The sequence below is a fragment of the Nostoc sp. FACHB-280 genome, from assembly GCF_014697615.1.
Lineage (GTDB): Bacteria > Cyanobacteriota > Cyanobacteriia > Cyanobacteriales > Nostocaceae > Nostoc_B.
Genome location: NZ_JACJSD010000006.1, coordinates 57672 through 114735 on the forward strand (window position 1 = coordinate 57672; position 57064 = coordinate 114735).

Sequence of the window (57064 nt, forward strand, 5' to 3'; positions counted from 1 at the left end):
AAGAGTATAGGCAAACTTACCATTTGCCAACTGTTCACCACCAGGAAAATTCGGCGCACTAATTAATAGCCAATTACTATCTAATAGCTTACCGTTGCGAGTTGGCGATGGGTTTGGGTTGACAAGACGCAAATTTTCAATCGCAGCAATTACAGTTTCATCCTTAGTATTGCCACCACAAGCAGCCAACGCCTGACTTAAAGCTAGTTTCGCCTCTGCACATTCTCTTGTATCTACTGCCATAGTGTTGAAATTGTTTTGTGCAACTGCTTGTTAATTTAGACCATTGGCTGATTTCATGACTCTTGCCTGCCATCGTCGTTAAAAAATTGTTACATTTTTGGTGGGTAGACAATTATTACTTGACGCATCTCACTCATTATGTCCAACAGCCTGTTAGAGCCATTATCCCCAACAACCACAGAAAATTTACCTGCTGGTGGACTAGACCCAGAACGCTTTGATTGGTTAGAAGTTTGGTATCCTGTCCACTACGTCGCAGATTTAGATAAATCCCAACTAACGCGCTTCACCTTACTAGAACGAGACTTAGTTTTATGGTGGGACAAAAATGAACAAACTTGGCGGGCTTTTGAAGACCAATGTCCGCACCGTCTAGCGCCACTTTCCGAAGGCAGAGTCAACGAAGATGGCAGGCTAGAATGTCCCTATCACGGCTGGGCATTTTCGGGAACAGGCAAATGTGAAAGCATTCCCCAACAAGTACCAGGGACAAAAGCCGAAACATCTCCCCGCGCCTGCATAAAATCATTTCCAACCACAGTACGCCAAGGGTTATTGTTTGTTTATCCTGGTCAACCTGAGAATGCTGCCAAAACTCCGGTTCCCATCGTTGATGTTTTAGAAGAAGATGCAGATGGCTGGGTTTGCCTGAATACCTTTCGAGATTTACCTTATGATGCTTTGACATTAATGGAAAATGTTCTCGATTCCAGCCACATTCCTTATACTCATCATCGCACTGTTGGCAACCGAGCCAATGTATCGCCTGTAGAATTAGAAATTGTCGAGTCAGGCAAATGGGGTTTTAAAGGACTTTGGCAAGAAGGCCCCCGCAAAGGCACTTTAGGCAAACAAGATACCACCTTTATTGCACCGGGGTTGATGTGGCATGATCTCACCTCCAAGCAATTTGGTAGAACCTTAACAGTCGTTTACGCAACTCCCATCCGTAAAGGAGAATGTCGTTTATTTGCCCGTTTTCCCTTCAAATTCTCATCAAAATTACCAGGATTATTTATTAAACTCACGCCTCGCTGGTATTCTCATTTAGGACAAAATGGCGTACTCGAAGATGACCAAATTTTCTTACATCACCAAGAACGTTATTTAGAACAAAAAGGTGGCACTGATAACTTTACCAAAGCATTTTATTTACCAACTAAAGCGGATATTTTTGTATTTCAATTGCGTTCTTGGGTAAAGCAATATTGTGCAGAATCATTTCCAGGAAAAACTTTACCACCACCACTGCCCAAAGAAGCTTTATTAGATAGATATCATTCCCACACGAAACATTGCAGGAGTTGTCGAACTGCCCTAAAAAACCTCCAAAGGTTACGTTTAGGAGTGGTGATAGCAACAGCATTAGTTTGGAGTTTATTGTCTTTATCAGTCTTGCTTCCAGGTCATACTTCTAATATCACCTTGATTATTGCCAACTTAGCTGTATTACTTGGTGGCGGAATTTGGTTTGGTTTAGGCAAGTTAGAACAACAATTTTATCAAGGGCGAGAAATTCCACCACGAAATATGGCCTCGTAATTCATCATTTGTAATTTCAAAAAAGCAAAGTTGGTTGGGTGGAGCAGCAGCGAAACCCAACAAATTTTAATAATATTGGCTGTCTAACTTTTGTGCGTAAGTTCTGATTCAGTTGGACTAGTTTCTCTCCACCAATGTTTGAGAATAATTGCTGACCAAACAATAAATCCCAATATCGCCAAACCAGTTAAGCCATCAGTCCAGATTAACAAGTGCATTTTGGCTGAGAATTGGGATAATTTTCCATAAAGATAATGTCCTGGACTTGTTATGCCTGTTAAGGAGTAGATGAACAAAAAAGCATAAGCCAGCCAATATTTTTGAGACTTGTAAAACCAATAACCAGTAATTCCTATAGCTGTGAGAATCAGCCATGATTGATAAATTGCTGGGGCAGTAATCCAAGCGGGTTGGGGATATTGCTCGATAAATAAATAATTATCAGTGTAGTGAAGAAATGTAGAAATTATGCTGGCAATGAGCAGTATTTTCAACAACCTGTGAGGGTTACTTTCAGAATTAATCATCAGATTTATATATTTTAAGTTCGCATAGTGATGTATCTTGTTACGACAATACAGCAGTGTGCATCTTACTGAAATACTGTAGAGACTTTATATTTAACATCTCTATATGCTTTTGGGTTTGATATCATATCCGGCAAATAAATTATGATTCAATACATCTGTGGAGAAAGGCAAAACTCTTTCTCTCCCTGCTCCCTGCCCCCTGCGGTTTTGATGATAAGTCTTTTACCTGATATGATATGACTCTTTCTTACTCCTAGCCTGCACAGAGATTTCCAGGAACAGGTTCAACTATTGGCCGTCTAGAGGGACAATAAAAGTCAAGACTTAGGAGTAGTAGCTCATGGTTAATTAATGCAAAACTCTCCGGATAGCTTTTCTTGCTCCCGTATGCTTACCCTTTTCATTCTGGGGTGACGTGGTTAACATGGGTTGAACATATTTTTAATGATTCAACTTTATGCCTAGAACACCGAATGAGTACGCCGTACACCTATTGCTGGAAACTGGTCATCGTGAAGAAGTGCGGTTTCCAACTATTCAAGAATTTCAAAAATGGTATAGTGGCGAACTAGTACCCAAGTCTACCTCGAATGATTTTATCAGCGTACCGATCAAGAATATTCAGGGAGAGTATATGGTTGTCCGCCCATCTCGGATTGTGGCAATCCGGGTAGAACCACTGTTTAGTTCTAGTGTTGAAAGATTCGACTAAATCATGAGAAAAACCCTTGCTTTGGCTTCTTTGAGTCTAGGAATTGCCCTTGTTAACACAATTTGGCCAGCTGTTGCTCAAGTTCCGACGACGATACCGTTACCTGTACCGTTACCTACACAGCCAAGCACTCCCCCTGAGTTACAGTTACCACTCGAACCTGTAGAAATTAGTGATACTTGTACTCCTGTATCTACTTGTTTGGGATGGGATGATCAAATTTTTGGTCGTCCTGGCAAAAGTGGCGATCGCAAATCTCTTTTAGCTGCCATTGATAATAGTTTAGATTATTTGGCAAAAGATAAAGCGATCGCCGCCTATCAAGATTATCCGGTGCCAGGAATTACTCGCGATCGCGTGCGGCGCAGTTTACTGCGTTTTCGGCAATTAGTCGTAACAGCCAAATCTGCTAGTCAACTCAGAACTGCCGTTCAGCGAGAGTTTGTGTTTTACAAGTCCGTTGGCAATGATGGCAAGGGTACTGTTAAATTTACTGCTTACTATGAGCCTATTTATCAGGCCAGTCGGGTTAGAACATCTATATATAAGTATCCCCTTTATCGACTACCGCCAAATTTTGACCAATGGGCTAAACCCCACCCAAAACGCATTGATTTGGAAGGCAAAGATGGTTTACTCGGAGATAAAAGCCAGTTGCGCGGTTTGGAATTGTTGTGGTTCCGCGATCGCTTAGACGCATACATGGTACATATCCAAGGTTCTGCCCAAATCAGGTTAACCAATGGCAAAACTACTTCTGTGGGTTATGCTGGCGGTACTGATTATCCTTGGACAAGTATCGGCAAAGAACTCGCAAAAGATGGCAAACTGCCCCTAGAAGGCTTAACTATGCCGCGTCTTATCAGCTACTTCCGGCAAAATCCCCTAGAGTTAAATAATTATTTGCCTCGCTGGGAACGCTTTGTATTCTTTAAAGAAGCTCCAGGTAGAAAAGCCACTGGTAGTATTAATGTTCCAGTCACAGCCGAACGTTCCATTGCTACCGATAAATCTCTTATGCCTCATGGCGCACTAGCAATAATTAATGGTACATTCCCCTATCCGGCTGCTGGTGGCAAATTGCAACCGCGTACTGTCAGCCGTTTTGTGTTAGACCAAGATACAGGCAGTGCGATTAAAGGCCCAGGCAGAGTAGATTACTTTATGGGAACTGGTAAACTAGCAGGCGATCGCGCTGGAATTACTGGTGGCAATGGTTCACTATATTATTTGCTACTCAAAAACTAGGGAGTTGTGAGTGGGAAGTAGGGATTGGGTAAGAAAAAATACCTAAGCTAATCATCATTTAAGTTACATCATGTTAATGGTAATAAAAGCTGCAAAACCTCTCCCCTGCTCCCTGCTCCCTACTCCCCACCTAATATGGTGGATAGCCAAAATCATCTTCATCAGCATAAATATAGGAACTGGAAACACCTGCCATAGCAGGTTTATTGGTTTCTGTTCTCACTGGTTCCTTACCAAATTCTTTGTATTCTTCAAAATACTTGCAAATAATTGCCGACTCAGGCGCATCAGAAGCAATCAAGTATTGTGTTAATGTCCCCACTGTTGGATGCTTGTAATCTACAGTCGAAGCAACCAGCACCGTATTCGGCTCAATACCTCTTTCTTCGCACTCAATTATCGGGCAGAATATCCCATGCGCGTGGAACAAAGGGCCTTTTGGTGTTAATGGTTGTTTGCGATAAACAGCATAAGCTTTTTCTAATTCGGCAACAAAACCACTCACCACTTTGCCTTGCTGAAATTCACAATAAGTTTTGCTGAAACTCGCTCCGGCTGCACCATTTAGGGTTAATTGCAATGGCAATTCATGTAAAAATTTCTTATCTTCACTGACTAAGAAAATTAAATAGCGTGTAAAAGTTTTAAACTTCAATTTATCCGCTAAAAAAGCATCATAATTTTCTTTGAGCGTACCTAACTTCAGCCCTGTTTCCCGGTCTTTGACTGACAAAGGGCCTCGACGCACAATCACCAAACGCGGAGTAGTAGTCATAAAAACTGTTTCAACACCAGAGCTAAATTCATGCTCTACTTGCTGCCAATTTTCATCCGGCTGAAAACCCACAGCATTAGCATTATCTAACTTGATGGCAAGACCATAGGTTTGCATCCCATCAGTGCCGTATCGAGGATTAATCATCTGACACCAAGGGATGACTTGAGAAGGCGGCGCATTAAATTTATCGTCCTCAAAGTCGAACTTAGCAGATGCTTTCATCGTTTTGTGCTGTATGTGTGTTTTGCTAGACAAGTTGATGGTTGTGCGCTGATGTGGGAATTGTATCTCCCATTTGTACCATCCAAATGGTACATTCTGCACATTATGAAGTAGATTTTAACAAGAGGGGTTAGAGGCTAGGGATTATTATTTTTACTCAGAACTCAGCACTTTCAACCTAGACGCTAAAATAAACCCATCACTACCAGATGCAGTCATCTCCTCATGTCCCTCGCCAAAGAACTAGACACTCCTCAAGCAACCCCAGAAGATGTTATCTTTCCTCCAGGTGATTTATACAGCGATGAACCTCCCTTGGAAACAGAACTGCATCTAGAGCAGATTATGCTCTTACTCAAATGTCTAAAGTGGTTGTGGCGAGATAGAAACGATTTCTACGCTGCGGGAAATCTGACTATTTACTACAGTTGGAATAAACGCAAAGATGAACACTTCCGGGGGCCAGATTTTTTCGTCGTGCTGGATACAGAGCGTAGAACTCGCAAAAGTTGGGTCGTTTGGGAAGAAGAAGGGAAATATCCCAATGTAATTTTAGAAATTCTTTCGGAATCAACAGCGAAAACCGATAAAGATTTAAAGAAAAAACTATACCAAGATACTTTTCGCACACCCGATTATTTTTGGTTCGACCCAGAAACTCAAGAATTTGCCGGGTTTCATTTAGTTGATGGTCAATACCAAACTCTAGAAACCAATGCTCAAGGACATTTGTGGAGTCAGCAGTTAGGTTTATACTTGGGAATTCATGAAGGATTATTGCGATTTTTTACTCCAGTAGGTCTATTAGTTCCAACACCAGAAGAAGCCGCAGAATTTGAATGTCAGCAAAAAGAACTAGCCGAAGCACGAGCCGAAAAGTTAGCAGCAAAACTGCGGGAATTAAATATTGACCCAGAAACAATTGATTAATAGGGAATAGGTTACAGGTGATAGGTTACAGGTGATAGGTTACAGGTGATAGTAAAGGTTACTGAGCGCAGTCGAAGTACACCCTCATACCCTTACACCCTTAATTTTGATTATTATGCGAACGATCGCCGAAATTAACGATAAAATCAGCCGCCAGTGTGCAGTCGTTTTAACAGTTGAAGAACTTAAAGCCAGAGTTGCAGAAGTTGGTGTCAGCAAAGTTGCTCAAGAAGTTGATGTGATTACCACTGGCACCTTTGAGCCAATGGAATCTAGTGGTGCGATTATTAATCTGGGACACACTGACCCACCGATAAAAATTCGTCGTTGTTGGATAGATGGTGTACCAGCATATTCCGGTTTTGGGGCTGTAGATTTATACTTAGGTGCTAGTTGTGTCGTTGATACAATGGACGGTGAGGAAATCCGCGAACGTGGTGGTGGTCACGTTATTGAAGATTTAATTGCCGGGAAACAAGTACAAGTCAGGGCGCAAGGACAAGTTACAGATTGTTATCCACGAGCAACATTTGAAACTACCATTACCCGCGATACTATCAATCAATTTTATTTATTCAACCCGCGTAACCTTTATCAAAATTTTATCGTGGGTGTGAATGGTGGCGATCGCCCACTTTTTACTTATCTTGGCCCTTTACAACCCCATCTCGGTAACGCTGTCTACTCTAACCCAGGGGCAATTTCGCCTTTATTCAACGACCCCGATTTGCAACTTATTGGCATTGGAACACGAATTTTTTTAGGTGGCGGTATCGGCTATATCGCGTGGGAAGGAACACAACACTTCCCCTTACAAAAGCGGTTAGCTAATCGTACACCCATTGGCCCGGCTGCTACCCTAGCCTTAATTGGTGATGCTAAACAAATGTCAGGCAATTGGGTGCGTGGTTGTTACTTTAAAAGTTATGGCCCTTCGTTGATGTTGGGTGTGGGAATACCATTCCCCGTATTAAACGAAACTGTCGTTGAACACTGTGCAGTGCAAGATAAAGATTTAGTCGCACCCATCGTCGATTTTTCCATTCCCCGGCGCGTGCGTCCGACCTTTGGGTTGGTGAGTTACGCCCAACTGAAATCCGGGCGACTCACCATCGAAAATAAAACTGTGCGTGCTGCACCTTTAGCTAGTATGTCCTTATCTCGGCAAGTCGCCGCCGAATTAAAACAATGGATTGCAGCCGGCACTTTTACCCTCACAGAACCAGTCGCCCCCATTCCAATGGAGCGATCGTTTTTACCCCAAGACCGTTGGACAGATTTTTAGGAAGGCAAAAGAAAAGGCAAAATTCAAAAGTAAAAAGGCAAAAGCAAGATTCAATTCTTATCTTTTACCTTTTTACTTTTAACTTTTAACTTTTTCCTTACTCTTGCGGTGGCTTTTGCTTTTTAATGGGCTTAGGAACTGGAGCAGAAGATTTTGGCAGAGGTTTGGACACTGCTGAAGCTTCCCCGCCGCCGATCTTTTTGACTGGACGTGGGCTGGAACTGTCTCCAGGGCTACGTCTGGGCGGGAATGGTCGGCGACCACCGCCACCACCACCACGGAAACCACCAGGGCCACCTCTTTGGGGTGGTCGGCGTTTTTTGGGTAAATCCGCGATCGCTTCTGCTGTTTCGATGGCTAATAAATCACCATCTCGTTTGACTTGGAAATCCCAAAACTTGCCCACAGCTTTAGTCGCTAGGACACCTTTGAGTTTTAATTTAAAGTATTTGGGTTTTTCATCTTGTTTGCGAGCAGCTTGCTTAATTTTGACAACTAAATTTTTGTCATCAAAAGATTGGTAAACTACTTCGCCACGCACAGAAAAACCACCATCGGGAATATCTGATGAAGGTTTAATGTCGCTTTTATCTGTTACAGCAGCATCGGCTTGAGGCAATTCATCATCGGCCGAATCTTGTGCTTGCTGTTTGGCCAAATTTTCGGGTTCCCATACACCCACAATTTGCAGATGTAAGGCATCGCTTTCTTGCTTAGTACGGGGATAAACTACCCAGAGGTGATTTTTTTCTAAATCAAGGTGATTCTTGACTAAGCTCATAATTCGACCGAGGAGAACAGCTTGGATTTCCACACCATCCGCAGTCAGGAGCGTACCTTGAGTAAACTGTTCACTGCTTGCAATGTAGCGACCTCGGACTAACCCGATCGCTCTGTACTGCATTGGTTCGCTGGGTGGTGGAATTGGTTGCTGTCGATTGACTAAATGAGCATCGTTGGCAATCTCACTAGGGTCAGTAGGCAAATTTTCCGATTCAGAAACAGTAGCTACTACTGTTGGTACATCAGCAGCTGTATCTGTTTCGGTTTCAGGTTGATTGGACTCAGGCAAATTAGAAGATTCAGGCGAAGGCATCAGGTCGGAATTCATAAAAACTCCTTGCGGCGGAGACACATCCCATTGTGGGATTTTACTAAAGCAACTGGAAAGCGCGTTTGTGCGGCTGATGAAAGTATATTGTGTTCCACCAAGACACACGACAACGCCCAATACAATTCTAAAAACGCTAAATTTACATTTATACTCTAAATGTTTAATCTAGCGTCTAGACACTAGTTTCGGAAGCATATCATAGGTACTACTCTGACGGCTCCCCCTAAAGTCATCAATTACTTTAGCAGCGTAAATAGTTATTTGTTATAAAATTCACAGACAATTGGCGGTATTCCGCAAAGTTTTGGAAATTTTTACTTTCCAATTTGTGTCAATGATAATGTCATTAGAGTTCTGGAGAATTATAAAACTGTGTCTGAAGCGCGTAATCGTTGGATAGTCCGAGTCATCTTGGCATTAGCAGTTCTTATGTTTGTAGGTGTATCTATAGTTCCTATTATTAGCGCATTCAATAGCCCGACATCGACAAACCAGAATGCTGCAAATCCTACAGGTAACTTAGCTTCCTCTGACCAAAAAACAAAATTACAAGATGAAGTACGGGGTTATGAACTAGTTTTACAACGGGAACCTGAAAATCAAACTGCTCTGAAAGGTTTATTACAAGCACGTTTACAACTTTTAAGCCTGAATCAAGGTGATGTTCAAGGAGTAATTGCCCCTTTAGAAAAACTAGCTAAACTCAATCCTGAAAGATCAGAATATGGAGTCCTCCTCGCCCAAGCCAAACAGCAAATTGGCGATAAAGAAGGAGCCGCCCAAGCATATCGCACAATTTTGGATACCAAACCCGGTGATTTAAAAGCTTTACAAGGTATGGTAGCACTGCTCTTAGACCAAAAACGCCCAGAAGCTGCGATCGGTCTATTACAAGAAACTTTGAATAATGCTACCCAAGCTAACACCATTCAGCCGGGAAGCGTGAATGTAGTTGCTGTGCAAGTGCTACTAGGCAATGTCTATGCAGCCCAAAAACGTTTTCCTCAAGCAATGAATGTCTATGACCAAGCGATTAAAAAAGATCCCAAGGATTTTCGCCCTGTCTTAGCTAAAGCTATGCTTTTGAAGGAACAAGGCAAAACAACCGAAGCTAAACCTTTGTTTAGTAATGCAGCCAGTTTAGCGCCTGCTCAATACCGAGACGAAATTAACAAAGCCGCAACCACTTCCCCAACTCCTGCGCCCACTGCATCTGCCGCACCTGCACCTGCAAGTACTCCCAAACCTTAAAATATTGGGTGGTTTAAGATAACTGTAAAAAATAAATGTTTTGGGGTTTCTCTGGCAGGAACCCCTAATTAATGCAAAAATTCCAATCTGGAGAGATAAATGGCACGCTCACCCATTCACCCAGGAGAAATTCTTGGGGATGAAATCACAGAACTTGGTATGACAGCAAGTGATTTAACGTGTGTTCTTTATGTTCCCAAAAACCGGATTACCGAAATCATTAATGGAAAAAGAGGGATAACAGCTGATACAGCTTTGCGATTAGGTCAATATTTTGGAACTGGTGGAGAATTTTGGCTAAATCTTCAGAAAAACTATGAATTGAGGTTAGCTGAACAAACGGTTGGTAAAGAAATTCAGGAAACTATTCGTCCTCGTGTTTTAGTCTCTTAAACTTAGCAACCTTTGATTGGAATCATTATTATGATGATTTCCTCACGCAGAAGCACAGAGAAAATAATCTCAAAAATAATCTTTTTGCGTAAATCCTCATGGGTAAACTTCATCACATCGAGTATAAAGAGTGATTACGATTACTTTTGTGATGTTGGGGTGGTCTGTGTTCAAATTTCTCACTAAACTTGACTATTTACTCAAAGAAACCTTTTTAGGATTATTGCGTGGCGGCTGGATGAATTGGGCTGCTGTTAGCACTGTGGCGGTATTATTATTTTTGTTCGGCTTGAGTTTGCAAACTTCTTGGCAAGTAGAAAAACTCCTCAATCAATTTGGTAGCCAATTGGAAGTTTCAGTATATTTAGAACCGGGAGTAGAAGCCAAAAGCATTGAACATTTGGTAGTAAAAATGCCGGAAGTGGTTTCGATGCAAAGTATTAGCAAAGAAGAAGCTTGGCCAAAATTAGTCAAAGATTTGGGAATTGCAGATATTGACGGTGCGACTCAGCAGCTAGGCGAAAATCCTTTAGTGGATGAGATGAAAGTCAAAGCACGGAGTTCTCAAGTAGTACCAGTTTTAGCCACAAATTTGGCTAAGTTGCACGGTGTAGATACTGTTGAATATGTGGATGAAGCTGTAAAAAGAATTGCTCAGTTGCATCGCGGTTTAAATTGGTTTACTGTGACAATTACCAGTATTTTGACTTTAACTGCGATCGCTGTTACTACTACCACCATTCGCCTCATTGTGCTGGCGCGACGGCGGGAAATTGAGATTATGCAACTAGTCGGCGCAACTTCCGCCTGGATTTACCTACCGTTTATTTTACAAGGAATTTCCTTTGGTTTAGTTGGCGGTGCGATCGCTTGGAGTTTCATTTCGGTAATTGAACAATTTTTAGGTAAACTCCTAGCAAATCAACCAGAGTTTATCCAATTCCTTGCCAATGGTTTACAACTTGCACCCTCACAAATCTTATTATTACCCCTGATTCTCTTAAGTTTCGGTGCAACGGTAGGATTAATAGGCAGCTTATTTGCAGTACATCGATTTGCTAAAGCTTAGTTAATAGTCAAGAGTTCTCTATTATATTGAGCAAATAACAAATGATATAGCAGTCGAAGTATAGGTGAGGATATTTAAAAAGCAAGAATACTAATCATAGTAAAACTTTACCTCCTGCCTCCTGCCTTCTGCCTTCTGCCTCTTGCTATAAATGACCAAGGACAAATAACATGACATCTCAATGGGAATCTTTATTAAAAAATCTCGGTGAGTGGCGAGGTTCATTCACCAGATTTTCCACCCAAGGTCAACTCTTAGAAGATATTAAAAGTGTTGTTTCCTTTGAAGGATTAAACGAAAATAAAACTATGCGTCAAATTGTCCGCCGTGAAGGACAAGAAGATTTAGTTTTAGAATACAGTTCTTTAGCTAAGAGTATACTTTTCTTTGAAAATGGTGCATTTTCTCAAGGTTCAATTCAGTTAGCACCTTTTACCGAATTTGGCGCAGAACTTGGTTTAATTTATGAAAATCGCCGCTTACGTCTAGTTCAATTATTTGATAAAAACGGTCAACTTGATAAACTAACTTTAATCCGAGAACATTTAGCTGGAACCGAACCAGTAGAACATCCTCCCTTAACAGTAAATGATTTGTTGGGAGAATGGCACGGTGAGGCGATTACAATATATCCAGACTGGCGATCGCCTGATAAATACTATTCAACTTTAAAATTACATTTAGATGATACTGGACGTTTAGTGCAGAGTTTAACTTTTGGCGAAAGAACCATCACTTCAACAGCAACTATCAAAGGTTCTCTCATTCACTTTGACCAAGACCCACAAAAGCAAGTCCAAATTTTACTATTACCTAATGGCGCTTCGGCAACATCGCCATTGCAAGTAAAATTACGTCAACCCTTATTTTTAGAAGTTGGTTGGCTAATTCAGCCTAACTTACGCCAGCGCATGGTTCGCACCTACAGCGATAAAGGTGAATGGGTTAGTCTTACTTTGGTAACTGAAAAAAAGATGTAGAAGAATTTGTTTACCATTCCTACTACGAAAAATAATTATGAATCGCCCTTTGCGATCCCACTAAATGAGCGCCCCAATGAATTTCAAAATGAAAACGCCATTCCCATACGGCTTCCATAAGATAACTATGCTCGTAAAGTATAAGACCTCGTTTTAGGTCTTGATAAATATCATTTAAATCATCGATAAGACTGTTAGTTACAGGTTGATTATCTTCTATATTTAGTGGTTCAAACACATCCCAATAATTATCAATAGGTAATATCTGAAACCGCTTATAAATACTACTTAATTTGTAAGATGAGCGAATATCGTCTACTTCTTTGCCACAATTAATTTCAGATAAATCAATTTCAAGTAAATCAATTATACCTAAATGAAGTTCAGCTAAAAGTTTTCGAGCCGTTACCATTTCTTGCTCTGGATCGCTGCTAGAAGCTTCTGCCCAATCACAATACTTACGAACAGTATCAGCAAATTTTTGAATTTTTGTTTTTGTATATAAATTAGACAGTTCCATAAAAGAATTTTTGCCTATTATAGGAATCCTAAATTATTTATGAAATTTTCTTTCTTCTCTTTCTTCTCTTTCTTTGTGTCCTTTGCGTCCTTTGCGGTTCGTTAAAAAGAATATTTTTTACAACTCAGATAGGATTGCTATAACAATAACTCAATTCACAGGAATGCTCCAACTTAAATCCATCTTGTAAATGAATATTATCAATCAAAAGAATAACCAGCAAAGAAAATTTCACTCGGCTGGTTATCTGCATAAACAATGATATATCTTGCTGTACCTCTATCAATACTGTCCCAAAATTGATTTCTGCCATTAGGATTTATGTTACCAAAAAGCACTAACTCTATCATTTCATGAGTAGGTTTCTCAGTACCGAATAAAGTCATAAGTTCTGCTGGAGGTAGTAGAAAAGCAGTGTTAAAAACTTCGCCAAGTATTTGATAAAATTCTTCTCCTCCTAGTAATGCCTCTTCAAACTCATCTCTTGAAAGTGGACATGGTCTATCATCAACTCGAAGAATATCAAGAATTGAACGTGTGCCATCTGCGTCAGAGGCTTCTAGTGCTGCTTCAATGGATATATGCTGCGCTCCAGGAGCAGGAGAATTTTCTGTAATTGGGAAATCAAGCAGTGGTATTGCAGGATTATATCGACCTGCTTGAAATTCTCTTTGGCGGAGTGTCTGTAATGCTGCATTCAGATCAGGTTGATAATCTGTGTAGTACCAATAAACTTCTGCACCCATAGAAATTAGTCACTAAATTTAAGAATGAGCCACATCATGCCCTACATTCTTACATCAAAGAACAGCGACGCTGCAACGCTTTCTGAAGTAAAGTTTGATATTCTTCATCGCCAATCCCGTATGCACCGAAGCGTTCTAAATGTGGGTTCATCATTTGAGCGTCAAACAGGACAAATTGTTTTTGGCGCAATCTTTCCACTAACTTGACCATTGCTACTTTTGAGCCTTCGGGAATGCGGTAAAACATCGATTCACCGATGAAAGCACCACCAATGACTATTCCTAAAATACCGCCGGCGAGTTCATCACCTTGCCAAGTTTCAAAACTGTGAGCAAAACCTGTTTTATGCAGTAAAAAGTAAATTTCTTTTAATTCATCTGATATCCAGGTTGTTTCTCGGTTCGCACAGCCAGCCACAACAGCCGGAAAATCGCGGTTAATCGCTACTGTAAACCGTTCTTGATTCAAAACACGCTGCAAAGACTTAGGATAGCGGAATCGCTGGTCTAGAGGAATCAAAGTCCGATCGCGGCTACCATACCAACCCAAGCCATGAGCGTCATCAGCCATGAGAAAATAACCTTGGGCATATCCTTGAATAATTGCAGCGATATCATATTGCATAGATAGATCAAAATAAAATAAAAAAATTCAGAGGAACGCCATTTGATGCGATCGCCATCCTCTGCGCTCCTCTGGGATATATTTAGCATGACTCTGCATTTACCAAAATGACACAACCAATCCCATCCATTACCCTACCACCAGCTAACAACCCCCTCCTTGAAGGTGAGTGGTTACAAGAGCGTTTGTTGCGGTGGTTAGATGCAGAATTTATCCCTGAAGCAGTCAATCAAACGATTGCTCAACGAGCCGCGCAAATTTATGTGCGCCAACGTATGGAAGGAGAAAACGACTTGGGTTCTCTGGTAATTGCCATTGTCACAGAGATGCAAGGGTTTGATTTTTCCAAAAGCTTTTATGGAGAGTTTGCGATCGCTAACGCCGTCAGCGATCTACTCTTAGAAAGTCTGGGTATAGACCGTTGCTGCGGTCAATAATTATTGTCATTGTCATTTGTCCTTAGCAATAACCAATGACTAATGACTAATGACCAATGACTACCAACTAGACTTAACAACTCCAGGTAATAAACCTTCGTGCGCCCACTCCCGCAGAACGTTCCGAGACAGCCCGAAGTCACGGTAAACACCTCTAGGACGACCAGTTACCCAACAGCGATTGCGGCGACGGTTGGGCGCACTGTTACGAGGTAGTTGTTGAATTTTACGGTGAGCGTCCAGTTTCTCTTCTAAAGATTCTGCTTGTTTGAACTCTTCTATTAGAGTTTCCCGCTTTTCCGCATACTTTGCGACTAATTTGGCGCGTTTTTTCTCGCGCTCAATCATACTTTTTTTCGCCATACATTCTAAATAAAGACAGCATTTTCCATTCTACAGTGTCCGAATCAATTCTAGGGATAGTTCAGTACTTATCCAAAATTATTTGTCAGATGTTGGACATAAATCAGCCAACTCACAAGCTGAACAAGCGGGAGAACGGGCTTTACAAATAGCACGACCATGATAAATCAGCCGAATTGACCAATTTTCCCAATCTGGTTGGGGTAATAACTTCATTAAATCTTGTTCAATTTTAATGGGTTCAGCATGTTTAGTTAAACCCAAGCGTTGACTGAGGCGCTTAACGTGAGTATCTACAGTTACTCCAGCATTGATCCCATAAGCGTGAGCTAAAACTACATTTGCTGTTTTTCGCGCCACACCAGGTAATTTTAATAATTGCTCCATTTGGTTAGGAACAACCGAATCAAATTCAGTCACAATCATCCGACAGGCGGCTTGAATATTTTTAGCTTTATTGCGATAAAACCCTGTAGAACGCACCAAGTTTTCTAATTCTTCTAAATCAGCATTGGCTAAACTGGCTGCATCGGGAAAGCGACCAAATAAAGCTGGTGTAACTTTATTGACGCGCTCATCTGTACATTGTGCGGAAAGAATGGTGGCAACGAGTAATTGTACAGGTGTTGAGTAGTTTAATGAGCAAGTTGCATCTGGATATAAATGCTTGAGGCGTTGGAGAATTTCTAACGCCCGTTGTTTTTTTGAGTTAGATTTGCGGGTGGTGGTCATAAAAAAAGGCAAAAGTAAAAAGGCAAAAGTAAAAAAAGGCATTGCTGAATATGAGGATTAAAATTAAAAATTCAATCTCTCAAACTCTTATTCTCCGCGCCTCTGGTTACTGAGCGAAGTCGAAGTATGCGCCTCTGCGTGAGATAAAAATCATCTAACTCATCAGCAACACCTAAAAAAATCATTGCCTATTTACTGAGAAATTAGTAAGTAAAAAATAAATTAGCCTGCTTGTGCAGGCTTGGTTTGATGAGCCTCAGACTTGAGTCTGAGTGCTTTAATTTTGTGCCATAACTACTGAGTAGTTAACTGAATGGTTTCTTTGACAATTAAGAAAATACCTAAACCCAAAAGTAGGACTAAGCCAGTTTGCATTACACCTTCTTGAATGCGGTTAGGTAAGGGTTTACCGCGTAAACCTTCAATTAATAGAAAAGCTAGTTGTCCACCATCTAATGCTGGGAGGGGCAAGATATTGATAATGGCTAAGTTAATGCTGATAATTGCGGCAAAAGATAACAAGTTTGTGCTGTCATCTGCGGCTAATTTTGCCCCAACTTTGACGATATTAACTGGGCCAGAAACTTGTCCGATGGTTTGTTTGAAGTTGGTAATTAATTGTCCAAAACCATTAAGTGTGCCGACAAACAATTGTTGGAAGCGGTTAGCAGCAATGCCAAAAATCTCGAAGGGATTGCTAGGGCGACGAAAAACAGGTTTACCATTTGGCCCTAATTGAATACCAACCAAGCCTTTACCATCAGCGCCTAGGGTTGGGGTTAATTTTAGGGAAACTTGTTTATCTTTCTGTTGAACTTTGAGGGAAATTTCTTGGTTGGGATGGGTTTGAATTTCTTTGGTCAAGATGGCTGTGGACTTATCGGAAGCTGGGAGTTCTTGACCGTTAATGGCTAAAACTATGTCACCTTCTCTAATTCCGGCTTGATAGGCAATAGATTGTTCATTGACTGGTTGAACAATTACGCCGGGTTGATAATTAAACTTTTCAGGGATGCCCACAATGCCCAATTGCAGCACTAGGACTAAATAAGCAAAGATTAAATTTGCGATGACTCCCGCACTGATCACGATCGCCCGGTCTAAAATTGGACGGTTACGCAGTAGATTCGGGTCGTTAGGTGGAATGTCACTATCTGGGTCATCATCGGGAAAACCAACAAAGCCGCCCAAGGGAAAAGCACGTATAGCATATTCGGTTTCCGTTCCTTGATATTTCCACAAAATCGGCCCAAACCCCAAGGAAAAGCGGTTAGCATAAATGCCTTGAGACCGCGCTGCTACAAAGTGTCCCAGTTCATGTACCAAAATTAAAACAGCCAAGACTGCGATCGCTGCTAAAACTGACATAAAGCAAATAAGTCAAAATATTCGGATATATTTCCTTATTGTAGTAGTTGAAGAACGGACGCTGAGACTGAATGCTGTTATGTGGGAGGAGGCAGAAGGCAGGAGGCAGAAGGCAGGAGGGAAAAGCCTAAATTATTACTCACTGGGCGATTGAAATCGCAGCTACACAGACGAAACCCACACTTCGACAAGCTCAGTGACCGCCTACGTGGGTTTGAAAACCTTGATTTTGTGTTAGTCCACGCAGGTGGACTTTGCTTGTGTAGTAGCGAATTCTATTCGCCCAATACTTTTCAAACATCCTCTTACTGTGCGTGGCATTCAATCTTTCAAATTGTCAGAATTTGAGCGAGTTCTTGCGTTAGTTCTTATTGTGTTAATGGCTCTACATTCTCCATCAAATTAAAATCAGTATATTAAACTACTTTTTAACTGGTGCAATTACATAAATACGGTAGATGCATCACCTCAATCAGTCACTCAGATTAAATTTTAAATACTCTTGACAGAAACTTTAAAAAGTAACTAAAAAATTGTAGTGAATGAACAGAGTAAATCTAGATAGATGTATTGAGACTCAATAAAATATTGCCAACTTGCTCACAATCTCATCGTCAAATAGTTCACTCTTATAGCAGAATTCAGAGTTTAGAAGTAACGCAGTCTATTTCTCTACCTTGAGACATAGGTTATATACTTCAAGTGAAAATCAGCCATATATCTAAAAATAATTAGCTTTCGAGTATTAAGTTAAACTGAGCGCAAAATAAATGGGACAAGGTTTTTTACAAATCGGCTTGACGCTATGTCTTGTCATAGCGATCGCACCTATTTTGGGAAGATATATAGCGCGTGTGTTCCTGGGACAAAGAACAATCCTTGATCCCCTGATGAACCCGATAGAACATAGCATTTATCTAGTTGCAGGTGTTAATAGAAAAGATGATATGACTGGCTGGCAGTATATCCGAGCGATTCTGTCTAGCAATCTGGTGATGGGGATTTTAGTTTTTGGGTTGATACATACTCAAAGATTTTTACCTTGGAATCCCAATGGATTTTACTCGCCTCGTTGGCATACATTACTGCACACGGTGATTTCTTTTGTTACCAACACCGATCAGCAGCACTATATCCCCGAAACTACTCTCAGTTACTTCAGCCAAGTCGCGGCGTTAGGCTTTTTGATGTTCACTTCGGCTGGTACAGGGTTAGCGGTGGGGATCGCCTTTATGCGCGGGTTGACTAGCAAAAAATTGGGTAACTTTTATGTTGACCTGACTCGCGGCATTACCAGGATATTATTACCGATTTCCTTAGTGGGAGCGATCGCCCTTGTTTTCTTGGGTGTACCGCACACTCTAGATAAACCATTAATTGTGGAAACTCTAGAAGGCAGCACACAATATATCGCCAGAGGCCCTGTTGCTTCCTTTGAGATGATTAAGATGCTGGGTGAAAATGGCGGTGGTTTCTTTGCGGCGAACTCTGCCCATCCTTTTGAAAACCCCAATGGCGCATCTAACTTAATTGAACTCATCGCCATGATTGCCATTCCCTCAGCTTTGATATTCACCTACGGGATCTTTGCAAAAAACTTCAAACAAGCTTGGCTGTTGTTTTGGATGGTATTTACCGCCTTCGTAATTTTGGTGTGGGTGACAGTCAGTGGTGAACTGCAAGGAAATCCCCTCGTAAATGCCAACTTAGTAGCAGAACTGCCGAATTTAGAAGGTAAAGAAGTCCGAATTGGAGTTGTACAGACAGCATTGTGGGCTGTAACTACCACCGCCACCATGACAGGCGCAGTCAATGGAATGCTAGATTCTTTAATGCCTCAAGGATTATTTGCGACATTATTTAATTTATTTGTGCAGATTATTTGGGGAGGACAGGGTACAGGGATCGCTTACCTGCTGATTTACTTAATTCTCACGGTGTTTTTAACTGGGCTGATGGTGGGACGCACACCAGAATTTTTAGGACGCAAAATCGAAAAGCGCGAAATTGTCCTCGCCAGCGTCGTGCTGTTGATTCACCCCATCGTGATTTTAATTCCCAGTGCGATCGCCTTAGCTTATCCCTTTTCTTTGTCTGGCATTACTAACCCAGGCTTTCATGGAATTTCTCAAGTTGTTTATGAATATGCTTCAGCCGCCGCCAATAACGGTTCTGGCTTAGAAAAACTCGCCGATAATACCCTGTGGTGGAACTTCAGCACCAGTTTGAGTATGTTAGCAGGACGCTACATCCCGATGATTGCCATCTTACTGTTAGCTGATAATATGTCACGCAAACCAACCACACCAGAAACACCAGGAACCCTCAAAACCGATTCCCTACTCTTCACCACAGTTACTGCTGGTATAGTACTGATTTTAGGAGTCTTGACATTTTTCCCCGTTTTAGCCCTAGGCCCCATCGCCGAAGGATTTAAACTAGCATCTGGCAGTTAGAAAGTGCTGAGTGCTGAGTGGAGGGAGACAAGGTAGAGGGGGGAGACAAGGTAGAAGTAGAAATAGAAATATTACTCCCTTATCTCCCTTGTCCCCCTTGTCTCCCTTGTCCCCCTTATCCCCCCGCACCCTCACCCCTGCCCCCCCGCATCCCCCTGCACCACTAAACGATATGAACCAAGTGGCACCTACCCAAAAATCAAAAAACACAAAACTGCGTCCGAGCGATCGCCGTCAGGCGCGGAAAAAGGCCAGAATCGATAACAAAGGAATTTATTTGAGAGCCATCAAGGATGCTTTTATCAAGCTCAATCCCATCGCCGCCATTAAAAATCCGGTGATGTTTGTGGTGTGGATTGGCACTTTGATTACCTTGGCTGTGACAATTGATCCCAACTTATTCGGCCCCACCCAACAGCGAAATCCCCAACTGTTTAACGGTATCCTCACCGGGATTTTGTTTTTTACAGTGTGGTTTGCTAACTTTGCCGAAGCTGTCGCCGAAGGACGTGGTAAAGCCCAAGCTGATGCCTTGCGATCGACTCAATCAGAAACCATTGCCAAAAAACTTGCCTCTGATGGTTCAATCTCTGAAGTTCCTTCCACTAGCCTTAGACAAGGTGACAACGTATATATTGTGGCTGGCGACATTATCCCCGCCGATGGGGAAGTAATTATGGGTGTCGCCTCGGTGGATGAATCAGCCATTACCGGCGAATCTGCACCAGTCCTCAAAGAATCAGGTTCAGACGTAGCGAGTTCCGTGACAGGTGGCACACGCATCATCTCTGACGAATTAATCATCCGCGTCACAGCTGATCCCGGCAAAGGTTTTATTGATCGGATGATTACCTTAGTGGAAGGTGCGGAACGCAGCAAAACACCAAACGAAGTTGCCTTAACAGTATTACTGTCCGTATTAAGCTTAATATTTCTGTTTGTAGTGGCTACCTTGCCAGCCTTTGCTTACTACGTTCAAAGTCCGATTAGTATCCCCGTTTTAATTGCTTTATTAGTTGCGTTGATCCCCACAACCATCGGTGGCTTACTCAGCGCCATCGGGATTGCAGGGATGGATCGAGTCGCCCAATATAATGTGATTGCTACTTCTGGACGGGCGGTAGAAGCCTGTGGTGATGTAAATACATTAGTTTTAGACAAAACCGGCACAATTACCCTGGGTAATCGTTTAGCGGAAGAATTTATTCCGATTAACGGTCATTCTATGCAGGAAGTGGCTTATATTGCCTTAATTGCCAGCATCTTTGACGATACGCCTGAAGGTAAATCGATTGTCAGGCTGGCAGAGAGATTAGGCGCAAGACTAGATTTTGATCCCAGCCGCGCCAGTGCTGTGGAATTTTCTGCTAAAACCCGGATGAGTGGCACAAATTTAGCCAATGGACGAGAAGTCCGCAAAGGTGCAGTTGGAGCAATTCAAGGATTTGTGCGATCGCGTAACGGCCGAGATACTCCAGAACTAGAAGTTGCATACCAGCGAATCTCCCAACAAGGAGGTACACCGTTAGCGGTTTGCTTAGATCAAGAAATTTACGGTGTCATCTATCTCAAAGATATTGTTAAACCCGGTATTCGTGAACGTTTTGCACAGTTACGCCGTATGGGTGTACGTACTGTCATGCTCACCGGAGACAACCACATTACTGCATCTGTAATTGCCCAAGAAGCTGGTGTTGATGATTTTATTGCTGAAGCCACACCAGAAGATAAAATCAGCGTCATTCAAAAAGAACAAGCTGAAGGTAAATTAGTAGCGATGACAGGCGACGGAACTAACGATGCTCCTGCCTTAGCACAGGCAAATGTTGGTGTCGCTATGAATACTGGTACACAAGCAGCTAAAGAAGCTGCCAACATGGTAGATTTAGACTCTGATCCCACCAAACTCATCGATATTGTCAGTATTGGTAAACAATTGCTGATTACCCGTGGGGCATTAACCACATTTTCAATTGCTAATGATATTGCTAAGTATTTTGCAATTATCCCAGTAATTTTTACAGCCGCTAATCTGCAAAGTCTCAATATTATGAATTTAACTAGTACGAATTCGGCGGTGTTATCGGCACTAATTTACAATGCGCTGATTATTCCGGCGTTAATTCCTTTAGCCTTAAAAGGTGTCAAATTTCGCCCGTTGACAGCGAATCAATTATTAAAACGTAATATTTTAATTTATGGCTTAGGTGGGTTAATTGCACCATTTATTGCCATTAAAATCATAGATTTATTGATTACCGCAGTTGGCTTGGCATAGAAGGAAGTGTGAAATTTCTAATGACTTACACAAAAATTACCAAAAAGATTAATTTATATTTACTACTCAGCACTTTGCTATAGCAATCCTATGTGAGTTGTGAAAAAGTATCATTTTTAATGAACCGCAAAGGGCGCATAGACGCGATAGCGGCTTCCCGCAGGGTAGGACACAAAGAAAGAAAAGAAAGAGAAATAAGAAAAGAAAGACAATTTGGCAAATAATTTAGGATTGCTATATTGACCAATTTTAAATTTTTACCCTGTTAGTCAGGTAAATTAGCAGATAAGTATGAATAAAGAGTTTATGGATTTAAGGCGACAATGGCGTAAACAAAAATTTTTTATCGGCATTCTGATTGTCATTGGAATTACTTTAGGACTTTCTCGTGTAGCTTATGCAGCCAGCAATAACACCTTACAAATTCAATTTACTTGGGCGTATGGTGTTTTATCTGCCATTCTTTTAGGGCTGATTATTTACTTATTTGTGGTGTTTTTTCAGCCAGAACGCTTTTAAAAATTTAATCCTCAACACTCAACAATTGTTATGGTAATTATTCGAGAAGCTCTCAGAGCAATGCGTATGACGCTGATATTATGGTTGCTAACAGCATTAATTTATCCTTTAGCAATCTTAATTATCGGTCAAGGTTTATTTCCGTTTCAAGCTAATGGCAGCGTCGTGTTAAATATAGATGATAAGCCCATTGGTTCAACTTTAATTGGTCAGATATTTACAGACGATCGCTATTTTCAAGGTCGTCCCAGCGCCGTCAGATATAGTCAAGGTAGAAAGGCAAAACCAAACGGTATATCTGGTGGTAGTAATCTGGCTCCTAGTAACCCAGAGTTACTCAACCGTGTAACTGAACAAGCTACTCAATATCAAGAACAAAGTATTCAACCAAGTGAAGATTTAATTTATACCTCTGGTTCAGGTATAGATCCACATATTTCCCTCAAAGCTGCTAGAGAACAACTACCAAGGGTAGCTAATGCTCGTGGTATCAAAGAAGATGACATCATACCCTTACTCAATAAGTTTACTGATGGCAGATTTTTATGGATTTTCGGTGAACCAGGAGTTAATATTCTCCGCTTGAATTATGCACTTGATTTGCAAGATATTAATCGGAAGTTAAATCAATGAAAAATTGTACTTCTTTACAAAAGGCTTGAGCAGAGCGATCGCCTACAATACACTCAGGTAAGTTTGCTCAGAATTCATTGGTAAAACCCGCAACTTACGATTTCTTAAGTCTGGTTCTAATCCTAAAACTTCCATAGGCGTAACACCTAAAAGAGCATAAGATACTTCTGTGAGTTCCAAACAATCAAAGTTTCATGCGTCGAGATTCGATATTTTACAAATTATTTCAGCAATCCCCGACTTTGATATTTGAATTATTAACAAATCCTCCCACAAATGCAGAAGCTTATCGATTTGACTCCGTAGCTGTCAAAGAACCAACATTTGAAATCGATGGAGTATTTTTACCACCAGAAAATACCAGTCCGGGTGCTGTATATTTCTGTGAGGTTCAGTTTCAGAAGGATGAAAGGCTTTATGAAAGGGTATTTGCAGAATCATCGTTATATTTCTACCGCAATCGTGATAGATTTAATGACTGGCAAGCAGTGATAATTTACCCATCTCGCAGTATTGAACAAAACGATATTTATCCCCATCGAAATCAACTCAATGGCGATCAAGTACATCGAATTTATCTAGATGAATTGGGAGATATTCGTTCTTTACCTGTTTGGGTGGCTTTGATGGTATTAACTAATTTAGATGATGAACTTGCACCTACTGAGGCTAGATATTTACTTGAGCGTTCCTCTGTGGAACAGTCGGAAACTGCAAGTCGCGCCATAATTGAGTTGGTCATCACAATCCTGGTATACAAGTTTGAACAGTTAAGCCGAACAGAGGTAGAGCAAATGTTAGGAATAACGCTTCAGGAAACGAGAGTTTACCGAGAAATTAAGGAAGAGGGACGAGAAGAAGGCAGAATTGAGGGAGAGCGTTCACTTATTCTCCGGCTACTACAAAAACGGGTGGGAGAATTACCTCCAGATGTGTGTGAATCTATTACAACTCTGTGTTTAGAAGAATTAGAAAATCTGGGCGAAGCGTTGCTTGATTTTACTAGTTTGGCTGATTTGCAAGTTTGGTTAGAAACAGTTCAAAATTAGGATGGGCGTTTGCTGTAACAATGGCGATCGCATCTTCACATAGCATTCTTATGTTAGACCAAACTAATTCAGGTGTAGCTATCAATTCTTCTTACCCAGCGCGTCGAGGTAAACATAAAATCTTTATTGGGATGGCTCCCGGCGTGGGTAAAACCTATCGAATGTTAGAGGAAGGAAATGCACTCAAACAAGAAGGAATTGATGTAGTTATTGGACTGTTAGAAACCCACGGACGCAAAGAAACAGCAGAAAAAGCCGCAGGATTAGAAATTATTCCGCGTCAGCAAATAGCTAGAGGTGGGTTGACGCTGACGGAAATGGATACCGAGGCGATTTTACAAAGGTGTTTAGGAACTAGCTCTTATGCGTCTAAATCCCAATTGGTTTTAGTTGATGAACTGGCTCATACCAATGTTCCTGGTTCCTCACGGGAAAAACGCTACCAAGATGTTGAAGTGATTTTAGCTGCGGGTATTGATGTTTACTCTACGATGAATGTGCAGCATTTAGAAAGTCTCAATGATTTGGTAGCAAGAATTACGGGGGTGGTGGTACGAGAACGAGTTCCAGATAGAATTTTAGAAGCAGCAGACGAGGTGGTGGTAGTAGATGTTACACCAGAAACTCTGCAAGAGCGATTATTGGAAGGGAAAATTTACGAGCAGTCAAAAATCCAACAATCTTTAGATAACTTTTTTCAACGCCGGAATTTAATTGCTTTACGAGAATTGGCTTTGCGAGAGGTAGCCGACAACATCGAAGAAGATGCGATCGCCTCTACTCCTAATGGACAATTTTGCAACATCCATGAAAGAGTTTTAGTCTGTGTATCTACTTACCCAAATTCATTACAATTATTGCGCCGTGGTGCGAGACTGGCTAATTATATGAATGCACCACTGTATGTTGTGTTTGTTGCTGATCCTGAGCGTTTTTTAAATAAGGAAGAAAGTTTACACATTCATAACTGTGAAAAGTTGTGTCAGGAGTTTACAGGGACTTTTCTTCGCGTCACCAATGGTAACATTGCTCAAGCGATCGCTGAAGTTGCGGAGAAATACCGCATTACCCAAATTGTCATCGGAGAAAGTCAGCGATCGCGCTGGCAAATTCTGTTTAAGGGTTCATTAACTCAAAAATTAGTTCGCTTATTGAAAAATATTGATATTCATATTATTGCTAGTGATAAACAATCTGCGGTTAAAAGTTAAATATATTCCCAACTGATTGATCTGTTTGGGCATTTTAGATGCACTGATAATTTATAAATGCTATATTTTAATGCGTCTGATTAATTCCTAATTGTATTATGAAAGTTAATAATATTAGCATCAAAAATATCAAAATACAACAAAATTATATTCTACAAAATATTTTTAATTTAGCATCTCAGCCTGATTCCCATACAAATAAAATCCAAGAATTAACCCAAACTCTCAATCAAACAGTCTCCACAATTGAAAATATCTGCTCTACTCAACAAATCACTCCCGCAAACCTCACTAATTCATCTCGCAAAATCTATTCTTGGTTTAAGTTTCTTTCTGATGAACAAAACCTACAGCTTCACTTTAATAGTACTTATCGTGTACGACAAATAATTGCACAAATCCTCTCTACAGAACAACAAAGTGCTGTTGAAGTTATGGTCGAATTTACTAATTTAGCGGGATTATATCAAGGTAAAAGGTCTAGTAAATTTGTTTCGCTCAAAATTAACGAAGGTTTTATTAATGCTGAGGAAGACGTTTTACAAGCATTAGTGAAATGCACTCTCTTTGGTAAAAATCCAGAAAGTACTCGATTAATTAGAGGGTTTGCGAGTTCTGAAGAATATATTGCTGTTCTCTTAGAGTTAGATTTAATTGCAGAGGTAATTGCCGAAAATCCTCAAGGTAATTTTTATAATTTGCATGAATTGTTTGATCAGCTTAATTTTGAATACTTTGCAGCGAATCTTGTTAAACCCAGGCTTGTATGGAGCCAAATCAAAACCTATCGTAAGTTTGGGCATTACGAGCCAGCTAGAGATAGGGTAGTGATTAGCACAACTCTGGATAATGCTTATATCCCTAAGTTTGTGCCTGAGTTTGTTTTATACCACGAATTACTGCATAAATACCACGGCACAAAGTGGGTAAATGGTAAACGAATGGTTCACACCAACCAATTTCGCTCTGATGAACGGAAGTTTAAGTTTTACACAGAAGCAGATGAATGGTTAAAAAAGTTAACATTCCATCAAAGTTGAGAAAAACCTTACCCAATCAAGATTTCACACTTTGACTCCAACTTTAAGTATGTTTGGGGTTTTTTATTGAGATTTTAGTAGTACAATTGTTCTAGTGATAGACCTCTGAGCGATACTTTGCCGACTCGAAGTTTAAACGATATCAATACTATGATGACACCATTACAGGGTATAGTTGCAGGCCAAACCCAATCGAAGTTTGAGCAATATCATGAACATCAAGCTAATCGCCCAAAGAGCTTTAAGCGCGAACATATTGCTTTTCAACGGCTAACTGATGTCACTCAGGTAATTTTGCATCATGCTTTTTGGTTGGCGGAACAAAAGAAACAGCTTTCTTTACGAGATTATAAACAGCTACTTTTAGAACATGGTTGGCAAGGTGAAGAAAAGCGATATCTGAAAATAGCAGCAGCGTTTGCGAAGTTTTCGCCGCAAGATGTCGCGCAAGTTGAGCCGAGAACTATTTATCAATTGGCAGAAAACAGCAAAAAATACGAGCAAGTTATCAATCGGCTACTAGATTTAAGCATTATTAATCAAGAAAGTGTGCGTTCTTTAATTAAAAAGCAGCGTCCAGCCAAAATTGCTGAGTATAAAAATGAAAAACCTAGTATTTGGCGACGGACAAAAAACGGTGGGAGATACTGCCAAATTCCGCCAATTCATGAACCGTCAGAACAAACTGGGATGACTTTGCAAAGAATGATGGATGAAGAAGGATTGAGCGCACAACATATTGTGGCAGAAGCGATCGCACTCCGACAAGCATATAAACAAGGACAATTAGTCCACACTGCCAATCAAGTTTAATTTTTTCACAAAAAAGCACTTAAGGATTTTGCTCACCTCAGTGCTTTTTAGTGTAACTCTACACCAGTTCACTTGATGGCTACAATATTTATTAAATACAACACATCTATCTAAAGAGGTATTGTACAAACTAATTGTAACTAATGTTTCGTGAAGTGGTATCACTCCTTGCAAAAAGTAAGATTACATCTGATGTGGCAAAATTGAATATGCTACAAGTGACAGTTGTACAACTGTCACTATGACAAAGCATCGTATTAATCAGGCTACTTGTTATCAAACCACCAAGGGTCTTGATTAGAATTAGTTTTAATCAAAAAGGCTTTTTTCCGCAAAAACCGTTTGAGGGCGGCTGCACCCATACGTGAACCTCCTAAGCCGGAGAATTTAAAGGCGTTTTTCTCACCTTCGTGCATGATGGAGGTGAGGCCAGCATCATTAATACTGATAGCACCTGCATCTATTTGTTGAGCAACGGCTAAAGCCTCAGTTTCGGTTTCTGCAAACACCGCCGCACTTAGTCCATAAATTGAATCATTCGCTAAATTAACTGCTTCTTCTACTGTGGCAAAAGCCATGACGGGCATGATAGGGCCAAAAGTCTCTTCCGTCATGACTTTCATTGTATGGTTAACTTGAGTTAACACCGTGGGACGACACCACCAACCGCCGCCTAACTCCTCAACTTTGCCGCCGCAATGAATGACTGCACCTTTTTCCACGGCATCAGAGATATGTTCGTTAATTATGCCAGCTTGTCTTTCGGCAATAATCGGGCCAAGTTCGCCACTTTCAATGGTGGGATAAGCTAATTGTAGGCGATGGGCTTTAGCTACTAGCTGATGATAAAACTTATCAAAGATAGATTCAGCAACGTAAATTCGCTCAATTGATAAACATGACTGTCCGGTGTTGACGACGGAACCCCATAAAATCGCTGATGTGGCTAATTCTAAATTGGCAGATTCTAAAACGATCGCCGGATCTTTCCCACCCAATTCTAAAAAAGCGGGGATAAATTTTTCAGCTGCGGCGACTGCAACTTTGCGTCCAGTGGTGTCACTACCTGTAAAGCAGATTAAATCTACATTCTCAATTAAAGCCGCCGCAGTTTCTCCAGATCCTTCCACAAAACTTAAAACATCACGTAATGCGGGAACTTCGTTAATTGCAGCTGTGAGTGGAGCGATGAAACGCGGAGCAATTTTACTAGGTTTCACAACTACCGCACAACCCGCCAGCAGCGCCGGAATAGTATCGATTGTAGAGAGTAAAAGCGGGAAATTCCAGGGACTAATCACCCCAACTACAGGGTAAGGGGTTGATGTTTGTTGTAGGGCGATAAAGGGGATAGATGTATTTTTGGCTGAATCTTGTAATAAGTCTGGCGCTAACCCACACCAGCGATCAATGCTAGATAGAAACGAGTCAATTTCCAGCACTGAGATAGATAATCTACCTGTATCATTGACCAAAGCATCTGTGAGTTTTTCACGTCTAGCTAATATTGCTTGCTTCCATTCTTGTAAAACTGCAACTCTTCCTTCTACACCCAGTTTTTGCCAACGCACTTGCGCCCTTCGCGCCCGGTTGCATTGCTGTGCCAGCAGTTTTGGCGGCGGTGGGATAATTACATAATCATATTTGCCGGTGCGCGGGTTACGGACTTCGATTGGTTTTTTCATTGGTCATTGGTCATTTTTCAAATTTCACATTTATAACTGTCCTTCGGGTGAGGCAGGAGGCAGGAGGCAGGAGGCAGAAGGCAGGAGGGAAGATTTTTAATTTAAAATCTGGGTTCTGTTCAATGTTAATCCTGAGCGTAGCCGAAGGATTCATCAAAGGTAAAGCTTTTTTCTCTCACATTTGGGTTTAAGTCCCCCAGCCACAATCTGAAATTTGGCAGTTTTCGATTAAAGGCGGGTTTGAATCCCCCTCTAATCAGCTTCGGTCTCCTGCCTCCTGCCTTTAAACTCCTGCCTTCTTCAAATCACTCCTAGCTGAGATAGCCGTTCTATTGTTTGTTGCTGTGTTTGGATGAAGTGTTTGCGGTCTACTTGTTGATTTAGCATAGTGTTTGCTGGGTAAAATTGTGCCTCGCTATAGCTTTGGGCATAGATTTCAAATCGCTGACGGGAAAGTAAATTATTTAACCCTGGACGATGGCGATCGCGTCTTAAAGCGGCTAAATCTATCTCGGCAAAGGCAGCCATGCTTTCCCCTGTACCTGTCTCTGCCAATACAATCCCGCGATGATCTACTATTTTTGAGCCGCCATCAACGGAAGAAATAGGAATAGTACTATTAGCTAGACCTGCGGTATTGCTAGAAACAACGTAAGCCATATTTTCCACAGCACGAGAAATTTTTGCTGCATCTTTGGGTGTGAGGTTTTTGTTATAGACTTCTGAGGTAGAGTGCAGAAAAATCTCGGCACCACGCATTGCTAAACACCGTGCCACTTCTGGATACAAAATTTCTTCGGAAGCTAAAGCGGCTAAATTACCAATTGCAGTTTTCGCTACAGGAAAAACCCCTTCTAAACCATAGCAATCAAGATATTGATCCCAAACATCATGGGGGGTTGGTGCGAACAAAGAATTTAGCCGCCGATACCGCAAAACAATCGTGCCAGAAGGGTCAATGACAAAGCAAGTTTGAAAGTATAAATGGGGAAAGTTGGGGTCGAGTTCGTAGGCGTTTCCAGCTAAAAATATCTGATGTTTTTGAGCAATTTTACTGAGGGCTTCATACTCTGCGCCCTGCATTTCTATACAAGCTTTTTCTCCCCACACAGCCAGAGATTCCCCCATCGGGAAACCTGTGAGGAAATATTCTGGGAGGACAATTAAACGACAGTCAAACCCAATAAAAGCAATGCTGGCGGCGATTTGTTGTGCCAAGCGGTTGATAGTATTATGAATGATTTCTTGGGCTGCGTGGCGATCGCTTGCTTGATTGACAGCATGACAAGTAACTTGCAATGCTAAGGCTCGGTACGATGCGATGGAATTGGGAATATCTGCCATGCTGTTTGCTGTTTAGAAACGCCTCACTATCAATTTACAAGGATATGCTAACTATGCCTAGCGATCGCGCCATCAAGCATAATTTAATATGACAGCAACATACACCCTTTCACTCCCACAATCTTTATGTGTAAGTCCTGACCTTGTTTGAGAGCAAGGTATGAGAAAATACAAGATTGGCCAAGTGGTCAATTATGTACTTTCTCTACTTAACCCATCTCAGAACAAGGAATAATGGCAAAAAACTTTCATCAAAACTCGCAATTTTCCGCAGATAATTCTATTTCGCACCCTCGTATAGCAAAGCCAAGTTCTGAGTTTTATACTGTTTTTTCCCCAGCAGAAGTTTTAGAAATTATTCACGCCTTAGAAACTCGATGGGAAATTCCTCTGAAATATTCTTATAAAGGTCAAGGGGCGAAAATTTGGCATGATTTTTATCAAAAATTTATTAGTCCTAAATGGTATCGCAAATCAAGTGTAGAAATTGACCTTTTAAGGAACAGTTTTGCATATATTTATGAAAATATATCAAAATCTAGCCAAGTCAATATTATCGACGTGGGTGCAGGAAATTCATATCCGGCTAAAGAATTTGTGGCTAAACTCAATCAATTGAATAAAATTAATAAATATATTGCTTTAGATATTAGTGAAGGATTGCTGACTGTATCCAAGAAAAATTTTACAACTTGGTTTCCTAAACTAGATTATAGCAACCAACAAATTGACATTGAAAATAGCTGTATACCTGCAAATTTCTCAGGAAACCCCAAAATCATTCTGCACTTGGGTGTAACAATGGGCAACCATCATAATAGAAATCAGGTACTGAATAACTTTAGAAAGAGTATGGATGAAAATGATTTGCTCATCTTTACTAATGAAATTGGTTCTAACTCTCAATGGGATGGCATAGCCAGAGGTGGCTGTAAGTATCACGCCGAAGCAATATATCGTACAATCAAAAATACTATTGGTATTAAATCTCAAGATTGTCAACTGATTAGAAAGTATGATTTAGCAACAGATAGTGTCGTTGCTAATATCAAATTCCAGCATAATTACACTATCAATTTCAGCTTTCAAGGAATAGATAAATCTATTGAAATTCCCAAGGGTAAAGAAATTACAATTTGGAGGCATCATAAATATGAAATGCCTAAACTTACCCAAGAACTAGAAAGTGCGGGACTAGAACTTGTTCATTACACTACTAACAAATATTCCTCACATATTATGTCAATTTGTCAGGTAGGTAATAGGTAATAGGTGACAGGTGACAGATGACAGGAACATTGCCAAAAACCACGTAATTAATTCAGGACTTACGCAGAATAATGAAAAAACGTAGACGCGCAAGCGGCTTCCCAAAGGGTACCGCAAAGGGCGAAAAGGACACGAAGTTAAGAGGATTCGAGAGGGTTTTTGCGTAAGTCCTATTATTAATTTCCCGCCCAAGCCAAACACAACTGACGGAAATCGTCACCACGCACTTCAAAGTTGGGATACTGGTCAAAACTTGCACAAGCGGGAGACAGCAAGACTACAGGTGCTTGGTGTTGTTTGGCTAATTCGGCTGACCGAGGTACAGCTTGTGCCATTGTTTCCACGATTTCGTAATTAATGTAACCAACTTCTTGTAAGCGTAGGGCAAAGGCTGGTGCGGCTGCGCCAATTAATAATACAGCTGCGGCTTTGGCTTGAATTTTGGCTAACCAACCTGTATCATCACCGGGTTTGGCTTCTCCCCCTGCAATCAAAATTGTCGGACTCTTCACTGAAGCTAACCCGACTTCGGCTGCGTCGTAGTTGGTGGCTTTGCTGTCATTGATAAAGTCAATACCTTCCCAAGTGCAGATATGTTCTAGTCGGTGGGGAACGCCAGGAAATTGTTCGATGGCTTTGGTAATTGCATCGGGTTGAATGTCTGCTAATCTGGCTGCGGCTACGGCCATGAGGAGATTTTGCAGGTTGTGTTCTCCTACCATGCGTAATGCAGAGGCTGGAATAATTCTGGTTGGTGTGGAAGTGGCGTTGAGTTTTTCCACAACCCAGCCATCTTCGATGTAAAAACCTTTGTCACCAATTAAAAAATCTTGGCCTTTGACACTTGTCCAATAAGCATCAGGCCAATGGCTAAGACCGACTTTATTTAAATAAGCATCATCGCCGTTAAATACTTGTAACTGAGACTGCTTTAACAGCTTGGCTTTGATATCGTAGTAATTTTCTAAAGTTTGGTGACGGGCGAGGTGGTCTGGTGTAAATGTTGTCCATACACCGATGCGGGGTGCTAAGGATGAAGATGATTCGATTTGATAGCTGCTAATTTCACCGATGACCCAATCGGGAAGTTTGGGGGATAGGGCGACTTCACAAGCTGCATAGCCGATGTTACCGCAGGCGGGAGCATCAAAACCTGCTGCTTGGAAAATGGCGGCGATTAAGGCTGTGGTGGTTGTTTTGCCGTTTGTACCCGTGATGGCTACCCAAGGCTGGGATTTTAAATATCGCCAAGCAAGTTCCATTTCGCCAATTGTTTCAATCCCTAGTTCCCGCGCTTTGACTAACAAGGGAATATCCCAAGGTACACCGGGACTAACAACAATTAATTGGGGTAAATCAGTATCGGTTAAATCTAGGGAATATCCTAGTTTAACGGTGATTTGTTCGGCAGCAAGTTCTTGTTGTTGTTGCAGGAAGGTGTCAGAGGTGTTGCGATCGCCTAGATCCACCTCCCAGCCTTCCCGTTTCAACAATCTCGCCGCAGCAACACCGGACTTACCTAATCCAATTACATGAGCTTTGGACATAGACTGTAGCAGAGACCCCTGGTTAAGCACTCATTATACTAACGCTTATTGGCAACATTTACACCATATTTTGTTGATCTACGCTACAGATTTTTGACGATCGCCCCAAAGTCAGCTAACACCCGTGCGTGATTTCGCAACAATCCGAGCAAATTCAAGCGGTTCCGCTTAATATCTGGGTTGGTATCCATAACTAACACGCTTTCCGGGCCATCAAAGAAATTACTGACTGTAGGGGCGATTTTTTCTAACGCTGCAACTAACAGCTGATAGTTTCTTGATTGCTGGGCGGTTTGGGTTTGGGGTACTAATTCCACAATGGCATCATAAAATGCTTTCTCTGATGATTTTTGGAATAGTTCAGCATTAATTAAACCTGCTGGTTCTAGCTGCTGAGTATCCAAATCGCCTTGGGCTGCGAGGCGGGTAGAACGGTTGACGGTTTCGTAGATTTTATCAAGGGTAGCATCGTTGCGGATTTGTTGCAGATATAAGGCGCGATCGCGGACATCTAATAAGTCTTGCAATGCTCTTTCTGTATATTCTGGGTCATTTTCGCCCAAAACAGCATTCACCAAATCGTAATCAATTTGTTTTTCTTCTTGCAGTAATGTCCGAATTCTTTGTAGGAAAAATTCTTGCAAGCTCGTGACTAATGTCCCTGATTCTTTGTTATATTCTTGAGCAAAATTAGCGGCTGTTTGCTGCAATAAATTATCTAAATTAATTCCTAAATTCGCAGCCCAAGCAATATTTACAATGGCATTTGCCGCGCGACGTAAAGCAAAGGGGTCGGAAGAACCAGAAGGAATCATCCCCAAGCCGAAAATGCTGACTAAGGTATCTAATCTATCTGCTATACCGACGACTTGACCTGTTAAAGTTTCTGGTAAAATGTCATCGGCTCCCCGTGGTAAATAATGTTCAAAAATTGCCGTTGCCACTGCGGCATTTTCGCCACTGGCTAAAGCATATTTCTGCCCCATAATGCCTTGCAATTCGGGGAATTCATACACCATTTGGCTGACTAAATCAGCTTTACATAATAAAGCAGCGCGGTGAATATTTTGGCGGTCGGTATCAGCTAAATTCAGTTGGGCAGCAATTTGCTCGGCAATATTAATGATGCGGTTCACCTTCGCACGTAGCGAACCCAAATCTTCTTGGAAAGTCACCTTTTCTAACTGGGGTAAAAAGCTTTCTAAAGGTTTCGCTATATCGGCATTATAGAAAAACTGTCCATCAGCTAATCGGGCGCGGATGACTCTTTCATTACCTTTAGCGATGATATCTGATTTTGTCGGGTCGCCATTAGAAACGGTGATGAAATTCGGTAGTAATTCTTGGTGATTTTCTCCTTTGAAAACCGGAAAATATCGTTGATGGCTAACCATGACAGTTGTAATCACTTCTGTGGGTAAATTCAAAAATTCCGAGTCAAATTTACCCACAACTGGCGAAGGCCATTCAACCAAATTAGTTACTTCTGTTAATAAATCGGGATAGATTTCTGTGGAACCATTGACCGAATTAACGGCGGCGTAAACTTCTTTTGCAATTGTTGTTGCACGTTCATTATCATCCACGACTACATAAGCAGAACGCAGAGTTTCAACGTAATCAGTTGCTTGGTTAATAGTGATAGTTTCGGGATGTAAAACACGATGACCATGAGAAATGCGATCGCTGTTAATTCTATCCGAACCATTCACCAATTCTATCGGCAAAATCCCATCATCTAACAACGCCACCAACCAACGCACCGGACGGGAAAATCTTACATCGCCATCGCCCCAGCGCATCAACCGCTTACCTTCTAAATTTAAAATCCATTGGGGAACCAGTTCAGTCAAAATTTCCGCTACCGGACGACCAGGAGTTTTTTTGTTAACAAACACAAAATCGCCTTTATCCGTCGGGCGAACTTGTAGCGCGTCCAATTCTACACCTTGCTTTTTGGCAAAGCCTATAGCTGCTGGTGTGGGTTGACCATCTTTAAACGCAGCTTGGGCGGGAGGGCCTTTAATTTCTTCTTCCCGGTCTGGTTGTTGCTGTGGTAGACCCTTGATAAGCACCGCCAAGCGTCGGGGAGTACCGTAAACTTCTACAGCGTCACTGTTGAGACTATTAGCTGTCAAAGTTTGGGGAATGCGCGATCGCCATTGTACGATAGCATCACTGAGAAAATTTGCAGGTAGTTCTTCTGTACCAACTTCTAATAAAAAATCCGGCATAGGACAAGGTTCACATCAGTCAATTCCACCAGTTTACCTTGCCATCATGTTTAAGTATGCCATACTTTAGCATCTATACGCTCTAAAGTGAGAATGTCTCATGCCAACTGCTGAACAAGGCATCAGGTGTGTCATACTATGTCAATCCTAAATCATTTGTGAAATTCTCTTTCTTCTCCTTCTTCTCTTTCTTTGTGTCCTTTGCGTCCTTTGCGGTTCGTTAAAAAGAATATTTTTTCATAACTCATATAGGAGGATTGCTATATGTCAATCTTTGACTAATACATTCACTCCTATTTATATTGTCCGTCTCGATGAGCAAACAGGTAATGTCTTTATTTTGGCAGGCGATAATATAGAGATAGAAATTTATCGCAATGGTCTTTGGAGGTTCTTGTGATGAAACCTGACTTTAGTAGTATGACCAAAACTGAGTTAAGAGCTTTCGTCATTGCTCACCCCGACAATAAAGCAGCATTTCGTACCTTTGTTGACCGCTTTACGTCTGAAGCATCACCACAGATTTTTGATATTCCAAAATCAAATGCTGAAATTGAAGAAGTTGAATTTTTAATTAGACAAAAGTTAGCAGAACTAAATATGAAACGAGATTTTTAGGTAGTTGCACAGCTTAAGCTTGATTTTCTACTTCCTCTGTTTCTTTAAAATATCCCCTAACAAAATCACCAATTACGCTCAACCACCATCACCTCAGTATATTCAAACTCATTCGGACTTTGCTTCACTAACGGATATCTTTCCTCACCCAACTCAATATAATCTTGTTCACAATCAGGCTTAGAAGAATAATAAGTCAACACATATTCCCTGCCAATTCTATTCGCCATTTCTTGCTCTACTTCACCACGCCATTGAGTTTTTGTCACTAAAATAATTAACTGATTTGCTAACTCAGGTAATGTTTGAGCAATGCGACGACGATAGCTTTCATCCAAGCTACCAAATGGAGAATCCATCACAATGGGAAAAGTACTGCTATTTGGTACAGTTAAAACTTTGCGCTTTTCACTCCATTCGCGGACTTTATCAATAATACTGGCAATAAAAGACAAACTGAGGATTTGGTTTTCCCCTGTAGATGCAGCAACAAGTGATTCGACTCCCGTCGTATTTTCTACTAAAGTGAGTTCATATTTATCGCTAATTTTCGGCAGATAAGGCGCAAAAGATATTGAGGTGAATATTTCCTGCAATCGCTTTTCTAATTGCCAACGAAACTGTTTTTCTTGACGATTTCTGACTTCTGTTAATCTTTCAATTGCATCTTGAGTGGCGTTGATACGTCTTTGGGCTAATAACTGCTTTTCTTCATTCAATTTCTGCTTGGCTATTTGTTTGGTTAAAGCATCAATGTCTGTTTTTAAATGGGAAATTCGCTGTTGATTTGCACCTTGTTCTCGGTTCAATTCATCAATTTTACTTTCAATTTCATCTAAGCGTTTTTGTAAACTACTAATTTCTTCGTTTGCATCTTTACGCAACCGTTCTTGAATTGTGTCTAATTCAAGTTCAATTTGTGAGATATTTTGGCGTAACTGATTAATTCTCGTTTGTTCTCTATCGACTTCTTCCCAAAATGCTATGGCTTGCTTATCAATTTCATCGACTTGGGCGCTCATCCGAATTGCTGTTTCTTCTACAGCCGACGAACCAGCTTGATTCAACCAGAGGCTAACATTAGTATGAGCATGATTACCGTTATGTAATTCTGCGCCACAAATACAGCGTTGACCTTTGAGTAATTCGTTGATAAATTCTCGTGAAATGCCAGAAGTTAATTCGCCTTGTGCTTTCAAATCATTAAGTATTATCCGAAATTGGTTGGTTGTTTCTGATAGTAAAACGGTATAACCACGCGCCGAAATAATTTTCTTCAGAGCTTCTTTAGTTTGACGCAATAATTCTTGATTGGATGTTTTTTGATTTTCTAATTCCTGTCGTCTGTCTTGCAGTTCTTTAGCGGCGCTGAGTTCGAGTAAACGATTCCCAGTTTCTTTTTTAAAGTTTTGTTGATACTCTAACTCTTGTTTGATTTCTGTTTGTCTGGTGTTAATCTGGGCAATTTCTTGTTCTAGCTTGTCTTGTTCTTTGAGAAGTTGTTTAATTTCCGAGTCACCGATGGCTTTTAATTCATTCTCTAAACTTTTCTTGGCTTCACTCAGATGTTTAATAGAACGGTTAATTACCTCCACACCCAAGAAAATTTTGATAGCTTCAGCGATTTCTGCTTTTTTATCAGAACGGACTATTTCTTCAATACGTTCCCCATCAAAGAAGAAGTATTGATGTAAACTGGCGGGTAAAATCTGCCCAATGATTTCTTCTGGTTTTTGCAGGGGGAAATACCATCTACCATCATCCCCAGCCACTTGCATTAATAATTCTGTTTTGAGAGATTCAAAGTCTGTTTTATCTTTATATATGCGACATTGGCGTTTGGCGTTGTAGCGTTTACCTTCATGCTCCCAGTTAATTTCTACCCAACATTCTATCGATTGCCCAGTTTTAGCTTCTGCGATCGCTCTTTTGTTCACCAACTGTTCTGTCGATGCAAAGGCAGCACTGAACTTCTCATATAATACCCAGGTAAAAGCATTCAGTAAACTGGTTTTTCCCGCTCCATTATTACCATGAATAATTGTGGTGTTGAGAATATCACCCCCAGCCAAAACTATCTCTGGTGTTCTGCCATAAAAAGAGCGAAAGTTACACAGTTTAATGGAAGTGAGCTTCATTGTACGGCTTCCTTGACAATTGCCAAAATATCATCGTTGATGGGGCTATTACTTTTCTTATCTAGCCTATTTTTTTCAAGATTCCAGACTCGCTCAATAATCTGCCGCACTTCCGGCGAGGCGCTAGTAATTGGCTCTTGCACATCATCGATATTCTGCTCTGGCAACATCTCAGTTTCGTATGAGTTATGCTTTATTTTAGCCGGAGATGATTGATAATTTTACATCCGCCATCTGACTCTTACTCGCATCTTTAATTTAGGGTAATTATGGGGAGGAAAATTTTAAAATTTTTTGACAAAATTCAGGTTTATTATGGTGAATTTACTGATATACTGATTTTAGGTTGAATCTTGATCATAATGGAGTGTATGTTGCTTTAAAAATCTTGCTGCTATCCCATTATGATCAAGATTAATTATTCCATGAATCACCGAGATATTTTCAGGTAGCAAACAAAATTTTACAAAATTAACCGCAGATGGATTAAACATCTAATAATCCATAGCGTTTTTGTAAGTCTAACAACTTCATTCTCGCTTCCCCAGCGTTATCGGCTAAATCGGCAAATTCAACAAAGCGCCGTAGTTCTTTTCTTAATAAATTGCGCTCAACTTCTATAGTTTCTCTGTCTAAATCTGGTGGCAGCACAATCATATCGTAAATAGTCGCCCGTTCCTTACTCGGATGAGGGCGTAAAACTCTGCCTCGGCGTTGAATAAATTGGCGAGGATTTCCCGAACTTGATAAAATCACCGCAGTTTTAATGGCGGGAATATCAACTCCCTCATCTAAACAGCGAATGGCGACTAAACCTTGTAACTCACCATTTTCAAATTGACGGCGTAAAACTTCTCTTTCTGCTAAAGGCGTTTGGGCTGTATAGGTACTAACTTTATAACCTAAATCTCCTCCCAGAATTTTCACAACTGCTTTGAGTTGTTGGAGAGATAAACGTCCCGTTTCCAATGAACCATCACTACAATAAAAAAGTGTATGAGTAGTGTCGCGACGTGTTGCCATTAATTGCCGTAATGCAGTTAATTTATTGGCTGCTGCACCAACTAATCTCGCCCGTTGCATTAATAAAGGTTTTAAATCTTCGTTGTCTTCAAAGTTGGGTGACTTTTCAGTTTTGCGTTCTCGATAAAGTAAAGAACGCCCGATTTTTTTAGTTAACTTTAAATAGGCAATGCTTTCGGTTTCCGTTAACTCTACCAAAATTGGATAATACAAATAATGTACCAAAGCACCTTGTGCGATCGCATCCCGCAATGTAAACTCTGGTTGCAGTACCGGGCCGAAATAATCAAATAAAGATTGCGTACCGCTATCATCAAAATATCTTTCCGGTGTGGCAGATAAAGCCAACCGCAACCCAACCCGCCGGGGTAAACTTTCCTCTAACTTAGGTGCGCCTAAATTATGGGCTTCATCCCCAATAATTAACGTTTTTGGCGGTAAATACTTGAGTTGCGATTGGAAACCTTCACCAATTAATGTCGAGTTGGTCGTAATGATGGTGATAAAGCCTTGAGAACCAGAACGCAAATTGTAAAGTTGAGTAGAAAGTTGACTTTGCCAACTGCGAACATTCTCAAAGGCTAATATCGGTTGTAAATTAAACTTTTCGCATTCTCGCGCCCATTGGGTGACAAGATGACGATAGGGACACACCACCAACAATACTTGTAAGTTAATTTGCTGGTACAATTCACAAGCGATCGCCAATGCAGTAATAGTTTTACCACTACCAGTCGCCATTTTTAATGTTCCTCTGCCATTGTTAGCAAACCAGTTAGTAACAGCTTGGCGCTGATACGGGCGCAATTGCAGAGATAGCGGTAGCCTCGGACATCCTGGTAGTGCTTGGTGATGATACTTACCCTTACCTTCCCTAGCAAACGGTATTCTTAGCCGGAAAGTGGGTAGCTGCTGCACTGAATTTTGCGTCAGGTACATAAAAAATCAAAAACAAAGTTGGTGATGAACCCTAATACAAAGTCAAAAGTCAAAAGTTAAAAGTAAAATTTTTTCTTTTGCCTTTTGACTTTTAACTTCAGTTGTATCCACGCCAAACGCCGACAAGAGAACCTTGCACCTGTACCTGCATTGCCGAAACTTCAATCGGGCTATATTTTTGGTTAGCAGGTTGGAGAGTAACGCGATCGCCATTGCGGTAAAAACGTTTTAATGTATTACCGTAACCATCCACCCGCGCTGCCACAATTGTGCCATTTTTTAACTGATCTGGTTCTAGGACTGGGCGTAAAAATACCACATCCCCATCAGCAATTAAATCTTCTATCATACTGTCGCCTGTCACCCGCAAAGCATAGGTTTGTGGCGGTAAAGAAAAGTTGCCAAAATCTAAATAATCGACAGCCTCTGTGTAAGGTTCAATTAAACCACCAGCCGCGATATTACCTAAAATTGGTACACCTTGCTTGGCTGGATGTAAAATCCGAATTGTGCGAGCTTTACCTTCAGTCCATTCAATGTAGCCTTTATTTCTTAAATGTTCTAAGCGACTTTGAATTGGTGCTGGCGATTTCAAATTCATCGCTTGCATCATTTGGCGAATTGAAGGAGAATGTTGGTGAAGTCGGATATATTCTGCCAACCATTCATATAATTCTTGTTGCGCTTCTGTTAGTCGTTCCATAATAATTATTGCCAGTAAATACAAATGTCCCTAGAACATTAGTACTACAAAAAATTCCAGATAACAAGGTGAAATAAAAAAATAAAAGGCAAAAGAAAGAAAAAGTTTAGTTCTTTTGCCTTTTATCTTTTTAATTGTTCCTGTTCACTCAGCCCCCAAAATACTAGCCAGCAAGGCTTTTTGTGCGTGAAGACGATTTTCGGCCTGATCCCAAACCCGTGAGTGTGAACCTTCAATTACTTCTTCAGTAATTTCTTCACCGCGATGGGCTGGTAAACAATGTAAAACAATTGCATCTTGATCAGCCAAACTCAGCAATTGTTCCGAAATTTGATAAGGTTGAAAAACTGGCATTCGGTCATCAGCTTCTTGTTCTTGACCCATACTTGCCCAAACATCAGTGTAAAGTACCGATGCTTCTTTAGCAGCTAATTCTGGATCATGAGTCAGCAGAACTTCTGTTTTACCCGATGCGATCGCTCGTGCTTGTTCTACAATTTTGGCATCAGGTTCAAATCCTTTGGGAGTAGCAACCCTAACATTCATCCCCGCCAACGCACAACCCAGCAACAAAGAATTAGCTACATTATTGCCATCACCAACATAAGTCAAAGTTAAACCAGCCAACTTCCCAAAACATTCTTGAATCGTCAACAAATCAGCCAATATCTGACAAGGATGTTCCGCATCTGTCAAAGCATTAATTACCGGAATTTTGGCATAGTTAGCGAAAATTTCTAAATCTTCCTGGGCAAAAGTCCGAATTGCCAAAACATCTAAATATCTATCTAACACCCTTGCTGTATCTTGGATCGGTTCGCCGCGACTCACTTGGGTAACATTAGGATGAAGATCAATTACCTGTCCACCCAATTGATACATCGCTACAGTAAAACTCACCCGCGTGCGAGTCGAAGCCTTAGAAAACAACAAACCCAACACTTTATTACACCGCAACTTTAGCTGTTGAGATTTCAATTGCCCAGCTAATTCCAGAATTTCTTGAAGTTCCGTTGGACTGAAGTCCGCCAGACTTAATATATCTCGTCCGATTAACACTGCCATGTTTTTGATCTGTAAAGAACAATTATCTATTGCTGTTTCTTTACCTAGCCGTGTCAAAAAAAATACAGTTAACCACTGTATCCAATCTTTTTGCGTCCAGCCCAGGATTTTGAGTTAGCTTTTGCTATGAATATTAATTTATCAACTTTATTGACCAATCAAATCAAGGATTTTTTTGCAGCTTCCTCTAGACAACCATCAAGCTTGTGCTATAATTATAAATCGGTGATACTTAATCACAACGCCAGCATAGCACAGTGGTAGTGCATCCGACTTGTAATCGGAAGGTCGCAGGTTCAAATCCAGCTGCTGGCTTTTGTACACTCGCAGATTACATGTCGCAATTTGCAAGTTAATGTCGCTTTGACTGTTTTTAGACTCAATATTGATTGACCAGATTTTTCGCAAATTAATGTCGTTAGAGGGATGAGATTGGTATGAGGAAGGGATCGCTATTTCTCAACCTATATCTCATGTATTAACTGCTGATTACCTAACTAATGCAGCAAAATTACAAGAATCTTAAGATTTTGATAGACTTAATGTCCAGTTTGCGTTTAAAATACACTAAGCCGAGAGGAATAGTGTGTATTTATGGAAAGCGCCCAAAAAGCTAGTCAAGAGTTGAGTTTAGCAGTAAATACAGCCCCAGAGCGATCGCCCCAGACTGTTCCTCAAGAATCCCAGAAAAATATTTTCAAAAAGCTGAGAGGTGGATTCTTGCTGGTTTTGGGATATTTACTATCCCCTTTATGTTGGTGGAATGACATCGTATTTAATTTACCCATTGCTTACTTTTTTGGGTACTTATGTAGTTTATTTTCCCCAAAATTGCTCATACCTTGTGCCATCGTTGGTTATTGGCTGTCCAATGTTGTGGGAATTCTCTTGATGCAATATGGTTCTAAAGATATCTTTCAAAAGAATTCACAAGAACGCAACCTCAAAAAAGAACTGTTATCAGGGTTAGTTTCTTCCACAATTTACACTATCGTAATTATTTTACTGATTCAATTGAAGATACTAGAAGCACCTGTCTTATTCGCTAAGAGTTAATAGCAATCCGAGTTGATTTGTGAAAATTGAGAGGCTCAGATCCCCGACTTCTTTAAGAAGCCGGGGATCTTGTCGTTCACAAATGATTTAGGACTGCTATACTTTCTATTCCTGATTTACTATTTATAAGCTTTAAGTAATTCACTAAAATTCCAGATTTTCGGATTTTCTTTACCAATAACTAGCGGTAACTTGCCATTCCATTTTTCGATTGCTTGTTTTTGCAGTAATTCAGGAGTTAAGCCATCCCGCAATAATCTATAAATTTCCGCCTCACCTCTGGCTAAATTAACTCTTGCTTCTGCTTCTTTCACAGCTTTCAAAGCTAAAAACTCTGCTTTTTTAGCTTCTTGTTCAGCAATTTGTTTTGCTTCTACCGCCTCACCAAATCGCTCCGAAAAATGAACATGAACTAAAGAAATATCATCAACTGCAATATGATAGCTACGTAAACGAGTAGTTAAATCTGAGTCTAAACCTAATTTGACATTTCCACGTTTAGTAATAATTTCTTCCGCAGTATACTGGGCAATGATCGCTTTGATAACTTCTTCTACAGATGGATTAATAATGCGGGAAACGATATTTTCTTGGTTGCCAATTTGTTGAAAAATAATATTGGCTTCTTCGGGTATTATATGCCAGTTCAAAGCCACATCAGTAAACACATCTTGTAAATCTTTAGAAGCTGCTTCAGTAGATATTTCCTGTTTCTGCACACGCACACTCAGCTTTTCAACGGTATTCACTACTGGAATAATTAAATGCAGCCCTTCTCCCAGGATTTGTTCTTGTACCTCGCCAAATTTCATTAACACCCCACGTTCACCTGCATTCACTATCACGCAAGGCGTGAGAAAAATAGTGATTAAAACTAAAAGCGCCGTCAATTTACCAGCACTATTAAAAGCTTTATTGTTTTTCATCTTCGTCTATAAAACCCACTAGTCTGGAGTAGAGTTAAAATACTCTTTTTTAAGTTGCCAACTAGTGGCTAATAATTAAATACACTAAATTGATGGGAAAATAGTTTTTATGACTGAACAAAAGTATGACATAGCCTTGTCTGCTAAACAAGCTTAGAGGATATCTGCGATCGCCTACAGTAATCCCCATAAATACAGCACCTTGCAAGCCTGCTGAATTTTGGGATATGTATTTCATTCCACATCAGGTATCATGCAATCTGTCTACGCTATTAGTAAACTAGTAGAGTTGTTTGGTGACAGGGATGGAAAGATGAAAGTTTGGATTGCTTGCTTTGTGCTATTGTTCGCGTTGGCAGAACTGTTTGACTGGTTACAAGAATTTTCTTTGCCATTGCCCATTTATATTTTAGGTGGGGCATTTTTAGCCGTTGCTTCTAATTATGACAAGATTGTGGGTTCTTACTTGGGTAATACATCAATTGCAGCATCACTCGAAACACCACAATTAGATGTACCCACTCAACCCTTAGCCTCGATTTCTCATACTGTTGAGGATGTGCAGAAATCGGAAAACCAAGCTTAGTCTGTTTCGATGAGGACTGTCACCGCAGCGATCGCAATTAACATATCATCATTTTTATCATTCAGAGAGGGAATCGCCCGTCCCTGAACCACCATTCCCCCAGATTCAACATTTATCGTTTTGCGTCCAAAGGGTAGTACTGCGAGAACCTCATCTGTTCTCACTTGTTCGGGATAAGGTACTGCTACTTGCACTTCTACAATCATCTCATTAGGATCATTCAACCCAGCCACTTCCCAGACTCCGGGTAAAGCATTGTGCGCGATCGCATTTCGGACTGCTCTTGCAGCTGCTACAGTTGGTTCCTGTCCATGCTGATCTACACCCATCCCCATCTCAATCACTAACCGTTTACGCGCCACAGTCACCTCCTGGAAAAGAACTAATAATAAATTGAATAGAACTTACCTATGAAAACGAAAAATCAACAGTTTGGGAAAGGGTTTAAGGGTGAAAGGTTATATGCGTGTAGATGAGAAACAACTCTTACACCTTCACACCCTTAAAAACAACCTTTCTTCGTAATTCCTGTTAAGGACAAAACAAAGTATCACGGGTTTCTCGTCCTGTGGTGGGATTAGTACCTTTAGCTACCTTGCATAATTTTTTTTGTTCATCTGGACGCAACAGAACATCAGTAAAATCGGCTCCATCAATAATTGCGCCGTCAAATTTGGCATTAGCCGCAAATGCACCTTCTAAAACTGCATTAGTCAAATTTGCTTTAATTAGACGTGCTGAATCTAACGTGGCATTTGTCAAGTCAGTTCCCTGTAAATTTGCTGACTCTAAATTGGCAGCAAAGAAACTTACACCACGCAAGTTACTATTGCTAAAGTTACTTTGACGGAGATTAGCTTTGGTAAAGCTAGAATCTGTTAAATCACGTTCCGAAAAATCAGCGTCTATCAATATTTCTTTGTTATATTCGAGTGCTAAAGCTGTGGGCGCATAATTAAAAGTGGCTGTGACGCTAAATAATGCCAACAGCAATAAACTGAGTATGCTTGCCCAAATGCGATCGCTTAACCTAGAATTCATGGTACTTTTCACCAATGGCGAATCATCCTCCATCCCATTATCTCGATATTGGTCAACAAGGTGAAGACTTAGTTACACAATGGTTACAGTCTACAGGTTGGTTGATTTTACATCGCCGCTTTTCTTGTCGTTGGGGAGAGATTGATATTATTGCTCAGTATCAAGGGGGAGAAGGAGGAAAGAGGGGACAAGGTGGACAAGGGGGACAAGGGAGACAGCACTCAGCACTTATAACTCAGCACTCTACACTTGCTTTTGTTGAGGTGAAAACTCGCAGTTCAGGAAATTGGGATGCAGGGGGAAGAGACGCTATTACCCCACAAAAACAGGCAAAACTCTGGCGTACAGCAGAAATGTTTTTAAATCAATATCCCGAAAACGCTGAATATCCCTGTCGTTTTGATGTGGCTATTGTGGGTTATCAGCAAATATCTAAATTAAAAACTCAAATTACTTCCACCCAAGATGCTGTATTTAGTGCATCAATAGGGGATTATAAATTTTTTCTGGAAGAATATATTCCCGCAGCTTTTGATTTATAAACTCGCTGATTAAAGTGAGGGCGAATAATAATTGATCACAACTGAAATAGTTTGTTAGCAATTACAGATTCTTTCTAGCCGCCCTCACTATAAACAGTTTCACGCTAAGGTTTCTGGACAGTAGCCTAATCCACGAACAAACTGTTGGCGGAATGCTTCAATTTCTTCTCTCTCTGGGCTACCATGAGAGACGATCGCTACTTGATAGCGGCGCATTACGTCTACTGGACACTGACCAGCTTCCAAACTCCAAAGTGCCATTTGTACACGCATAGGTGGTTCGTAGCAAATTCCTAATTCATTTAGAAAAGCTCGAAAGTCCCCATCCTGTTGCGTTGAGATTTGACCTTTAAGTTTGATCCTAACCACCCAGCCATCTATTTGATGAATCACTGTAACGAAAGAGACAGGCAACTGGGGTGTGGCGTGCAGATGTTGAACGACCCTCAATGTTAGACTAGCATTTGCCAGATAATACAAATATTCCATGTTGGTGCTTGGGATCAAAGCCAATCCTACACTTCTATCATCCTCAATAGATCACTTTCGCGGTAGGGTAGAAGCCCCCGTCTTTGAATGGGGAGTTTTACCCAATTCATAACCAATCACTAGGGATTACCTAATGATGTCCCTTGGAAAACTCTATGACTGAAATGGTGTTTTCCTTAGAAAATATCAAATAAACCCGTATAAATTAGCATAACCTTCAATGGAGCCAGCAATAACAAAAGAAAATTTTAATAAAGTTACAGATACAGGAGTAGAAGACAGACAGTTAGATTGTTCCTTAACTGGCTATGACTACATACTACCGCCAGAACTAATTGCTCAAAATCCGGTAGTTCCTAGAGATAGTTCTCGCTTATTAGTAGTCAACTCTACCGCCACAGGTAACAATTTAGCCCCGCTACACCACATCTTCCGCGATTTACCAGAACTCCTGCGCCCTGGCGATTTGTTGGTGATGAATAATACAAAAGTTATCCCCGCCAGACTGTACGGGAATAAATCTACAGGGGCAGAAATTGAAGTATTACTGTTAGAAGAGAGGCAAAATAACTGTTGGTTAGCTTTAGTCAAACCAGGAAAGCGGTTTAAATTAGGCTCACAAATTATTTTCTCTGGTAAAAATTCCTCTACTCCCCAATTAACAGCTACAGTTTTAGAAAATGATGCGGCGACTGGCGGGCGGTTGTTGCAATTTGATGTACCGCCAGGAAAATCTTTGGTAGAACTGTTAGATAATTTTGGTGAAATTCCTTTACCACCTTATATAACTACCACAGCCGCAGCTGATGAACAATATCAGACAGTCTATGCCGAACAACCAGGTGCGATCGCTGCACCCACGGCTGGGTTACACTTTACTCCAGAATTACTAGCAAAGTTGCGCGATCGCAATATCCATCAAGCATTTGTCACACTGCATGTTGGTGTTGGGACATTTCGCCCTGTGGAAGTGGAAGATGTCACCACCCACGAAATGCACGAAGAATGGATTGAAGTTCCTGCGGCTACAGTAGAACAAATCCGCGCCACGAAAGCTGCTGGGGGCAGAATTATTGCAGTTGGTACAACAGTCGTGCGCTCTTTAGAAGGTGCGGCGCAGTCTGGAGAATTGCAACCATTTTGTGGCAAAACCAACTTATTTATTTATCCTGGCTATCAATGGCGGGTAGTAGATGGGTTAATTACTAATTTTCACCTACCGCGTTCGAGTTTACTTATGTTGGTGAGTGCTTTAATTGGCAGACCAAGATTATTGCAAATATACCAAGAAGCGATCGCTGCCCGATATCGTTTTTATTCTTTTGGTGATGCTATGCTAATTTTGCCAGTCAGCACCTAGCCCCGACGAATGGAATTCGCGCGCCACTTGCTTCAAGTCGGGAAACCCGCCCAACGCAGTGGCTTGGCTATAAAAACAAAGTCCGTCTACGCGGACTAACATTAAATTCAGGGTTTTTCCCTTTAGCCGCGACTTCAGTCGCTAGGTGCAAAATTTGAATAAATAAACCCTGAATTATTACGTCAACATTAAAAAGAAGCCCTAGTGATAACATAGGGCTTCTTTTTAATCTATTCAATTGATTAACGAAAACCAACGGCTTAACCTACATTACTGAAAAATGTTTCCCAGAGGCTGCCTACAGTTACCATAGCAATTATCAGATTAGTGAAAAACCTACCTAATTCAACGTTTTGACCCAATGTTTTGTCATCTTGACCTTTACTAAAAAATAGTGACCAAGCTTGGTTAACATTGATTGTTTCAAAGTTGTTGAAATCAGGGCGAAAAACCACAGATCCAATCATATCTTTTTTAGGAAAATCAAAATCAGTTCTCATAAATTGCCTCATTAAATTTCTATTTGTTGATTGAGTCAAATTCTAAAATAGTCAAACTTATCTACAGGTTTGTTAGCCAACCGATTAAGCTATGTCCGGTGATGATTTCTACAGCGATGATTGAGACAAAACCAATCATTGCCAAACGCCCATTGAGTTTCTCTGCATACTCGGTAAAACCAACTCGTGGGGTTTCTTCTACATAAACTTTTGGTTCAATTGCATAGTTGTTGAGTTGACCGAGTTCATTCATGGTGAAGCCTTTGCTGATCATCTCTTTTTTCCTTGGCTGGTTTATGTAACTAAATATAACAAAATGTAAATAATATTTGCAATATATTGACAAAAATAGTTTATAGTGCAAACCATACTAAACGAAGTTGTAAATACCGAACTCAAACAAAAATCAAGATTTTGCGGAGGATGAAGGCGTATAGGGGCAAAATCAAGTCAAAAATTTTCTGACTTTTGAATTTTGACTTCCCCGTAGGAGTGTATGTATCTAAAACCCTGACACCCTGTCACCGTTCGGCTGACGCTCACGGCGGAAGCCTATTACCTGTCCCCTGCTATATTCATCTGGCACTTTTAATTTTTCCAGCTGTAGTGGGTACTCTGACATATAGAACTCACTACAATACAGGCTGCTAATTATGTATAAACACCATCAAATTCGTCAGTGGTATTGCGGCTTTCCTCAGATGGCGTTTCACCAAATGATTAATTGGCGGAAGTCGCATTTAACAATCATCTCAGCGGCCTCGGCGTTTTTGGTATTGGCTGCACCATTAGTAATAAATTTACCGGGAAGTCGGTTATTAGCAGAAAATGTGATCTCTCAAGATTTGGATGCAGCGATTTTTTACCAAAAAGGAGTGACGCTATATAACCGCAAAGATTTAGACGGTGCGGAATCTGCCTTTCGTCAAGCCTTGGAACGTGACCCAAATATTGGGATGGCGCGGAATTATTTGGGGAATATTCTGTTAAGACAAAATCGCCTGGATGCAGCAGTGCAAGAATATGGCGAGGCAATTAGAATGAACCCCAACCAAAGTGAGGTTTATTACAACTTGGGGTTAGCGTTACAACGACAAGGACAGAAAGAAGCTGCTGTCACCGCTTACCGACAAGCTATAGTTATAGATCCCAAAATAGCCACAGCCCAGTACAACTTGGGTGTATTGCTACATGAACTAGGACAACCACAAGAAGCGATCGCAGCTTATCAACAAGCGGCTAATCTAGATAGTGGTAATGAGAATACCTTTTTTAACTTAGCGATCGCGCTGCAAGAACAAGGAAAATTAGAAGATGCGATCGCAGCTTACCGTCAAGTTATCCAACTCAACCCCAAAAATACTGTCGCCTATAATAATATGGCTGGTTTGTTGGTAGTCCAAGGACAGACGGCTGAGGCAATTAATGTTTATAGACAAGCTATTCGCCAAAACTCCAAAGATGCCGTCGCCTATCACAACTTAGGTATCACTTTATACAATCAAGGCGAACTCAAAAAAGCAAACGCAGCCTTGAAAAATGCCCTGAATAACTACCGCACACAAGGTAACACCGAACAAACTGCCAAAGTTGAACAACTAATGCAGCAAATTACCCAGCAAATCGCCCAACAGAAATTACAAGAACAACAACAGCGTCAAGCAGGTAAAAAACCCGCACCAACTGAAAATGTAGCTACACCAGAACAACCCACCCCCACAACACCCGAAGGAACACCAGCTAAACCTGGAGATGTGCCGGTTTCTTTTGGACAAGAGAGTAAATAAAAAAGATAGGTGTAAGGGTGTAGGGGTGTAAGTGTTTAGAGGGTGTTTGAAAAGTGGTTGGTTGTGATTATTAGCATTTCTTGATCCCCCCTAACCCCCCTTAAAAAGGGGGAAATGCTTCAAAGTCCCCCTTTTTAAGGGGGATTTAGGGGGATCTAAAATGTTTGGCTTACCAACAATAGGATTTTTAAAACATCTTCTTAAAAACCCTTACAACATTCTCTAAAACCCTAATTTTTCATTTTCTTGCGTCAGTCCTATATATTTCATACTTCACACTTCACACTTGTTTTTGACTAAATGGCATTTCCTCATTAATGGCGGCAATTTCCTGCTGTTCTAGTTGATTCACCTCTTTAATATATGGAAGTAAAATTTGTGCCAGACGCTGATTGTAAAAGCGATGTAGGCTGTAATTGGGTGTAGCTGGAAATCCACGGCGTTTTTTGTGTCTACCACCTGCACCGGGATCGAATAATTGGATATTATTAGCGATCGCCCACTCAATTGGTGTGTAATAGCAAGCATCAAAATGCAGGCAATCGATTTCTTGAAAACTCCCCCAATAACGCCCATACAATCTCTCACCTTTATAAAGGCAAAAAGACATACCCACAGGGTGACGATTGTCATGTTCGCTATAGGCAGCAAAAAACACCACCCGATGGCGATAATCGGCGTGTAGCTGTTCAAAAAATTGCTTTGTTAAATACTTACTGCCCCACCAGCCAAACTTATCACAAGTATCGGCGTAAAATTGGTACATCAAGGGAAACAAAGATTTAGGAATGTCATCACCAGTGATTGGCTGTAGTCTTAAACCCGCCTTTTCCACTGCTTTCCGTTCCCGCTTGATATTCCGGCGCTGATTGGCGTTGAAAACTCCTAAATAATCGTCAAAATTATTAAATCCGGTATTTTCCCAAATATAGCTGTGGTGCAACCAAGAACTAAACCCGTTACGTTCCAGAACTGGCCGCCATTCGGGATCAACATAGAGAAAGTGACAACCAGAAATGCGGTATTTGTTGCAGAAACAGTCAATTTCATGCACCATCATGGCGGTGATTTCGTCTTCATCTTCTCCTGGCGCGATTAAGAAGCGATAACCTTCAGCCGGTGTAAAGGGAGCCATCCCCAAGAGTTTAGGATAATACTGCACACCGATGCGATCGCTTAATTCTGCCCATTGATGATCAAAAACAAATTCACCATAACTATGTCCTTTTAAATATAAAGGCGCAGCTGCAATCAAGGTTTTGTCACGCCACAAAGTTAAGTGATTTGGCAACCAACCAGTTTTGTCTGTAGCACTATGGGAAGTTTCCAAATTTTTTAACCATTGCCACTCCAAAAACGGAGTTTTCAAGGGCAGTGCTAAAGCATCCCAGGCACTTTGCGGGACTTCGGCAATTTTATTAATCCAGGCAACAGAATAGCGCGGCTTAAGTTGTTCCACCATCTTTTTCAAGGATGAAGTATGAAGTGTGAAGTGTGAAATTGATTTGTCAGACTTCACACTTTTCTTAGTCTAATGTTCGTTGCACTTGATAGTGTAAAAAGACCTCTTGCTCAACTTGCTTAACTTCCAAAAGTTTGAGCCGAGGAGCTAGATTCGCTAGAAATCCCTGTCCTTCTACTGGTGTACGTGCTGTAGTCCCACCTAAAATCAACGGGCAAACAGTCAGCCAAAATTCGTCTATTAAATCTGAGTTAACCATAGAAGCTACTAATTGACCACCACCTAAGACCGCTAGGCGTGTTATATCTATAGATGCCAAATGCTGTAAAAAAGCAGCAGTGTCAATTTTTCCAGTTGAGGTTTCAAAAACAAAAATCTGTTCAAAAAATTCTGAGCGTTTTTGCCAAATCGTTGCTCCCACTGTTGTTGTCAATAACCAACGTGGGATAGGCTGGTTAAAAAACTTGATTTCCGGATTAAAATCCGCAGACTGTGTAATCACTATATGAACCGGCTGGGGAGTCTTCCCCGCTTTGATTCGATGTTGCAGCAGTGTTGGATGTGATACGGTTAATGTCGTACCGTAAGCACGCAGTGTACCAGCACCGAAAAGAACGGCATCAGAGGCAGCGATTTGTGTTTCCAGGTGTGCTTTATCTGCCACAGAGCCAAATCGAGCAGGCGATCGCCTAAAATCTGCTATTTTGCCATCTGCACTCATTGCCAAAACTACTGTGGTATGAGGACGATGTTGCGTCATTGGGTTGGTTTGATAGTCTGAGGATTTTCTTGCTAGTGTGTTGATTGTAAAAAATCTTTGCACAGCAAGCTACTGTTTACCAATTTCATTACTTTACTGTTATGCAACATAAGCCGCGATTACATCTAGTACATAAGAGTTTTGGTATACGATATTTCTTTTTGCACATTCAATGTTTGATACTGTTAGGGATCGTCAATAAAACCCTCCCAACGTAACAAAATGTCTCATTTAGCTAATCTAATTGCATATTGTTTGCTGTTGTGGTTTGCAGATGTGAAGTGAGACAGTGAGACACCCGATGGCTAAGTCCCGTCAATCGTCGTTTAGACGTATTTTAGTAACAAGAATTTTGCTGCTGTTTGTCCCAGTGTTGTTACTGGGAGAACTTGTGGCTTTAAATAAAGCACGTTCTAGCTTGCTAAAAACTGCACGCCAAAATCTGACAGAAAGTGCAGTTCTCAAAGGAGAGAAAATAGCTAATGAGATTGCTAGTCTCAAAACCAGTTTATTAATTGCCAGTAAAACATCGGTATTGGGAAAAGGTTCAGAGGCTGAAGTCCAAAACTTTATTAGTCAGATAGTTCAAGAATTACCAACCTACGTTGAATGTCTACAATTATCTGATTTGGAAAACGGCACTATCATTGCTAGTAGTTGTGGTGACAAACCAATCAGAGAACCAAAACTACCCTTTGTGACTGATAGTCCAGTCGAAATCAATCCAGTACTACCACCCAAAGCAGGTACCACTGGTCAAAGAGATACAGAAAATCAGCTGCAAATGGTTCTCTCTGCCCCGGTTTACAATCAAACTGGGCAGTTAAAGTATGTTTTGAGTGTGCAATCATCGCTATACAAGCACACCAAAAATCTCCCAGGCTCACTCACAGGTTCTACATTGGTAATTGCTGACGATGGCACAATCTTGGCACACCCCATACCAGAGAGAATTAACAGCAATATTCAAGAATACCCTGATGCCAATAGTTTGCAAAGCATTATTCAAAATGCAATAACAGGTCAAAGCAACTCTGTCAACTTATCGTTTCAAGAAGGTAAAGAATTAGTTGCTGGCTATAGTGTAATTAGCAATCCGATCGCCAAACAACCACCACAATGGATTATCTTAGCCGTTACCAGTGTAGATAATGCCCTGTTTGGTTTAGAAGAAATTAAATTGATTTTGATAGTGCTAACAGTGGGTTTGATTGGTGCAACTTTGTTAGCATCTTTATACTTGGCTCCTTATTTAGCAGGCCCTGTAGAAGAATTGCGGGATTATGTGCTGAACATTCACAGTCATCATGCAGCCCAAACAGTACCACAGACTTTTAAAATTCGGGAGTTTAATCAACTAGCACAAGCAATTGACCAAATGTTTGACAGGCTGAAAGCTTGGGCGGAAGAATTAGAAAGTGCTTGGAAAGAAGCTAAAACAGCCAACCAAATTAAAAGTCAGTTTTTGGCGACAACTTCTCATGAGTTGCGTAACCCCCTGAACATTATTATTAATTGTGTACGCCTCGTGCGAGAAGATATGTGCGATAACCGCGATGAGGAAATGGAGTTCCTCAAACGCGCTGATGAAACCGCCATTCACTTGCTAGGAATTATCAACGATTTACTGGATATTTCTAAAATCGAAGCCGGGAAACTTTCTGTGGTTTCCGTCCCAATGGATTTACGACAAACACTGTTAGAGGTGATTAATATCCAATCAGTGAATGTGCAGCAAAAAGGCTTACAGTTAAAAACAACTTTGGGTAATGAGCCGATTCCAGTCAAGGCAGATGCGGCTAAACTGCGCCAAGTATTAATTAATATTATTGGTAATGCTACTAAGTTTACTGATGAAGGCAGTATTGCGATCGCCGCTATTATTGAACATAGTAATCACCATTCGCAAGTTGTTGTTTCTGTTACCGATACAGGTTTAGGAATTGAACCATCCCAACAACACAAGTTATTTCGTCCCTTTGTACGGATAGATGGTGGCTCAACACGTAAATTTGATGGTACAGGATTAGGACTGGCAATTTCTCGCAACTTAATTGAACTGATGGGTGGTAGCATTTCCTTAGAAAGTGCCGGTCTAAACCACGGAACCACGGTTAAGATTACTTTACCCATTATAGATAGTGAGAATGGGGAAAATTTTAAACCTACCTCTGAAGAAGCGGAAATCCCAGAGGTAGATTCTTTTGACCAAACTCAAGCCGCAAAATCTCAGTTAGATAACTATCAACTACCATTAGTAGAAAATCTCTTCAAAAGTTGAGCATCTGCAACAGACAAAAGAATTTTATAAAAATAGCGGGCATTGCTGAATGAGGGGATGAATTTGATGTCTTGGAAATTTTTAACTCCTTATTCTCTCTGCGTCTTTGCGCCTCTGCGTGATATAAATCATCCCGCAATTATGCAACGCCAAATAGCGGTAGTCAATCAGATTAGGCAAGTGTTGATAGCTGAAAGCCTTGATCATAAATTCGTCTGAACTACTTAACCTTTTATTCTATTTTTCTTAACCTCTAAAGATAACTTCAAAGTTTATTTAAGTGATATTGCCACATCATTTACTTTTGAGCTTTGGAGCTTGGTCTGATGAAATCATCTCAATACTTGGGCATTGCTAGTTTAGCGATCGCTCTATCTTTAGCGACTGTTGAAGTTAAGCCAACACAGGCGGCGGTATTTAATTATAATTTCACTACAAATGTGACTTCTGGTGCTAACCCTGGTCAATATTTTGGTTCATTGAGATATGATGACACTAACTTAACTGGTGTTGGTGCAGAAAATCTTGATGTCAGCAATGGATTATTATCTGTTGTGTTTGATTATCTTGGTACTCGTTATACAGAAACTGATGATGTTGATTTTCCCGCCGGAATTGCACCCATAGTTAGCTTTAACAATGGTAATTTTGTCGGACTCAGCTACTTAGTAGAAGATCAGTTTTTCATTGGTGATGTTAATAATCCCTTAACTGGCGGAAATCGCTTTTATAGCATTGTCAGTGCTGACTTAACATCTGCAACAGAAACAGGCACAGTGACTTACACTAGAGTTCCAGAACCCTTGGCGCTTGTAGGAACAGCGATCGCTACAGCTACCGGATTTTGGGTAAATCGTAAGAAAAAAGCATCGGTAACACAATAAAAAAGTAGGGTGGCTAATCATCGCCACCCTATTTAATAACACTCCTGTTACTGAAACTTATCTAGACAAATCTGCCATTAATTGGGTTGCGGCGTTGGATACCAATTACCGATGGACGAGGAGCGCCTTGGGGTTGACCTTGAATATTGCTAGGCCAACTACTACCACGAGGAACAGTACGAGTCTGATTGAATAGCGTACCATCCAAAGCCAACATTTCTATTGAGCGGCTGAGAATTGTCCCATCATTAATTGGGGAATCTTCACCAGGATGCTGGACGGAAATAATCAGTGTATCGCCCACAAAAGTCGGCCCTGTCATTTCACAACGCACAGGCCCTTGAGCAAATGGAAAGACTCTTCCCGCATCAGGGCCACTGGTGGGGATAAAGAACAGCCAATTATTACCAAACACACCCGTAAAACTGGAGATATTACCCGTACTTGTGTGATTGATAGTTGTGGGATTACCAGCAGCACCAACGTTAAAACCGTTATGGGTACCGGTGGACATATCCGTTACACCCCAAACGTTGGCTTGATTATCAAATACTAAGTTGTCTACACTGGCAAAACCAGCACCATCTTCTGCTCCGGCTTCACCACCTTGAACAAATCTTTGCCATCTAAAGGTGAGTCCAGTGCTATCTGCACTATCTTCAATAATTTTGTAAAGTCCGCCTGACTGTTGAGTAGCATTCACAGCAGCACTTAACTTAGCCACTTGGAAAATGCGAGAATCAGGATAACCGTCACTTCCAGGCGCACCATCAGTGTACGAAATGAAGACTTCTCTGCGATTGATAGGATGTATTTCCAAATCTTCTGGGCGGGCGGTAGGAGTTCCCCCAATTAAGTTAGCAGCGAGGAACGCATCGCAGAGAACCGCACCTTGGCTAGTGTAGAAATCTTGGAGTGTTCTACCTTGATAATCTGGTAAGGCTATAGCTTCGTTAGTGCGATCGCAATTAAATGCTCCACCATTAACAGTCTGTCCAGCCACACCATTACGTCTGGGTAGTGGTAAACGACCTTGATTTTGTGCTACACCACGCGCCGCAAATTCTACAGATGAAATTACAGAAGGGGAGAGCGGGTTTGTGGGGGTATTGAGCCGTAAAGGTAGCCATTGGCCTGTACCATCTGGATTGTAACGAGCTACATAGAGAGTACCGCTTTCCCATAAATTGCTATTTGCTTTACTGGTGGGTGAAGTCACAACAGCATCACTAATAAATTTCCATGTGTGTCCGCCGCGTCGATCATCACCCATATAGGCAACTAATTTTTTCCCAGCTTCCACACGCATAGTAATGTTTTCATGGCGGAAACGACCCAAAGCTGTATGTTTGCGGGGACGGAAATTGGGATTAGCTGGGTCAATTTCTACCATCCAGCCATATTTTTCGCCAATTAAACCAAACCTTTCTCCAGTTGTTTCAGGGGTGTAACCTGTTTGAGAACCATTAGGTTGGACTGCTTCTGTCACACCGACAAAAAAGGCAGAAGCACCTTGGAAGTTTTCTTCCGCAGATAAGATTGTTCCCCAAGGTGTTGTACCACCAGAACAGTTGAACGCAGTACCAATAATTTTGTTACCCAATCCATCAGCATTTACACTTTCAAATACTTGGGTTGCAGCTGGGCCAGTACCATATAAATAATTTTGGTCGCCTTGTTGATAGCTAAGAGTTCCCCAGCTAGTAACGCTTTGATATCTATCGGTTCTTTGGCGGTT

At 41.0% G+C, this 57064-nt stretch carries 58 protein-coding genes and 1 tRNA gene (2 of these 59 only partly in view); 30 read left to right on the forward strand and 29 right to left on the reverse strand.

Annotation, left to right across the window (positions count from 1 at the left end):
• Positions 1–243, reverse strand: the start of a protein-coding gene (locus tag H6G75_RS06150; RefSeq protein ID WP_190979076.1) for a PAP/fibrillin family protein. Its footprint begins 510 nt before the window's first position; 243 of the gene's 753 nt are visible here — the first part of the coding sequence; the start codon lies at positions 241–243; the stop codon falls past the left edge of the window.
• A gap of 138 nt (positions 244–381) precedes the next feature.
• On the opposite strand from H6G75_RS06150, the gene H6G75_RS06155 reads away from it, so the two are divergent.
• Positions 382–1785: a Rieske 2Fe-2S domain-containing protein gene (locus H6G75_RS06155; RefSeq protein WP_190979077.1), complete on the forward strand. Its 1404-nt coding sequence runs from the start codon at positions 382–384 to the stop codon at positions 1783–1785.
• An 83-nt stretch (positions 1786–1868) separates the two neighbouring features.
• Here H6G75_RS06155 and H6G75_RS06160 read toward each other — a convergent pair whose 3' ends face one another.
• Positions 1869–2312: a hypothetical protein gene (locus H6G75_RS06160; RefSeq protein WP_190979078.1), complete on the reverse strand. Its 444-nt coding sequence runs from the start codon at positions 2310–2312 to the stop codon at positions 1869–1871.
• Positions 2313–2772: 460 nt separating this feature from the next.
• On the opposite strand from H6G75_RS06160, the gene H6G75_RS06165 reads away from it, so the two are divergent.
• A complete protein-coding gene (locus H6G75_RS06165; protein WP_190593265.1) occupies positions 2773–3027 on the forward strand; it encodes a hypothetical protein in 255 nt (84 codons plus the stop codon).
• 3 nt (positions 3028–3030) lie between these two features.
• Positions 3031–4275 carry a murein transglycosylase A gene (locus tag H6G75_RS06170; RefSeq protein ID WP_190979079.1) on the forward strand — a complete coding sequence of 415 codons (1245 nt, stop codon included), beginning with the start codon at positions 3031–3033 and terminating at the stop codon, positions 4273–4275.
• Positions 4276–4405: 130 nt separating this feature from the next.
• Here H6G75_RS06170 and H6G75_RS06175 read toward each other — a convergent pair whose 3' ends face one another.
• Complete coding sequence (locus H6G75_RS06175) at positions 4406–5275, reverse strand: DUF5895 domain-containing protein (protein WP_190979080.1); 870 nt, start codon at positions 5273–5275, stop codon at positions 4406–4408.
• A 225-nt stretch (positions 5276–5500) separates the two neighbouring features.
• Here H6G75_RS06175 and H6G75_RS06180 point away from each other — a divergent pair, with 225 nt between their 5' ends.
• Positions 5501–6205 (forward strand): Uma2 family endonuclease, encoded by a 705-nt coding sequence (locus tag H6G75_RS06180; protein ID WP_190979081.1) that lies wholly within the window; start codon positions 5501–5503, stop codon positions 6203–6205.
• Positions 6206–6320: 115 nt separating this feature from the next.
• Positions 6321–7490 (forward strand): homocysteine biosynthesis protein, encoded by a 1170-nt coding sequence (locus tag H6G75_RS06185; protein ID WP_190979082.1) that lies wholly within the window; start codon positions 6321–6323, stop codon positions 7488–7490.
• Between the two features lie 97 nt (positions 7491–7587).
• Here the strand turns inward: H6G75_RS06185 and H6G75_RS06190 are convergent, their stop codons facing one another.
• Positions 7588–8601: a hypothetical protein gene (locus H6G75_RS06190; RefSeq protein ID WP_190979083.1), complete on the reverse strand. Its 1014-nt coding sequence runs from the start codon at positions 8599–8601 to the stop codon at positions 7588–7590.
• Positions 8602–8976: 375 nt separating this feature from the next.
• On the opposite strand from H6G75_RS06190, the gene H6G75_RS06195 reads away from it, so the two are divergent.
• The 4 genes from H6G75_RS06195 to H6G75_RS06210 all read left to right on the forward strand — a co-directional run bounded on the left by H6G75_RS06195 (position 8977) and on the right by H6G75_RS06210 (position 12297).
• Positions 8977–9855, forward strand: a complete 879-nt coding sequence (locus H6G75_RS06195) for a tetratricopeptide repeat protein (RefSeq protein WP_190979084.1) — start codon at positions 8977–8979, stop codon at positions 9853–9855.
• Between the two features lie 99 nt (positions 9856–9954).
• Complete coding sequence (locus H6G75_RS06200; protein WP_190979085.1) at positions 9955–10248, forward strand: HigA family addiction module antitoxin; 294 nt, start codon at positions 9955–9957, stop codon at positions 10246–10248.
• A 166-nt stretch (positions 10249–10414) separates the two neighbouring features.
• Positions 10415–11317 carry an ABC transporter permease gene (locus tag H6G75_RS06205; RefSeq protein WP_190979213.1) on the forward strand — a complete coding sequence of 301 codons (903 nt, stop codon included), beginning with the start codon at positions 10415–10417 and terminating at the stop codon, positions 11315–11317.
• 170 nt (positions 11318–11487) lie between these two features.
• Complete coding sequence (locus H6G75_RS06210) at positions 11488–12297, forward strand: DUF3598 family protein (RefSeq protein ID WP_190979086.1); 810 nt, start codon at positions 11488–11490, stop codon at positions 12295–12297.
• Between the two features lie 22 nt (positions 12298–12319).
• Here H6G75_RS06210 and H6G75_RS06215 read toward each other — a convergent pair whose 3' ends face one another.
• The 3 genes from H6G75_RS06215 to aat all read right to left on the reverse strand — a co-directional run bounded on the left by H6G75_RS06215 (position 12320) and on the right by aat (position 14188).
• The gene (locus H6G75_RS06215; RefSeq protein ID WP_190979087.1) at positions 12320–12817 is read right to left on the reverse strand and encodes a DUF5063 domain-containing protein; all 498 of its coding nucleotides are present in this window, start codon (positions 12815–12817) and stop codon (positions 12320–12322) included.
• 200 nt (positions 12818–13017) lie between these two features.
• Entirely contained in the window at positions 13018–13563 is a 546-nt protein-coding gene (locus H6G75_RS06220) for a hypothetical protein (RefSeq protein WP_190979088.1), read from the reverse strand.
• 49 nt (positions 13564–13612) lie between these two features.
• A complete protein-coding gene (gene aat / locus H6G75_RS06225) occupies positions 13613–14188 on the reverse strand; it encodes a leucyl/phenylalanyl-tRNA--protein transferase (RefSeq protein ID WP_190979089.1) in 576 nt (191 codons plus the stop codon).
• Between the two features lie 107 nt (positions 14189–14295).
• Between aat and H6G75_RS06230 the strand changes: the two genes are divergently transcribed.
• Positions 14296–14625, forward strand: coding sequence for a hypothetical protein (locus H6G75_RS06230; protein ID WP_062291975.1), 330 nt, complete (start codon positions 14296–14298; stop codon positions 14623–14625).
• 60 nt (positions 14626–14685) lie between these two features.
• Here the strand turns inward: H6G75_RS06230 and rpsN are convergent, their stop codons facing one another.
• The 3 genes from rpsN to rseP all read right to left on the reverse strand — a co-directional run bounded on the left by rpsN (position 14686) and on the right by rseP (position 17088).
• Complete coding sequence (rpsN, locus tag H6G75_RS06235) at positions 14686–14988, reverse strand: 30S ribosomal protein S14 (protein ID WP_190979090.1); 303 nt, start codon at positions 14986–14988, stop codon at positions 14686–14688.
• Positions 14989–15066: 78 nt separating this feature from the next.
• Positions 15067–15720, reverse strand: coding sequence for an endonuclease III (gene nth, locus H6G75_RS06240; RefSeq protein WP_190979091.1), 654 nt, complete (start codon positions 15718–15720; stop codon positions 15067–15069).
• A gap of 294 nt (positions 15721–16014) precedes the next feature.
• Complete coding sequence (gene rseP, locus H6G75_RS06245; RefSeq protein WP_190979092.1) at positions 16015–17088, reverse strand: RIP metalloprotease RseP; 1074 nt, start codon at positions 17086–17088, stop codon at positions 16015–16017.
• 770 nt (positions 17089–17858) lie between these two features.
• Between rseP and kdpA the strand changes: the two genes are divergently transcribed.
• From kdpA to H6G75_RS06290, 8 genes are all read left to right on the forward strand, one after another.
• Positions 17859–19544 carry a potassium-transporting ATPase subunit KdpA gene (kdpA, locus tag H6G75_RS06250; RefSeq protein ID WP_190979093.1) on the forward strand — a complete coding sequence of 562 codons (1686 nt, stop codon included), beginning with the start codon at positions 17859–17861 and terminating at the stop codon, positions 19542–19544.
• Between the two features lie 172 nt (positions 19545–19716).
• On the forward strand, positions 19717–21822 hold the full coding sequence (gene kdpB / locus H6G75_RS06255) for a potassium-transporting ATPase subunit KdpB (RefSeq protein WP_190979094.1): 2106 nt from the start codon (positions 19717–19719) through the stop codon (positions 21820–21822).
• 291 nt (positions 21823–22113) lie between these two features.
• The gene (locus tag H6G75_RS06260; RefSeq protein WP_190979095.1) at positions 22114–22341 is read left to right on the forward strand and encodes a potassium-transporting ATPase subunit F; all 228 of its coding nucleotides are present in this window, start codon (positions 22114–22116) and stop codon (positions 22339–22341) included.
• 30 nt (positions 22342–22371) lie between these two features.
• Entirely contained in the window at positions 22372–22974 is a 603-nt protein-coding gene (gene kdpC, locus H6G75_RS06265) for a K(+)-transporting ATPase subunit C (protein WP_190979096.1), read from the forward strand.
• Between the two features lie 194 nt (positions 22975–23168).
• Positions 23169–24023, forward strand: coding sequence for an Rpn family recombination-promoting nuclease/putative transposase (locus H6G75_RS06275; protein WP_190979097.1), 855 nt, complete (start codon positions 23169–23171; stop codon positions 24021–24023).
• A 50-nt stretch (positions 24024–24073) separates the two neighbouring features.
• Positions 24074–25234, forward strand: a complete 1161-nt coding sequence (locus H6G75_RS06280) for a universal stress protein (RefSeq protein ID WP_190979214.1) — start codon at positions 24074–24076, stop codon at positions 25232–25234.
• A 98-nt stretch (positions 25235–25332) separates the two neighbouring features.
• Positions 25333–26274: a M48 family peptidase gene (locus H6G75_RS06285; RefSeq protein WP_190979098.1), complete on the forward strand. Its 942-nt coding sequence runs from the start codon at positions 25333–25335 to the stop codon at positions 26272–26274.
• 150 nt (positions 26275–26424) lie between these two features.
• Positions 26425–27087, forward strand: a complete 663-nt coding sequence (locus H6G75_RS06290) for a hypothetical protein (RefSeq protein ID WP_190979099.1) — start codon at positions 26425–26427, stop codon at positions 27085–27087.
• A 266-nt stretch (positions 27088–27353) separates the two neighbouring features.
• Here H6G75_RS06290 and H6G75_RS06295 read toward each other — a convergent pair whose 3' ends face one another.
• A complete protein-coding gene (locus tag H6G75_RS06295; RefSeq protein WP_190979100.1) occupies positions 27354–28772 on the reverse strand; it encodes an aldehyde dehydrogenase family protein in 1419 nt (472 codons plus the stop codon).
• Positions 28773–29072: 300 nt separating this feature from the next.
• Entirely contained in the window at positions 29073–30116 is a 1044-nt protein-coding gene (locus tag H6G75_RS06300) for a nitrilase-related carbon-nitrogen hydrolase (RefSeq protein WP_190979101.1), read from the reverse strand.
• A gap of 234 nt (positions 30117–30350) precedes the next feature.
• On the opposite strand from H6G75_RS06300, the gene H6G75_RS06305 reads away from it, so the two are divergent.
• The gene (locus H6G75_RS06305; RefSeq protein WP_190979102.1) at positions 30351–31385 is read left to right on the forward strand and encodes an L-histidine N(alpha)-methyltransferase; all 1035 of its coding nucleotides are present in this window, start codon (positions 30351–30353) and stop codon (positions 31383–31385) included.
• Between the two features lie 176 nt (positions 31386–31561).
• Here the strand turns inward: H6G75_RS06305 and murD are convergent, their stop codons facing one another.
• Entirely contained in the window at positions 31562–32932 is a 1371-nt protein-coding gene (gene murD / locus H6G75_RS06310; protein WP_190979103.1) for a UDP-N-acetylmuramoyl-L-alanine--D-glutamate ligase, read from the reverse strand.
• Between the two features lie 83 nt (positions 32933–33015).
• Positions 33016–35166: a glycine--tRNA ligase subunit beta gene (gene glyS, locus H6G75_RS06315; protein WP_190979104.1), complete on the reverse strand. Its 2151-nt coding sequence runs from the start codon at positions 35164–35166 to the stop codon at positions 33016–33018.
• 262 nt (positions 35167–35428) lie between these two features.
• On the opposite strand from glyS, the gene H6G75_RS33920 reads away from it, so the two are divergent.
• Positions 35429–35566 (forward strand): DUF6888 family protein, encoded by a 138-nt coding sequence (locus tag H6G75_RS33920; protein WP_397331565.1) that lies wholly within the window; start codon positions 35429–35431, stop codon positions 35564–35566.
• Positions 35566–35784, forward strand: coding sequence for a DUF6887 family protein (locus tag H6G75_RS06320; RefSeq protein WP_190979105.1), 219 nt, complete (start codon positions 35566–35568; stop codon positions 35782–35784). Before H6G75_RS33920 ends, H6G75_RS06320 begins: the two co-directional genes overlap by 1 nt.
• A 65-nt stretch (positions 35785–35849) precedes the next feature.
• Here the strand turns inward: H6G75_RS06320 and H6G75_RS06325 are convergent, their stop codons facing one another.
• The 5 genes from H6G75_RS06325 to argF form a co-directional block, all read right to left on the reverse strand.
• Positions 35850–37922 (reverse strand): AAA family ATPase, encoded by a 2073-nt coding sequence (locus H6G75_RS06325; protein ID WP_190979106.1) that lies wholly within the window; start codon positions 37920–37922, stop codon positions 35850–35852.
• Positions 37919–38092 carry a hypothetical protein gene (locus tag H6G75_RS06330; protein ID WP_190979107.1) on the reverse strand — a complete coding sequence of 58 codons (174 nt, stop codon included), beginning with the start codon at positions 38090–38092 and terminating at the stop codon, positions 37919–37921. The genes H6G75_RS06325 and H6G75_RS06330 overlap by 4 nt, the downstream gene beginning before the upstream one ends.
• Positions 38093–38408: 316 nt before the next feature.
• The gene (locus tag H6G75_RS06335) at positions 38409–39884 is read right to left on the reverse strand and encodes a DNA phosphorothioation system restriction enzyme (protein ID WP_190979108.1); all 1476 of its coding nucleotides are present in this window, start codon (positions 39882–39884) and stop codon (positions 38409–38411) included.
• A 97-nt stretch (positions 39885–39981) separates the two neighbouring features.
• Complete coding sequence (gene lexA, locus H6G75_RS06340) at positions 39982–40587, reverse strand: transcriptional repressor LexA (RefSeq protein WP_190979109.1); 606 nt, start codon at positions 40585–40587, stop codon at positions 39982–39984.
• A gap of 144 nt (positions 40588–40731) precedes the next feature.
• Entirely contained in the window at positions 40732–41652 is a 921-nt protein-coding gene (gene argF, locus H6G75_RS06345; protein WP_190979110.1) for an ornithine carbamoyltransferase, read from the reverse strand.
• Between the two features lie 243 nt (positions 41653–41895).
• Here argF and H6G75_RS06350 point away from each other — a divergent pair.
• A tRNA-Thr gene (locus tag H6G75_RS06350) sits at positions 41896–41967 on the forward strand.
• A 279-nt stretch (positions 41968–42246) separates the two neighbouring features.
• Positions 42247–42708 carry a hypothetical protein gene (locus H6G75_RS06355; RefSeq protein WP_190979111.1) on the forward strand — a complete coding sequence of 154 codons (462 nt, stop codon included), beginning with the start codon at positions 42247–42249 and terminating at the stop codon, positions 42706–42708.
• Positions 42709–42827: 119 nt separating this feature from the next.
• On the opposite strand, the gene H6G75_RS06360 is transcribed toward H6G75_RS06355, so the two are convergent.
• Both H6G75_RS06360 and H6G75_RS06365 read right to left on the reverse strand, forming a co-directional pair.
• Positions 42828–43634, reverse strand: coding sequence for a prohibitin family protein (locus tag H6G75_RS06360; RefSeq protein ID WP_190979112.1), 807 nt, complete (start codon positions 43632–43634; stop codon positions 42828–42830).
• Between the two features lie 61 nt (positions 43635–43695).
• Positions 43696–43872 (reverse strand): hypothetical protein, encoded by a 177-nt coding sequence (locus H6G75_RS06365; RefSeq protein ID WP_190979113.1) that lies wholly within the window; start codon positions 43870–43872, stop codon positions 43696–43698.
• 75 nt (positions 43873–43947) lie between these two features.
• Here H6G75_RS06365 and H6G75_RS06370 point away from each other — a divergent pair, with 75 nt between their 5' ends.
• On the forward strand, positions 43948–44220 hold the full coding sequence (locus H6G75_RS06370) for a hypothetical protein (RefSeq protein WP_190979215.1): 273 nt from the start codon (positions 43948–43950) through the stop codon (positions 44218–44220).
• Here the strand turns inward: H6G75_RS06370 and H6G75_RS06375 are convergent.
• Together H6G75_RS06375 and H6G75_RS06380 are read right to left on the reverse strand one after the other, a co-directional pair.
• Positions 44217–44582, reverse strand: coding sequence for a Lin0512 family protein (locus H6G75_RS06375; protein ID WP_062296530.1), 366 nt, complete (start codon positions 44580–44582; stop codon positions 44217–44219). The two genes, H6G75_RS06370 and H6G75_RS06375, sit on opposite strands and share 4 nt — an antisense overlap.
• A gap of 169 nt (positions 44583–44751) precedes the next feature.
• Entirely contained in the window at positions 44752–45261 is a 510-nt protein-coding gene (locus H6G75_RS06380) for a pentapeptide repeat-containing protein (protein ID WP_190979114.1), read from the reverse strand.
• A 14-nt stretch (positions 45262–45275) separates the two neighbouring features.
• Between H6G75_RS06380 and H6G75_RS06385 the strand changes: the two genes are divergently transcribed.
• Positions 45276–45803 carry a YraN family protein gene (locus H6G75_RS06385; protein WP_190979115.1) on the forward strand — a complete coding sequence of 176 codons (528 nt, stop codon included), beginning with the start codon at positions 45276–45278 and terminating at the stop codon, positions 45801–45803.
• Positions 45804–45902: 99 nt separating this feature from the next.
• Here H6G75_RS06385 and H6G75_RS06390 read toward each other — a convergent pair whose 3' ends face one another.
• Positions 45903–46292, reverse strand: coding sequence for a hypothetical protein (locus H6G75_RS06390; protein WP_190979116.1), 390 nt, complete (start codon positions 46290–46292; stop codon positions 45903–45905).
• Positions 46293–46512: 220 nt separating this feature from the next.
• On the opposite strand from H6G75_RS06390, the gene queA reads away from it, so the two are divergent.
• Positions 46513–47652, forward strand: a complete 1140-nt coding sequence (gene queA, locus H6G75_RS06395; protein ID WP_190979117.1) for a tRNA preQ1(34) S-adenosylmethionine ribosyltransferase-isomerase QueA — start codon at positions 46513–46515, stop codon at positions 47650–47652.
• 260 nt (positions 47653–47912) lie between these two features.
• Here the strand turns inward: queA and H6G75_RS06400 are convergent, their stop codons facing one another.
• Both H6G75_RS06400 and H6G75_RS06405 read right to left on the reverse strand, forming a co-directional pair.
• Complete coding sequence (locus tag H6G75_RS06400; RefSeq protein WP_190669703.1) at positions 47913–48152, reverse strand: hypothetical protein; 240 nt, start codon at positions 48150–48152, stop codon at positions 47913–47915.
• A 61-nt stretch (positions 48153–48213) separates the two neighbouring features.
• Positions 48214–48426 carry a chlorophyll a/b-binding protein gene (locus H6G75_RS06405; RefSeq protein WP_190669706.1) on the reverse strand — a complete coding sequence of 71 codons (213 nt, stop codon included), beginning with the start codon at positions 48424–48426 and terminating at the stop codon, positions 48214–48216.
• Positions 48427–48805: 379 nt separating this feature from the next.
• Here H6G75_RS06405 and H6G75_RS06410 point away from each other — a divergent pair, with 379 nt between their 5' ends.
• A complete protein-coding gene (locus tag H6G75_RS06410; protein ID WP_190979118.1) occupies positions 48806–49939 on the forward strand; it encodes a tetratricopeptide repeat protein in 1134 nt (377 codons plus the stop codon).
• A 280-nt stretch (positions 49940–50219) separates the two neighbouring features.
• On the opposite strand, the gene H6G75_RS06415 is transcribed toward H6G75_RS06410, so the two are convergent.
• Positions 50220–51401 (reverse strand): GNAT family N-acetyltransferase, encoded by a 1182-nt coding sequence (locus tag H6G75_RS06415; protein ID WP_190979119.1) that lies wholly within the window; start codon positions 51399–51401, stop codon positions 50220–50222.
• 64 nt (positions 51402–51465) lie between these two features.
• The gene (locus H6G75_RS06420) at positions 51466–52161 is read right to left on the reverse strand and encodes a RibD family protein (RefSeq protein ID WP_190979120.1); all 696 of its coding nucleotides are present in this window, start codon (positions 52159–52161) and stop codon (positions 51466–51468) included.
• 301 nt (positions 52162–52462) lie between these two features.
• On the opposite strand from H6G75_RS06420, the gene H6G75_RS06425 reads away from it, so the two are divergent.
• From H6G75_RS06425 to H6G75_RS06435, 3 genes are all read left to right on the forward strand, one after another.
• On the forward strand, positions 52463–54442 hold the full coding sequence (locus H6G75_RS06425; RefSeq protein WP_190979121.1) for a hybrid sensor histidine kinase/response regulator: 1980 nt from the start codon (positions 52463–52465) through the stop codon (positions 54440–54442).
• A 66-nt stretch (positions 54443–54508) separates the two neighbouring features.
• On the forward strand, positions 54509–54661 hold the full coding sequence (locus H6G75_RS06430) for a hypothetical protein (protein WP_190979122.1): 153 nt from the start codon (positions 54509–54511) through the stop codon (positions 54659–54661).
• A 107-nt stretch (positions 54662–54768) separates the two neighbouring features.
• Positions 54769–55326, forward strand: coding sequence for a PEP-CTERM sorting domain-containing protein (locus H6G75_RS06435; protein ID WP_190979123.1), 558 nt, complete (start codon positions 54769–54771; stop codon positions 55324–55326).
• Between the two features lie 61 nt (positions 55327–55387).
• Here H6G75_RS06435 and H6G75_RS06440 read toward each other — a convergent pair whose 3' ends face one another.
• A protein-coding gene (locus H6G75_RS06440; RefSeq protein ID WP_190979124.1) for a PhoX family phosphatase crosses the window boundary here: on the reverse strand, positions 55388–57064 show its 3' portion. Its footprint extends 672 nt past the window's final position; 1677 of the gene's 2349 nt are visible here — the last part of the coding sequence; its start codon lies off the right edge, out of view; it ends in the stop codon at positions 55388–55390.

Excerpts from the sequence above, each read along its gene's own strand:
- H6G75_RS06155 (WP_190979077.1), top strand. The coding sequence starts at position 382 with ATGTCCAACAGCCTGTTAGAGCCATTATCCCCAACAACCACAGAAAAT.
- H6G75_RS06160 (WP_190979078.1), bottom strand. The coding sequence starts at position 2,312 with ATGATTAATTCTGAAAGTAACCCTCACAGGTTGTTGAAAATACTGCTC.
- H6G75_RS06165 (WP_190593265.1), top strand. The coding sequence starts at position 2,773 with ATGCCTAGAACACCGAATGAGTACGCCGTACACCTATTGCTGGAAACT.
- H6G75_RS06170 (WP_190979079.1), top strand. The coding sequence starts at position 3,031 with ATGAGAAAAACCCTTGCTTTGGCTTCTTTGAGTCTAGGAATTGCCCTT.
- H6G75_RS06175 (WP_190979080.1), bottom strand. The coding sequence starts at position 5,275 with ATGAAAGCATCTGCTAAGTTCGACTTTGAGGACGATAAATTTAATGCG.
- H6G75_RS06180 (WP_190979081.1), top strand. The coding sequence starts at position 5,501 with ATGTCCCTCGCCAAAGAACTAGACACTCCTCAAGCAACCCCAGAAGAT.
- H6G75_RS06185 (WP_190979082.1), top strand. The coding sequence starts at position 6,321 with ATGCGAACGATCGCCGAAATTAACGATAAAATCAGCCGCCAGTGTGCA.
- H6G75_RS06190 (WP_190979083.1), bottom strand. The coding sequence starts at position 8,601 with ATGAATTCCGACCTGATGCCTTCGCCTGAATCTTCTAATTTGCCTGAG.
- H6G75_RS06200 (WP_190979085.1), top strand. The coding sequence starts at position 9,955 with ATGGCACGCTCACCCATTCACCCAGGAGAAATTCTTGGGGATGAAATC.
- H6G75_RS06210 (WP_190979086.1), top strand. The coding sequence starts at position 11,488 with ATGACATCTCAATGGGAATCTTTATTAAAAAATCTCGGTGAGTGGCGA.
- H6G75_RS06215 (WP_190979087.1), bottom strand. The coding sequence starts at position 12,817 with ATGGAACTGTCTAATTTATATACAAAAACAAAAATTCAAAAATTTGCT.
- H6G75_RS06220 (WP_190979088.1), bottom strand. The coding sequence starts at position 13,563 with ATGGGTGCAGAAGTTTATTGGTACTACACAGATTATCAACCTGATCTG.
- aat (WP_190979089.1), bottom strand. The coding sequence starts at position 14,188 with ATGCAATATGATATCGCTGCAATTATTCAAGGATATGCCCAAGGTTAT.
- H6G75_RS06230 (WP_062291975.1), top strand. The coding sequence starts at position 14,296 with ATGACACAACCAATCCCATCCATTACCCTACCACCAGCTAACAACCCC.
- rpsN (WP_190979090.1), bottom strand. The coding sequence starts at position 14,988 with ATGGCGAAAAAAAGTATGATTGAGCGCGAGAAAAAACGCGCCAAATTA.
- nth (WP_190979091.1), bottom strand. The coding sequence starts at position 15,720 with ATGACCACCACCCGCAAATCTAACTCAAAAAAACAACGGGCGTTAGAA.
- rseP (WP_190979092.1), bottom strand. The coding sequence starts at position 17,088 with ATGTCAGTTTTAGCAGCGATCGCAGTCTTGGCTGTTTTAATTTTGGTA.
- kdpA (WP_190979093.1), top strand. The coding sequence starts at position 17,859 with ATGGGACAAGGTTTTTTACAAATCGGCTTGACGCTATGTCTTGTCATA.
- kdpB (WP_190979094.1), top strand. The coding sequence starts at position 19,717 with ATGAACCAAGTGGCACCTACCCAAAAATCAAAAAACACAAAACTGCGT.
- H6G75_RS06260 (WP_190979095.1), top strand. The coding sequence starts at position 22,114 with ATGAATAAAGAGTTTATGGATTTAAGGCGACAATGGCGTAAACAAAAA.
- kdpC (WP_190979096.1), top strand. The coding sequence starts at position 22,372 with ATGGTAATTATTCGAGAAGCTCTCAGAGCAATGCGTATGACGCTGATA.
- H6G75_RS06275 (WP_190979097.1), top strand. The coding sequence starts at position 23,169 with ATGCGTCGAGATTCGATATTTTACAAATTATTTCAGCAATCCCCGACT.
- H6G75_RS06280 (WP_190979214.1), top strand. The coding sequence starts at position 24,074 with ATGTTAGACCAAACTAATTCAGGTGTAGCTATCAATTCTTCTTACCCA.
- H6G75_RS06285 (WP_190979098.1), top strand. The coding sequence starts at position 25,333 with ATGAAAGTTAATAATATTAGCATCAAAAATATCAAAATACAACAAAAT.
- H6G75_RS06290 (WP_190979099.1), top strand. The coding sequence starts at position 26,425 with ATGATGACACCATTACAGGGTATAGTTGCAGGCCAAACCCAATCGAAG.
- H6G75_RS06295 (WP_190979100.1), bottom strand. The coding sequence starts at position 28,772 with ATGAAAAAACCAATCGAAGTCCGTAACCCGCGCACCGGCAAATATGAT.
- H6G75_RS06300 (WP_190979101.1), bottom strand. The coding sequence starts at position 30,116 with ATGGCAGATATTCCCAATTCCATCGCATCGTACCGAGCCTTAGCATTG.
- H6G75_RS06305 (WP_190979102.1), top strand. The coding sequence starts at position 30,351 with ATGGCAAAAAACTTTCATCAAAACTCGCAATTTTCCGCAGATAATTCT.
- murD (WP_190979103.1), bottom strand. The coding sequence starts at position 32,932 with ATGTCCAAAGCTCATGTAATTGGATTAGGTAAGTCCGGTGTTGCTGCG.
- glyS (WP_190979104.1), bottom strand. The coding sequence starts at position 35,166 with ATGCCGGATTTTTTATTAGAAGTTGGTACAGAAGAACTACCTGCAAAT.
- H6G75_RS06320 (WP_190979105.1), top strand. The coding sequence starts at position 35,566 with ATGAAACCTGACTTTAGTAGTATGACCAAAACTGAGTTAAGAGCTTTC.
- H6G75_RS06325 (WP_190979106.1), bottom strand. The coding sequence starts at position 37,922 with ATGAAGCTCACTTCCATTAAACTGTGTAACTTTCGCTCTTTTTATGGC.
- H6G75_RS06330 (WP_190979107.1), bottom strand. The coding sequence starts at position 38,092 with ATGTTGCCAGAGCAGAATATCGATGATGTGCAAGAGCCAATTACTAGC.
- H6G75_RS06335 (WP_190979108.1), bottom strand. The coding sequence starts at position 39,884 with ATGTACCTGACGCAAAATTCAGTGCAGCAGCTACCCACTTTCCGGCTA.
- lexA (WP_190979109.1), bottom strand. The coding sequence starts at position 40,587 with ATGGAACGACTAACAGAAGCGCAACAAGAATTATATGAATGGTTGGCA.
- argF (WP_190979110.1), bottom strand. The coding sequence starts at position 41,652 with ATGGCAGTGTTAATCGGACGAGATATATTAAGTCTGGCGGACTTCAGT.
- H6G75_RS06355 (WP_190979111.1), top strand. The coding sequence starts at position 42,247 with ATGGAAAGCGCCCAAAAAGCTAGTCAAGAGTTGAGTTTAGCAGTAAAT.
- H6G75_RS06360 (WP_190979112.1), bottom strand. The coding sequence starts at position 43,634 with ATGAAAAACAATAAAGCTTTTAATAGTGCTGGTAAATTGACGGCGCTT.
- H6G75_RS06365 (WP_190979113.1), bottom strand. The coding sequence starts at position 43,872 with ATGAAATACATATCCCAAAATTCAGCAGGCTTGCAAGGTGCTGTATTT.
- H6G75_RS06370 (WP_190979215.1), top strand. The coding sequence starts at position 43,948 with ATGAAAGTTTGGATTGCTTGCTTTGTGCTATTGTTCGCGTTGGCAGAA.
- H6G75_RS06380 (WP_190979114.1), bottom strand. The coding sequence starts at position 45,261 with ATGAATTCTAGGTTAAGCGATCGCATTTGGGCAAGCATACTCAGTTTA.
- H6G75_RS06385 (WP_190979115.1), top strand. The coding sequence starts at position 45,276 with ATGGCGAATCATCCTCCATCCCATTATCTCGATATTGGTCAACAAGGT.
- H6G75_RS06390 (WP_190979116.1), bottom strand. The coding sequence starts at position 46,292 with ATGGAATATTTGTATTATCTGGCAAATGCTAGTCTAACATTGAGGGTC.
- queA (WP_190979117.1), top strand. The coding sequence starts at position 46,513 with ATGGAGCCAGCAATAACAAAAGAAAATTTTAATAAAGTTACAGATACA.
- H6G75_RS06400 (WP_190669703.1), bottom strand. The coding sequence starts at position 48,152 with ATGAGAACTGATTTTGATTTTCCTAAAAAAGATATGATTGGATCTGTG.
- H6G75_RS06405 (WP_190669706.1), bottom strand. The coding sequence starts at position 48,426 with ATGATCAGCAAAGGCTTCACCATGAATGAACTCGGTCAACTCAACAAC.
- H6G75_RS06410 (WP_190979118.1), top strand. The coding sequence starts at position 48,806 with ATGTATAAACACCATCAAATTCGTCAGTGGTATTGCGGCTTTCCTCAG.
- H6G75_RS06415 (WP_190979119.1), bottom strand. The coding sequence starts at position 51,401 with ATGGTGGAACAACTTAAGCCGCGCTATTCTGTTGCCTGGATTAATAAA.
- H6G75_RS06420 (WP_190979120.1), bottom strand. The coding sequence starts at position 52,161 with ATGACGCAACATCGTCCTCATACCACAGTAGTTTTGGCAATGAGTGCA.
- H6G75_RS06425 (WP_190979121.1), top strand. The coding sequence starts at position 52,463 with ATGGCTAAGTCCCGTCAATCGTCGTTTAGACGTATTTTAGTAACAAGA.
- H6G75_RS06430 (WP_190979122.1), top strand. The coding sequence starts at position 54,509 with ATGTCTTGGAAATTTTTAACTCCTTATTCTCTCTGCGTCTTTGCGCCT.
- H6G75_RS06435 (WP_190979123.1), top strand. The coding sequence starts at position 54,769 with ATGAAATCATCTCAATACTTGGGCATTGCTAGTTTAGCGATCGCTCTA.